At 68.3% G+C, this 55,730-nt stretch carries 49 protein-coding genes, 2 tRNA genes and 3 pseudogenes (1 of these 54 only partly in view); 18 read left to right on the top strand and 36 right to left on the bottom strand.

Translation table 11 applies throughout. The annotated features are described in order from the left end of the window. A protein-coding gene (locus ASD47_RS05730) for a hypothetical protein (protein WP_056752851.1) crosses the window boundary here: on the top strand, positions 1–353 show its 3' portion. Its footprint begins 70 nt before the window's first position; 353 of the gene's 423 nt are visible here — the last part of the coding sequence; the start codon falls outside the window, past its left edge; it ends in the stop codon at positions 351–353. Between the two features lie 9 nt (positions 354–362). On the opposite strand, the gene ASD47_RS05725 is transcribed toward ASD47_RS05730, so the two are convergent. The 6 genes from ASD47_RS05725 to ASD47_RS05700 all read right to left on the bottom strand — a co-directional run bounded on the left by ASD47_RS05725 (position 363) and on the right by ASD47_RS05700 (position 8,299). After that, entirely contained in the window at positions 363–878 is a 516-nt protein-coding gene (locus ASD47_RS05725; RefSeq protein WP_162251621.1) for a DUF4262 domain-containing protein, read from the bottom strand. Positions 879–945: 67 nt separating this feature from the next. Further along, entirely contained in the window at positions 946–3,669 is a 2,724-nt protein-coding gene (locus tag ASD47_RS05720; RefSeq protein WP_056752846.1) for a valine--tRNA ligase, read from the bottom strand. A 247-nt stretch (positions 3,670–3,916) separates the two neighbouring features. Next, on the bottom strand, positions 3,917–4,447 hold the full coding sequence (locus ASD47_RS05715; protein ID WP_056752843.1) for a DUF2497 domain-containing protein: 531 nt from the start codon (positions 4,445–4,447) through the stop codon (positions 3,917–3,919). A gap of 118 nt (positions 4,448–4,565) precedes the next feature. After that, on the bottom strand, positions 4,566–6,083 hold the full coding sequence (locus ASD47_RS05710) for a TolC family outer membrane protein (RefSeq protein ID WP_056752894.1): 1,518 nt from the start codon (positions 6,081–6,083) through the stop codon (positions 4,566–4,568). A 142-nt stretch (positions 6,084–6,225) separates the two neighbouring features. Continuing rightward, on the bottom strand, positions 6,226–6,798 hold the full coding sequence (locus tag ASD47_RS05705; protein ID WP_056752841.1) for a protein-L-isoaspartate O-methyltransferase: 573 nt from the start codon (positions 6,796–6,798) through the stop codon (positions 6,226–6,228). A gap of 121 nt (positions 6,799–6,919) precedes the next feature. Further along, positions 6,920–8,299 (bottom strand): DUF6880 family protein, encoded by a 1,380-nt coding sequence (locus ASD47_RS05700; RefSeq protein WP_056752837.1) that lies wholly within the window; start codon positions 8,297–8,299, stop codon positions 6,920–6,922. A 247-nt stretch (positions 8,300–8,546) separates the two neighbouring features. On the opposite strand from ASD47_RS05700, the gene ASD47_RS05695 reads away from it, so the two are divergent. Beyond that, the gene (locus tag ASD47_RS05695; protein ID WP_056752834.1) at positions 8,547–8,984 is read left to right on the top strand and encodes a hypothetical protein; all 438 of its coding nucleotides are present in this window, start codon (positions 8,547–8,549) and stop codon (positions 8,982–8,984) included. Positions 8,985–9,013: 29 nt separating this feature from the next. On the opposite strand, the gene ASD47_RS05690 is transcribed toward ASD47_RS05695, so the two are convergent. The 3 genes from ASD47_RS05690 to ASD47_RS05680 all read right to left on the bottom strand — a co-directional run bounded on the left by ASD47_RS05690 (position 9,014) and on the right by ASD47_RS05680 (position 15,265). Next, complete coding sequence (locus ASD47_RS05690; protein ID WP_056752833.1) at positions 9,014–10,528, bottom strand: tryptophan halogenase family protein; 1,515 nt, start codon at positions 10,526–10,528, stop codon at positions 9,014–9,016. Between the two features lie 11 nt (positions 10,529–10,539). Beyond that, positions 10,540–12,078, bottom strand: a complete 1,539-nt coding sequence (locus tag ASD47_RS05685; protein WP_056752830.1) for a tryptophan halogenase family protein — start codon at positions 12,076–12,078, stop codon at positions 10,540–10,542. Positions 12,079–12,232: 154 nt separating this feature from the next. Further along, complete coding sequence (locus ASD47_RS05680) at positions 12,233–15,265, bottom strand: TonB-dependent receptor (protein ID WP_235525770.1); 3,033 nt, start codon at positions 15,263–15,265, stop codon at positions 12,233–12,235. Positions 15,266–15,974: 709 nt separating this feature from the next. On the opposite strand from ASD47_RS05680, the gene ASD47_RS05675 reads away from it, so the two are divergent. The 3 genes from ASD47_RS05675 (at position 15,975) to ASD47_RS05665 (ending at position 19,577) form a co-directional block, all read left to right on the top strand. Beyond that, the gene (locus tag ASD47_RS05675; protein ID WP_056752891.1) at positions 15,975–16,997 is read left to right on the top strand and encodes a LacI family DNA-binding transcriptional regulator; all 1,023 of its coding nucleotides are present in this window, start codon (positions 15,975–15,977) and stop codon (positions 16,995–16,997) included. 58 nt (positions 16,998–17,055) lie between these two features. Continuing rightward, positions 17,056–19,308, top strand: coding sequence for a glycoside hydrolase family 3 protein (locus ASD47_RS05670; protein WP_056752826.1), 2,253 nt, complete (start codon positions 17,056–17,058; stop codon positions 19,306–19,308). 194 nt (positions 19,309–19,502) lie between these two features. Then, positions 19,503–19,577: transfer RNA gene (locus ASD47_RS05665), tRNA-Asn, on the top strand. A 261-nt stretch (positions 19,578–19,838) separates the two neighbouring features. On the opposite strand, the gene ASD47_RS05660 is transcribed toward ASD47_RS05665, so the two are convergent. Continuing rightward, positions 19,839–20,498: a sulfotransferase domain-containing protein gene (locus tag ASD47_RS05660; RefSeq protein ID WP_056752823.1), complete on the bottom strand. Its 660-nt coding sequence runs from the start codon at positions 20,496–20,498 to the stop codon at positions 19,839–19,841. Positions 20,499–20,834: 336 nt separating this feature from the next. Between ASD47_RS05660 and ASD47_RS05655 the strand changes: the two genes are divergently transcribed. Then, the gene (locus tag ASD47_RS05655; RefSeq protein WP_056752821.1) at positions 20,835–21,425 is read left to right on the top strand and encodes a sigma-70 family RNA polymerase sigma factor; all 591 of its coding nucleotides are present in this window, start codon (positions 20,835–20,837) and stop codon (positions 21,423–21,425) included. Positions 21,426–21,456: 31 nt separating this feature from the next. Here ASD47_RS05655 and ASD47_RS05650 read toward each other — a convergent pair whose 3' ends face one another. Continuing rightward, complete coding sequence (locus ASD47_RS05650; protein WP_056752818.1) at positions 21,457–22,398, bottom strand: DUF808 domain-containing protein; 942 nt, start codon at positions 22,396–22,398, stop codon at positions 21,457–21,459. 110 nt (positions 22,399–22,508) lie between these two features. Beyond that, positions 22,509–23,429: a Gfo/Idh/MocA family protein gene (locus ASD47_RS05645; RefSeq protein WP_056752815.1), complete on the bottom strand. Its 921-nt coding sequence runs from the start codon at positions 23,427–23,429 to the stop codon at positions 22,509–22,511. Positions 23,430–23,544: 115 nt separating this feature from the next. Between ASD47_RS05645 and ASD47_RS05640 the strand changes: the two genes are divergently transcribed. The 4 genes from ASD47_RS05640 to ASD47_RS05625 all read left to right on the top strand — a co-directional run bounded on the left by ASD47_RS05640 (position 23,545) and on the right by ASD47_RS05625 (position 28,082). Further along, entirely contained in the window at positions 23,545–24,570 is a 1,026-nt protein-coding gene (locus ASD47_RS05640) for an NADP-dependent oxidoreductase (protein ID WP_056752814.1), read from the top strand. Positions 24,571–24,944: 374 nt separating this feature from the next. Next, a complete protein-coding gene (gene clpS, locus ASD47_RS05635; protein ID WP_007672483.1) occupies positions 24,945–25,274 on the top strand; it encodes an ATP-dependent Clp protease adapter ClpS in 330 nt (109 codons plus the stop codon). An 11-nt stretch (positions 25,275–25,285) separates the two neighbouring features. Next, complete coding sequence (gene clpA, locus ASD47_RS05630) at positions 25,286–27,607, top strand: ATP-dependent Clp protease ATP-binding subunit ClpA (RefSeq protein ID WP_056752811.1); 2,322 nt, start codon at positions 25,286–25,288, stop codon at positions 27,605–27,607. Between the two features lie 103 nt (positions 27,608–27,710). Then, on the top strand, positions 27,711–28,082 hold the full coding sequence (locus tag ASD47_RS05625) for a hypothetical protein (protein WP_056752809.1): 372 nt from the start codon (positions 27,711–27,713) through the stop codon (positions 28,080–28,082). Between the two features lie 58 nt (positions 28,083–28,140). Here ASD47_RS05625 and ASD47_RS05620 read toward each other — a convergent pair whose 3' ends face one another. Both ASD47_RS05620 and ASD47_RS05615 read right to left on the bottom strand, forming a co-directional pair. Then, positions 28,141–28,587: a BLUF domain-containing protein gene (locus ASD47_RS05620; protein WP_156402122.1), complete on the bottom strand. Its 447-nt coding sequence runs from the start codon at positions 28,585–28,587 to the stop codon at positions 28,141–28,143. Positions 28,588–28,650: 63 nt separating this feature from the next. Then, the gene (locus ASD47_RS05615) at positions 28,651–29,082 is read right to left on the bottom strand and encodes an HIT family protein (RefSeq protein WP_056752803.1); all 432 of its coding nucleotides are present in this window, start codon (positions 29,080–29,082) and stop codon (positions 28,651–28,653) included. A 122-nt stretch (positions 29,083–29,204) separates the two neighbouring features. Here ASD47_RS05615 and ASD47_RS05610 point away from each other — a divergent pair, with 122 nt between their 5' ends. Beyond that, positions 29,205–29,774, top strand: coding sequence for a DUF5655 domain-containing protein (locus ASD47_RS05610; protein ID WP_056752801.1), 570 nt, complete (start codon positions 29,205–29,207; stop codon positions 29,772–29,774). Between the two features lie 59 nt (positions 29,775–29,833). Further along, the gene (locus ASD47_RS05605) at positions 29,834–30,319 is read left to right on the top strand and encodes a pyridoxamine 5'-phosphate oxidase family protein (protein ID WP_056752798.1); all 486 of its coding nucleotides are present in this window, start codon (positions 29,834–29,836) and stop codon (positions 30,317–30,319) included. On the opposite strand, the gene ASD47_RS05600 is transcribed toward ASD47_RS05605, so the two are convergent. The 4 genes from ASD47_RS05600 to ASD47_RS05585 form a co-directional block, all read right to left on the bottom strand. Further along, positions 30,316–31,476 (bottom strand): GNAT family N-acetyltransferase, encoded by a 1,161-nt coding sequence (locus ASD47_RS05600; protein ID WP_056752795.1) that lies wholly within the window; start codon positions 31,474–31,476, stop codon positions 30,316–30,318. The genes ASD47_RS05605 and ASD47_RS05600 overlap by 4 nt on opposite strands. Then, positions 31,473–32,246, bottom strand: coding sequence for a glycerophosphodiester phosphodiesterase (locus ASD47_RS05595; protein ID WP_056752791.1), 774 nt, complete (start codon positions 32,244–32,246; stop codon positions 31,473–31,475). The genes ASD47_RS05600 and ASD47_RS05595 overlap by 4 nt, the downstream gene beginning before the upstream one ends. After that, positions 32,246–32,704, bottom strand: coding sequence for a RidA family protein (locus ASD47_RS05590; RefSeq protein ID WP_056752788.1), 459 nt, complete (start codon positions 32,702–32,704; stop codon positions 32,246–32,248). Before ASD47_RS05590 ends, ASD47_RS05595 begins: the two co-directional genes overlap by 1 nt. 124 nt (positions 32,705–32,828) lie before the next feature. Continuing rightward, positions 32,829–33,263 carry a phasin family protein gene (locus ASD47_RS05585; protein WP_028040708.1) on the bottom strand — a complete coding sequence of 145 codons (435 nt, stop codon included), beginning with the start codon at positions 33,261–33,263 and terminating at the stop codon, positions 32,829–32,831. Between the two features lie 314 nt (positions 33,264–33,577). On the opposite strand from ASD47_RS05585, the gene ASD47_RS05580 reads away from it, so the two are divergent. Beyond that, on the top strand, positions 33,578–34,885 hold the full coding sequence (locus ASD47_RS05580) for a D-alanyl-D-alanine carboxypeptidase family protein (RefSeq protein ID WP_056752889.1): 1,308 nt from the start codon (positions 33,578–33,580) through the stop codon (positions 34,883–34,885). A gap of 5 nt (positions 34,886–34,890) precedes the next feature. Here the strand turns inward: ASD47_RS05580 and ASD47_RS05575 are convergent, their stop codons facing one another. Together ASD47_RS05575 and ASD47_RS05570 are read right to left on the bottom strand one after the other, a co-directional pair. Continuing rightward, positions 34,891–35,316: a DnaJ domain-containing protein gene (locus tag ASD47_RS05575; protein ID WP_056752785.1), complete on the bottom strand. Its 426-nt coding sequence runs from the start codon at positions 35,314–35,316 to the stop codon at positions 34,891–34,893. Between the two features lie 30 nt (positions 35,317–35,346). Next, on the bottom strand, positions 35,347–36,183 hold the full coding sequence (locus tag ASD47_RS05570) for a division plane positioning ATPase MipZ (RefSeq protein WP_056752781.1): 837 nt from the start codon (positions 36,181–36,183) through the stop codon (positions 35,347–35,349). Positions 36,184–36,379: 196 nt separating this feature from the next. On the opposite strand from ASD47_RS05570, the gene panC reads away from it, so the two are divergent. Beyond that, positions 36,380–37,225 carry a pantoate--beta-alanine ligase gene (gene panC / locus ASD47_RS05565; protein ID WP_369800255.1) on the top strand — a complete coding sequence of 282 codons (846 nt, stop codon included), beginning with the start codon at positions 36,380–36,382 and terminating at the stop codon, positions 37,223–37,225. Positions 37,226–37,373: 148 nt separating this feature from the next. Here the strand turns inward: panC and ASD47_RS05560 are convergent, their stop codons facing one another. The 5 genes from ASD47_RS05560 to ASD47_RS05540 form a co-directional block, all read right to left on the bottom strand. After that, positions 37,374–37,775, bottom strand: coding sequence for a DUF1489 family protein (locus ASD47_RS05560; RefSeq protein WP_056752774.1), 402 nt, complete (start codon positions 37,773–37,775; stop codon positions 37,374–37,376). A gap of 10 nt (positions 37,776–37,785) precedes the next feature. Next, a complete protein-coding gene (locus tag ASD47_RS05555; protein ID WP_056752772.1) occupies positions 37,786–39,747 on the bottom strand; it encodes an acetyl/propionyl/methylcrotonyl-CoA carboxylase subunit alpha in 1,962 nt (653 codons plus the stop codon). 10 nt (positions 39,748–39,757) lie between these two features. Beyond that, positions 39,758–41,113, bottom strand: coding sequence for a DUF3667 domain-containing protein (locus tag ASD47_RS05550; protein ID WP_056752771.1), 1,356 nt, complete (start codon positions 41,111–41,113; stop codon positions 39,758–39,760). Positions 41,114–41,131: 18 nt separating this feature from the next. Beyond that, complete coding sequence (locus ASD47_RS05545) at positions 41,132–41,971, bottom strand: enoyl-CoA hydratase-related protein (RefSeq protein ID WP_056752768.1); 840 nt, start codon at positions 41,969–41,971, stop codon at positions 41,132–41,134. Positions 41,972–42,082: 111 nt separating this feature from the next. Then, positions 42,083–43,690: a carboxyl transferase domain-containing protein gene (locus ASD47_RS05540; RefSeq protein ID WP_056752764.1), complete on the bottom strand. Its 1,608-nt coding sequence runs from the start codon at positions 43,688–43,690 to the stop codon at positions 42,083–42,085. 112 nt (positions 43,691–43,802) lie between these two features. Between ASD47_RS05540 and ASD47_RS05535 the strand changes: the two genes are divergently transcribed. Next, positions 43,803–45,578 (top strand): patatin-like phospholipase family protein, encoded by a 1,776-nt coding sequence (locus ASD47_RS05535; protein WP_082564481.1) that lies wholly within the window; start codon positions 43,803–43,805, stop codon positions 45,576–45,578. Here the strand turns inward: ASD47_RS05535 and ASD47_RS05530 are convergent. Next, positions 45,544–46,320, bottom strand: a complete 777-nt coding sequence (locus tag ASD47_RS05530) for a methyltransferase domain-containing protein (RefSeq protein WP_056752755.1) — start codon at positions 46,318–46,320, stop codon at positions 45,544–45,546. The two genes, ASD47_RS05535 and ASD47_RS05530, sit on opposite strands and share 35 nt — an antisense overlap. 143 nt (positions 46,321–46,463) lie before the next feature. Between ASD47_RS05530 and ASD47_RS27910 the strand changes: the two genes are divergently transcribed. Both ASD47_RS27910 and ASD47_RS28120 read left to right on the top strand, forming a co-directional pair. Next, positions 46,464–46,595, top strand: a complete 132-nt coding sequence (locus tag ASD47_RS27910) for a hypothetical protein (protein ID WP_255355500.1) — start codon at positions 46,464–46,466, stop codon at positions 46,593–46,595. A gap of 181 nt (positions 46,596–46,776) precedes the next feature. Next, positions 46,777–46,862 (top strand): annotated as a pseudogene (locus ASD47_RS28120) (hypothetical protein). Positions 46,863–47,095: 233 nt separating this feature from the next. On the opposite strand, the gene ASD47_RS05525 reads toward ASD47_RS28120, so the two are convergent. The 6 genes from ASD47_RS05525 to ASD47_RS05500 form a co-directional block, all read right to left on the bottom strand. Then, complete coding sequence (locus ASD47_RS05525) at positions 47,096–48,250, bottom strand: isovaleryl-CoA dehydrogenase (protein ID WP_056752752.1); 1,155 nt, start codon at positions 48,248–48,250, stop codon at positions 47,096–47,098. A 78-nt stretch (positions 48,251–48,328) separates the two neighbouring features. Then, positions 48,329–49,561 (bottom strand): lysozyme-family localization factor SpmX, encoded by a 1,233-nt coding sequence (gene spmX, locus ASD47_RS05520; protein WP_056752751.1) that lies wholly within the window; start codon positions 49,559–49,561, stop codon positions 48,329–48,331. A gap of 178 nt (positions 49,562–49,739) precedes the next feature. After that, the gene (mgtE, locus tag ASD47_RS05515) at positions 49,740–51,182 is read right to left on the bottom strand and encodes a magnesium transporter (protein WP_056752748.1); all 1,443 of its coding nucleotides are present in this window, start codon (positions 51,180–51,182) and stop codon (positions 49,740–49,742) included. Between the two features lie 143 nt (positions 51,183–51,325). Beyond that, positions 51,326–51,410: transfer RNA gene (locus ASD47_RS05510), tRNA-Leu, on the bottom strand. 78 nt (positions 51,411–51,488) lie between these two features. Then, complete coding sequence (locus ASD47_RS05505) at positions 51,489–51,872, bottom strand: hypothetical protein (RefSeq protein WP_056752745.1); 384 nt, start codon at positions 51,870–51,872, stop codon at positions 51,489–51,491. Positions 51,873–51,933: 61 nt separating this feature from the next. Continuing rightward, positions 51,934–52,203: a FliM/FliN family flagellar motor switch protein gene (locus tag ASD47_RS05500; RefSeq protein ID WP_132096345.1), complete on the bottom strand. Its 270-nt coding sequence runs from the start codon at positions 52,201–52,203 to the stop codon at positions 51,934–51,936. Positions 52,204–52,256: 53 nt separating this feature from the next. Between ASD47_RS05500 and lipB the strand changes: the two genes are divergently transcribed. Next, a complete protein-coding gene (gene lipB, locus ASD47_RS05495) occupies positions 52,257–52,982 on the top strand; it encodes a lipoyl(octanoyl) transferase LipB (protein WP_056752742.1) in 726 nt (241 codons plus the stop codon). Positions 52,983–53,098: 116 nt separating this feature from the next. On the opposite strand, the gene ASD47_RS05490 is transcribed toward lipB, so the two are convergent. The 4 genes and pseudogenes from ASD47_RS05490 to ASD47_RS27425 all read right to left on the bottom strand — a co-directional run. Beyond that, positions 53,099–53,506 (bottom strand): DUF805 domain-containing protein, encoded by a 408-nt coding sequence (locus tag ASD47_RS05490; protein ID WP_056752738.1) that lies wholly within the window; start codon positions 53,504–53,506, stop codon positions 53,099–53,101. 67 nt (positions 53,507–53,573) lie between these two features. Continuing rightward, the gene (locus tag ASD47_RS05485; protein ID WP_056752736.1) at positions 53,574–53,978 is read right to left on the bottom strand and encodes a DUF805 domain-containing protein; all 405 of its coding nucleotides are present in this window, start codon (positions 53,976–53,978) and stop codon (positions 53,574–53,576) included. 39 nt (positions 53,979–54,017) lie between these two features. Beyond that, positions 54,018–55,082: pseudogene (locus ASD47_RS27430) on the bottom strand (biotin/lipoyl-containing protein). A 20-nt stretch (positions 55,083–55,102) separates the two neighbouring features. Further along, positions 55,103–55,730 (bottom strand): annotated as a pseudogene (locus ASD47_RS27425) (hypothetical protein); the annotation flags it as partial.

The raw sequence follows: 55,730 nt of genomic DNA, 5'->3' as shown, positions 1-55,730 counted from the left end.
CCACGACTCCGACCGCCCCGGCTCAGGACCCGGCCGCGGCTGCCCCCGCCCAGGATTCCACCACGGCCCCGACCGGAACCTCGGCCCCCACCGGAACCTCGGCCCCCACCTCCGCGACCGCCACAGCTCCGGTGACGGCCGGCCAGCCGGTCAAGGACAATTCCGGCGCGGTCATCGGCTCGGTCGCCGAGGTCAAGCCGGACGCCACCGGCAAGTCGATGGCCACCATCAAGATGGACGACAAGACCTTCGCCGTCGACGTCGCCAACCTGGCCGTCCGCGACGGCGCCACCCTGATCAACGCCAGCAAGGCCGAGATCGAAGGCATGCTGGGCGGCGCGAAGAAGCAATAGCCGGTCCGTCTAGCGGTTCAGCAGCTTGCGAAACCTGGCCGCCAAACCCTTGGGGCGTGGCGGTTCGAAGAGCAGCGGCTGAACCGCGCGCACCTCCGGCTCACATCCAGGCTCCCAAGGGAATAGGCCGTCGAGGCCCGGCCAGAGGAGTTGACAGGCCTGAAGCGGTGCGCCCCGAAGGGTCGGATCGCCCCAACGCCAGATCGCCGAATTGAAGTAGTCACGGACGACGTTGTCCGGATGCACCTTTCTCGCGATGCAGTCGTAGCCCGAAAGAATGCCTGCGACGCGGTCGCCATCACCCGGCGCCGGCGCGCCGTTCTTGAGCGCACGGAAGAGCTCCCAGAGCATGCCGTGTCCCATCTTTCCGGACATTCCGAGGACGATGAATTCAGGCGCGTTGAGCGTTTCGGCGAATCCGACCGAATAGGAGAAGGGCGGCCGGGTGGCGTCGCCCAGCACGCTGACGCAGAACCAGCCGTGTTCGGCGATGTTCGAAGCGATCCGCTCTTCGTAGTCGGTCACGCCGTCGCCCCGGACCAAATGATCTTAAACCTGACGGCCTGCGAAAAGGCCGCCAGGCGTCAGCTTGCTACCCCACCGCTTCCAGCCGCGCCAAGGCCGCTTCCAGCTTGGCCTTGGCGGCCTCCGCCTCGGCCAGGCGCTCGCGGTTCTCCTCGACCACCTCTTCCTTGGCGCGGGCCAGGAAGTCGGGGTTGTTCAGCTTCTTGGCCGTCTTCTCGATCTCGCCGACATGGCCGGCGATCTCCTTGGCCAGGCGAGCCTTCTCGGCCGTCAGGTCAATGAACTCGGCGATGGCCAGGGCGCCGGTCGCCTCGCCCAGCACGATCGGGACCGAGCCCGCCGGCGCCGTCTCGGCCTCGCGGGCGCTGTCCAGCCGGGCCAGGCTCAGCAGCAGGTCGCGGTGCCGGGCCAGGCGCGCCTTCGTCTCGGGACCGGCCCCGATCACCGACAGCGGCGGCTTGGCGCCCGGCGGCACGTTCATCTCAGCGCGGATCGAGCGGATCTCGCCGACCGTCTCGACCAGCCAGCCGATCTCGGCCTCGGCGTCGGCATCGATCCAGGCTTCCGGAAGCTCGGGCCACTTCTCGACGATCAGCATGCCCTGGCGGGGCGCGCCGAACTCGGCGGTCTTGTCCCACAGCTCCTCGGTGATGAACGGCATGACCGGGTGCAGCAGCTTGAGGATCACGTCCAGCGCCCAGGCGGCCGTGGCCCGGGTCTCGGCCTTGGCCTCGGCGTCGTCGCCGTTGAGGATCGGCTTGGCCAGTTCGACGTACCAGTCGCAGAACACGTTCCAGATGAACCTGTAGAGCGCGTCGGCGGCGTCGCTGAAAGCCGGGGCCTCCAGGGCGCGCGTCACCTCGGCGGCGGTCTTGACCGTCTCGCCGCGGATCCACTTGTTGATCGGCTGGCGGACGGTGGCCGGGTCGAAGCCCTCGACGCGGACGCACTCGTTCATCTGGGCGAAGCGCGAGGCGTTCCACAGCTTGGTGCCGAAGTTGCGGTAGCCCTCGATGCGCTGCTTGCTCAGCTTGATGTCGCGGGCCTGCCCCGACATCGCCGTCATGGTGAAGCGCACCGCATCGCAGCCCAGTTCGTCGATCAGGACCAGAGGGTCCATCACGTTGCCCTTGGACTTGCTCATCTTGGCGCCCTTCTCGTCGCGGACGAGGGCGTTGATGAACACCTGCTTGAACGGGACTTCGCCCATGAAGTGGATGCCCATCATCATCATCCGGGCCACCCAGAAGAAGATGATGTCGAAGCCGGTGACCAGGGTGCTGGTCGGGTAGAACTTGGCCAGGTCTTCGGTCTTCTCCGGCCAGCCCAGGGTCGAGAACGGCCACAGGGCCGAGCTGAACCAGGTGTCGAGGACGTCCTCGTCGCGCTTCAGCACCGGGGCCTCGTCGCCATAGTGCAGGATGGCGGCGGCCAGGGCCTCTTCCTCGGTCTCCTCGACGAAGATGTGGCCGTCAGGTCCGAACCAGGCCGGGATCCGGTGGCCCCACCACAGCTGGCGCGAGACGCACCAGGGCTCGATGTTGCGCAGCCACTCGAAATAGGTCTTTTCCCAGTGCTTGGGCTCGAAGACCGTCGCTCCCTCCTCCACCGCCTTCAGGGCGGGCTGGGCCAGGGTCTTGGCGTCGACGTACCACTGGTCGGTCAGGTAGGGCTCGATGACCACGCCCGAGCGGTCGCCGTGCGGGACCATGTGGCGGGTCTTCTCGATCTCGCGCAGCCAGCCGTCTTCCTCGGCCTTGGCGACGATCGCCTTGCGGGCCGCGAAGCGGTCCAGGCCGCGATAGGCTTCGGGGACCTCGTCGTTCAGCCGCGCGTCCGGCGTCAGGATGTTGATCGCCGGCAGGCCGTGGCGCTTGCCCACGCCGAAGTCGTTGAAGTCATGGGCCGGAGTGATCTTGACCGCGCCCGAGCCCTTGGTCGGGTCGGCGTAGTCGTCGGCGACGATCGGGATGCGGCGGCCGACGATCGGCAGGACCACGTCCTTGCCGACCAGGTCCTTGTAGCGTTCGTCCGACGGATGGACGGCCACGGCGGTGTCGCCCAGCATCGTCTCCGGACGCGTGGTGGCCACGACGATGAAGTCGCGGGTCTCGAATTCCGTCGCCTTGCCCTCGTCGTCGAAGGCGACCGGGTATTGGAAGGTCACGCCGTCAGCCAGCGGATAGGCGAAGTGCCAGTAGTGGCCGTCGACCTCCTTCTGCTCGACCTCGAGGTCGGAGATGGCGGTCTGGAACTGCGGGTCCCAGTTGACCAATCTTTTGTCACGATACAGCAGGTTCTGCTTGTAGAGCTGGACGAACACCTTGCGGACGGCGGCCGAGAGGCCCTCGTCCAGGGTGAAGCGCTCGCGCGACCAGTCGCAGCTGGCGCCCAGGCGGCGCAGCTGGTTGGTGATCGCCCCACCGCTTTCGGCCTTCCATTCCCAGACCTTCTCGACGAAGGCCTCGCGGCCCATCTCGCGACGGCCGATATTGCCGGCGGCGGCCAGCTGGCGCTCGACGACCATCTGAGTGGCGATGCCGGCGTGGTCGGTGCCTGGCAGCCACAGCGCCGACTTGCCGCGCATGCGGTGGAAGCGGGTCAGCACGTCCTGCAGCGTGTTGTTCAGCGCGTGGCCGATGTGCAGCGAGCCGGTGACGTTGGGCGGCGGGATGACGATCGTGAACGCCTCGGCGCCCGGCGCCTCGCTGGGCTTGAAGGCCCCGGAGGCCTCCCAGGCGGCGTACAGGCGGGGTTCGACGGATTTGGGATCGAAGGTCTTTTCAAGCATGGCGCGGTGGGTATGCCATCTGCGGCCGCCGGGCGAAACCTTGGGCCTTGGTTCAATGGGGATTCAGGACGGAAAAAGGCGGCCGCCGCAGCGACCGCCTCTTGGATTTCACAGGTTGCGCCGCCCTGCGTCCTTCGAGGCCCACGGCGTGGGCGCCTCAGGATGAGGAAAGCAGAAGCAACCCACCGCCCTCATCCTGAGGTGCTCGCCAGCGGCGAGCCTCGAAGGACGCAGAGCGGTTGAGCCCTTATACGCTGCGACCGCGGGCGATGCGGTGGACTTCTTCCTCGACCTTGGTCTCGACGATGCGCGGCAGGTTCTGGTCCAGCCACTCCTTGAGCAGCGGGCGCAGCAGTTCGCGCACGACATCCTCCAGGGTGCGGCCGTCCTTGGGCATCAGCAGGGCCGAGCTGAGGCTGCCGAAGGCGCTGGCGGCCAGGCCGGCGGCGTGGTCGCCCACCAGGTTGTCGGCCACCTCGTCGCGCGAGAACGCCGGCGCGGGGGCCGGTTCGGGCGGCGGAGCCGGCGCCGGGGCGGGCTCCGGCTCGGGCTCAGGCGAATAGACGTCGATATCGCCCAGGCTCTCGACCGGCGCGGGAGGCTCGATCGGATCGGTCAGCTCCAGGACGTCGTCCTCGGCCGGGGCCTCCTCGATGGGCGCGGGCTCCGGTTCGGGCGCCGCGGCGGCCTCCGCCGGCGCGTCATCTTCCGAGATGATGCGTCGGATGGAGGCGAGGATCTCCTCCATCGTCGGTTCTTGCGGGCTCTGGTCGGACATGTGCGGGGCCGTCTCGAAGAGGGTACGAATCCTGGAGCGCCCTGACAGGCGCCGACCAGGATGGTGCAGACTTGCGCCGGTTAAGCAAGCTCAAGCATCGCCGACGCTTCAATTCGCCCTATTTGCCGGGCGCCGTCGTCGAGGCGCGGGGCGCGGCCTTGACCGCCGTCGACGGCCCGCCGACCTTGTCGACCGCCCGCACCACGGGCTCCCAGGGCACCCAGCCAAAGGCGTGGTTGACCTTGTTGTACGACTTGACCGGATCGTAGCGCTCGAGCTCGGGGGCCAGGTTGGCGACGTTCAGCACGCCCATGGCCTGCAGCACGCTGGCGCTGGCCACGTATTCGTCGCGGCGGGCCACCACCAGGGCGACCTCGGCGTTGGCCAGTTCCAGCTGGGCGTTCAGCACGTCCAGGGTGGTGCGCAGGCCGACCTGCTGCTCCTGGCGCACGCCCTCGAAGGCGATCTTGGTGGCCCGGACCTGCTCCTCGTTCGAGACGAGGTTGGCGCGCGAGGCCAGCAGGTTGTTCCAGGCGGTCGAGATCTGCTGCAGGGCCTGGCGCTGGGCGCCCTCGACCGCGATGCGGGCCGCGTTCTCGCGCTCCTTGGCCGCGCGGACCTGCGAGGCGTTCAGGCCGCCGGTGAACAGCGGCACCGACGCGGTGATCGAGCCGCTGACCGCGCGATCGTAGTCGCCGTACTGGCGGCCGGCGCTGTTGATCTCGCTGGCGTCCCAGCCCAGGCCCGCCCGGGCCGAGACCGTGGGACGATAGACGGCCTTGGCGGCGGCGACGCGGGCGGCGGCGGCCTGCTCGGCGTAGCGGGCGGCCTGGATCGACGGATTGTTCTTGTCGACCAGGTCGAAGGCCTGCTCGACGCTGGCGGGGAGCAGGGCGGCCAGGGACGGCTCGGGGGCCAGGTCGGTCGGGTTCTGGCCGACCACGGCGGCGTAGGCCGCCCGGCTGGCGGCCAGGATGGCCTGCGCCGAGGACAGGCTGGCCTGGGCCGCGGCCAAGCGGGCCTCGGACTGGGCCACGTCGGTGCGGGTGATCTCGCCGACCTCGAAGCGCGCCTTGGATTCCTCCAGCTGGCGGGTCAGGACGGTGACGTTCTCCTGGGCGATGCGCAGGCGTTCCTGGTCGCGCCGGACGTCGACATAGCTCTGGATGACGCTGCCCAGCACCGACTGCTCGACGCTGCGCAGGTCCTCGCGACCGGCCAGCACGTCGGCCTCGGCGGCCGACAGGTTGGCGCTGGCCCGGCCGCCCGTATAGAGCGCCTGGCCCAGGCTGAGCGAGGCGCCGCTGCCGGCGGAGTCGGCGTGGTCGCGATTGGGCACCTGGACGATCTGGCCGCCGACCACCGCGGCGCTGGTGCCGGGATTGGCCAGTTCAGTGTGGGTGCCGCTGATGCTGGCCGAACCGGTCACGCTGGGCCGGAACGCCGTCTTGGCCTGGACCACGCCCTCGTCGGTGAACCGCTGGTTGGCGCGCTGGCCTTGCAGGGTGGGGTTGGTCTGATAGGCCAGGGCCAGGGCGTCGGCGAGGGTTTCGGCGTGCGCGACGGAAGCAAGGCCCGCCATCAGGCCCACGCTGCAAGCGGCGGCCAGTAAAGCGGCCCGACGGCTATTCGACATCCACTTCATTCCCCTCGAAACCTTCGCCAGACTGGCGCGACGCCCGCACCCACTATGATTGGCTGTAGGGCGCGAGACCAGAGGCGGCTAGTTAAGCTTTTTTCACGCAAACGTTGCGCTCCGGCTTTCTGGACCCAAGTCGTCAGAACGCAAAGCCTTGTTCGACCGCGAAGCCGGCCAGCATCGGCGGGGTGGCGTCGAAGACCGCGCGACGGCCCAGGCCGTCCTCGGCCCGGACATAGATCACGGCGCGACCGACCGGCCCTTCGCGTTCGATCACCGCCAGCCGCCCGCCCTGGGCCAGGGCCTTTGTCCAACTGGCCGGGGCCCGCGGCACGGCGCCCTCGCAGATGATCACGTCATAGCCCGAGCCCGGCACGGCGGTCAGGTCGTCGCCGTCCAGCCGGGTGACGGCGAGACCCATCTGCTCGAGCACGGCGGCGGCGTAAGGCGCGGCGATGGCCAGGGCCTTGTCGCCTTCGCGCGGACGCAGGTGCTGCAGCAGCTTGCCCACGTCGCGCGGGCGCAGCAGCCAGCGGCCGGGGGCGTATTCGACGTCGGCGTCGGCATAGGCCAGATAGCCCTTGCCGGCCGGCACGAGGGCCTCGCGCGGCACGACCCGCAGGGCGTCCTGCAGGGGCAGATCGGTGACGTCGGCCGTGCGGATCTGGCTTTCGACCATGTTCAGGCGCGCGGCGGCGAAATCGGAGCTCATGGAATCCCTCGAAGGGCTGGAATTTTCAGCCCGCTTATAGGTCCGGCGCTCGGCTCTAGGCAATCGAGGGTTTGCAGTAACCTGGCCGTAGCATGCGCGGCGCCCCAACGCCCATCAGCGGCTACCAGCGCCGAAAACCCGCCGCCCGCGCGGCGAAGGCGTCGGCGTCTTCGTGGCCGTCCCAGTCGGCGATGGCCGGGGCCAGGGAGGCGGCTTCCAGCAGCTGGCGCTGGGCGTCCTTGTAGCGGGCGGTGCGGGCGTAGCGGGCGGTGTCCAGGATCATCGCCCGCAGCAGCAGGGTGGCGGCCAGCGGGTGGCGGCCCTCGATGGCGCGGGCGGCCGGCTCCAGCAGCTCCGGCCGGTCGCCGTCCAGGTCGGCGGACCGGCGCAGCACCAGCCGCGCCGCGCGGTCCCAGGCCGGCCAGCGGATCAGGAAATCCAGCGCCGCGTGGACGTCGTGGAAATCCTCGGCATGGGTCAGGGCCCTCTCCTCGGCCTCGACGTCGTCGAAGTCGGGCAGGCGCTTGAGATGGTCGCGCAGGCGTTCGATCGACAGGCCGCGCTCGAAGCTTGTCCAGCGCATCTCCTGGGCCAGGGCGCCTTGCCCGCGCGCCTCCAGCACCTCGATATAGGCGTCCTCCCAGTCCAGGGCGCCGGGGCCGGGCAGGGTCGGCCGACCAAGCACCGTCCCGACCAGCTGGGTGAACGAGCCGGGCGTCGAGCGGTCCAGCGCCGCCACCGCCTCGTCCAGCCGGCCCGCCGCCGCCAGCCGCCGGGCGATCTGCGCCCCGATCGGCGGCAGCACGGCCTGGGAGTCGGTGAACTGGGCGATATAGCCGTCGACGTCGCCCTGGGCGTCGGCCAGCACCTGGACGGCGGCCTTCAGAGCGCCGCTGACCCGCTTCTGCGAAGCCATGGTCGTCTCGACCCGGGCCCGCAAGGCCGCCACGCCCTCGGCGCCCAGGGCCGGCAGGGCGTTCTTCAAGGCCCGCGGCCCCAAACCCGCCCGGCCGTGCAACAGCAGGTCCAGAAGCTGATCGCCCAAGGCGCGCGGATCGGACAAGGCCAGGGGCGCGATCGCCGCCACGTCGTCGACCGCCAGGTCGAACACCGCCTCGATCTCGCCCTTGGCGTCGGCGGTGCGGTGCGACACCCCCTCGGCCAGGCCCAGGAACCGCAGCATCATCGGCAAGGCCGGGGTCGGGTCCAGCTCAGCCAGCCGTCCGGCGATCAGGGCGCGCTGCATGTCGAGTTCGCGGACGAACTCCTTGTGCTTGCGCCAGTGGATGCGAGCCCGGCTGTCGGCGATGGCGTCCAGGCGCTTGGCCAGTTCGGCGGCCAGATCGTCCGGGCCGATCTCGCCGGCCAGTTCCAGGCGCAGGCGCCGCTTGATCTGGGCGTGGCCCTCGGCGACGTCGATCAGCAGGTCGGCCAGCCGCTCGGCGCCCAGGGCGGCCAGGTTGGCCGTGGTCAGGGTCTTCTTCGAGCCTGTACGCTTCACTGTCGCCAGCGGAGTTCTCCCGTCGCTTCCAACCCGGGCGCTTCCGCCCGGCGCGGCCGAGTCGCCGCGTCCGTCGCCCCTGCTTTAGCACGACCGCCCGACGGCGACCGAACCGCCGCCTTTCGTCCGAGAGCGCGGCCTGTGCGGCGCCTGAGCAACAGATGACAAACGCCAGGGGTTTCAACGGGCTCCGCCTGGAACGCGAGGTCGTCGGGCGTGTTGAGTCGCCGTTCAGAGGACCCGCGACATGGCCAGGGATTGGGCGAGATCGGGCGCGGCGGCCATCGTCTTGGCCGCCCTGGCTTCCGGCGCGCCGGCCCTGGCCCAGAGCGGCGCTTCGGGCGGCGCTTCCGAGAGCGCCCTCGCCCAGACCTGCCGCGCCCCCGCGCCCGTCGCCGGAACGACCGTCAGCGGGCCGGTCCTGCACGTCATCGACGGCCGCACGCTCTGCATCGCCCAGGGGCCAACTCCCGAACGCTGGATTCCGCTGCGGGTCTCGCCGACCCTGGCCGCCCTGCCCGCTGACCGCGAGCGGCTGATGGCGGCGGCCTTCTCCCGGTCCCTGACCTGCCGCGTCACCGGCGGCGGCCCGGTCAGGTTCGCGACCTGCACCCTGGCCGGCCGGCCGCTGGACGCGGTGCTGACCGAACCCGCGACGATCACCCAGGCCAAGAGCTGGCGGTAAGCTCAGCGCAGGACGAAACGTCTCTTGGACTAAGCCGAACGTCTCAAAGGCGCGGCCGGGCAATGGGTTCGCAGGAACTCCTCGTGGCTGGGCAAGGTCGCCACGAAGTCGGCCAGCATGGGGGCGGACTTGTCCATCAGGTTCATGATCACGCTCAGGGGGATGCGGTCGACCAACTGCTGGTAGCGCTCGGGCCGCACGCCCATGCCTTCCATCACCGACTGCCAGCTGGGCGCGCGGAACATGTCGTCGACGCCGTCGCGCAGCACGCCGGCCGCCTTGAACAGGGCGATCCGCTCCCGCAGGCTCTCGGGCGGGACCACCTGCTGATAGTCGCGCCAGAACGGCGTGTCGTCGCGCCGGGTGGTCACGTAGTGCAGGACGATGAAGTCGCGGATCTCCTCGTAGTCGGCGACCATCCGGCGATTGTACTCGGCCGCCAGGACCGGGTCGGCGTCCATGTCGGGCATGAACCGCAGCAGGTAGTCCATGCCCTTGTAGATCAGGTGCAGGGCCGTGGACTCCAGCGGCTCGATGAAGCCGCACGACAGGCCGATCGAGACCACGTTCTTCACCCACGGCCGCTCGCGCACCCCGGTCTTGAACGGGATGATGTTGGGGCCCAGCACCACCTCGCCCTGGACCTGGCGCATCAGCGTGGCCGTGGCCTCGTCGTCGCTCAGATACTTGCTGGCGAACACATAGCCGTTGCCCGCGCGGTGCTGCAGCGGGATGCGCCAGCGCCAGCCGAAATCCTGGGCCTGGACCAGGGTGTAGGGATGCGGCGGACCCACGTTTTCGGTCTGGGCCACGACGGCGCGGTCGCAGAGCAGGACGTCGCCCCAGTCCCTGAACGGCTCGCCCAGGGTCTTGCCGATCAGCAGGGCGCGGAAGCCCGAGCAGTCGATGAAGAAGTCGCCGGCCACCTCGCGGCCGTCCTTCAGGATCACCTTGGCCACGCCGCCGTCGGGCCGGGTCGCCACCTCGGTGACGATGCCCTCGGTGCGCTTGACGCCGCGCGCCTCGGCGAACCTGCGCAGGTACAGCGCCACCAGCCGCGCGTCGACGTGCAGGGCGTAGTTGGCGTTGGCGATCATCGTCTTCTGCGCGGCCGCCGGCAGCATGAACTTGCCGGCCTCGGCCATCACCGAAGCCGGGGCGAAGTCCTGGAGCTTGGACGGATGGCCGTTCTGCTTGGCGCGCAGCCAGCACTGGTAGAACTCGTTGACCTCCAGCGGCCCGCCGATCTGGCCGAACGGGTGGTAGTAGACGTCGCCCTTCTCCAACCAGTTCTCGAACCGGATGCCCAGCTTGAAGGCGGCTTGGGTTTCCTGGATGAACTCCTGCTCGTTGATCCCCAGGGTGCGGATCAGCTGGAGGAACGGCGGGATGGTGGACTCCCCCACCCCGATCGTGCCGATCTCCTCGGACTCCACCAGCTCGACCTGCGTCGGGCCGTTCTGGAAATAGTGGCTGAGCATGGCCGCGCAGATCCAGCCGGCCGAGCCGCCGCCGACGATGACGATCTTGTTCAGGTGGGCCATGCGAAAGGTTCCTACTCGGCCGCCACCGATCGCGGGCGGGCGTACTGTTCGATGAAGTCGCCGTGGGCGCGCGTGGACGCCACCGTGTCGGCCACCGCCTTGCGCATTTCGGCCAGGGCGGCCGACAACTGGCCGGCGTCGAAGCCGTCGACGCTGAGGTCGTAGGTTTCCGGCAGCAGGCCGAAGCCCGCATAGATCGCCAGCCAGCTGGGCGGGGAGAACATCTCCCAGCGGTAGCGGACGAAGTGGCCCTGAGCGCGCCACAGGTCGATCTTCTTCCGGAGGGTGTCGGGGATCGCCATCTCCCGGCAGTGGGTCCAGAAGCCGGTCGGGTCTTCGGGACGCTGGTTGAGCTTGTAGTGCAGGATGATGAAGTCGCGCACGCGCTCCATCTCCAGGCGCGACATTTCGTTGAACTCGTCGATCACCGCCGGGTCGAAGTCGCGGTTCGGAAACAGCGACTTGATCTTCTCGATGCCGGTCTCGATCAGGGCGATGCTGGTGCTTTCCAGCGGCTCCAGGAAGCCCGAGGCCAGGCCCAGGGCGATGCAGTTCTTGTTCCAGGCCTTCAGCCGGCGACCGGGATGGAAGCCGATCTTGCGCGGCTCGTGCAGCAGGCGCTCGTCCAATGAGCCGGTCAGGACCATCCTCGCCGCTTCGTCGGTGGTGTGGCGGCTGGAATAGACGTAGCCGTTGCCCCAGCGATGCTGCAGCGGGATCCGCCACTGCCAGCCGGCCGGGCGAGCGGTGACGTCGGTATAGGGCGGCGGGTCCCCCTTCCCCTCGCTCTGCACGGCCATAGCGCCGTCGCACAGCAGCCACCGGCTCCAGTCCTCGTAGCCGGTGTGCAGGGCCTCCTCGATCAGCAGGCCGCGGAAGCCCGAGCAGTCGATGAACAGGTCGCCGGCCACGGTCGCGCCGCTGTCCAGTGTCACGGACTCGATGAAGCCGTCCTCGCCGCGCAGGTTGGTCTTGACGATCTTGGCGTCGAGGCGGCGCACGCCGTTCTGCTCGGCGACCTGGCGCATCAGCCGAGCGAACAGGCCGGCGTCGAAATGCAGAGCCCAGTCGAACACCGACAGGGTCGAGGGCGGGTTGCGCGAGGGGGTGGTGAACTTGCCGCCGGCCGCCAGGCTGGCGCCCAGCGAATAGTCGCCGATCGGCGCGGCCTCGCCCAGGGCTCGCAGCCGCATCCAGTAGTGATGGAAGGCCACGCCCTTCAGGTCCTGGCCGTAGAGGCCGAACGGGTGGATGAACGAGGCGCCCGGCGTCGTCCAGTCGTTGAAGCGGATGCCCAGCTTGCAGGTGCCGCCGGTGGCGCGCAGCACGTCGATGTCGGACAGGCCCAGGGCCTGGTAGAAACGGCGGATGGTCGGGATCGTCGCCTCGCCCACGCCGATCGTGCCGATTTCCGAGGACTCGATCAGGGTGATGGTGACCGGCGCCGCGCCGAAGTGATGCTTCAGGCTGGCGGCCGCCATCCAGCCCGCCGTGCCGCCCCCGACGATGACGATGTCGCGGATCCGCCGGTCGCTCGCGCTGTCCTGCATGGTGGCTCCCTACCCTTGATCGAAGCTTGTGCCCGCTTCTTCCCGCGGGCTTCCGGCGCCCGTCTTGGTCATAATCATGCTAGCCGCCCCGCTCAAAAAAAGAAGCCGCCGTGACAGGGGATCACGGCGGCCCGCAGGGAAGGACTGGTCTAGATCACCACTTGGCGCGGATGCCGAGGGTGTAGCGCGGCTCGAACTGGTTCTGGCTGAAGTACTGAGTCTTACCGTCCGCGAACTTCACGTAGTAATTCTCGATCTCGCCGCTGACGTTCGAGCCGTTCAGGTAGACGACGATGTTGTCGCGCACGTTGTAGCTGACGTTCACATCGACGAATCCGGTGGCGTCCTGGAACACCGCCAGGTTGTCGCCGGAACTGCCGGTGACGCTGCTGAGGCGGTCGGTCCGGTAGTTGTAGGCCACGCGGGCCTGCCACTTGTCGTCCTGGTACCAGCCGACGAGGTTGTACTGGTACTTGGAGTTGTCGGTGAACGGCAGCTTCTTGCCGTCCAGGCCGAGACGCGACTCCGAGCTGGGCGAATAGGTGGCGTTGGCGTCGATCCCGAAGTTCGAGAAGAAGCCGCCGTCGGGCAGCAGGTCGCTGAAGGCCAGCTTCGTGCCGACTTCCACGCCCTTGACCGAGCCGCCGTCGCCCTGGATGGGCTGGGTGACGTTGACGGTGCGCGGCGTCCCATCCTCGTCCTTGAACGTCCCGGTGGTGGTGCCGCCGGTGACGAAGCTGTCGATCTTCAGCTTGAAGGCCGACAGGTTCACCATCGAGGCGCCGCCGAAATAGTATTCGACCGCGCCGTCGAAGTTGGTCGAGCGCCAGGGATCCAGGTACGGGTTGCCCGACGAGCTGGCGCCCGTCACGCAGCGGCCCGGCTTGGTGCCGCAGTCGGCGGTGGAGATGCTGAGGCCGCCGCCGTAGTTGCCCAGGTCGAGGGGCTGCATCGTCTTGGAATAGGCGAAGCGGAACTTCAGGTGGTCGGTGGCGTCGTACACCGCGTTCAGCGACGGCAGCCAGTCGGTGTACTTGCGGCGGGTGACCGTGTCGCCGACGTCCAGGTTGGTGTCGCCGTAGTTCTGGGTGGCCCCCGTCAGGTTCTGCTTTACCAGCAGGTCGGTCTGGATGACGTGCAGGCCGACATTGCCCGACAGCTTGCCGATCTCGAAGTTGGCGTCGGCGTAGGCGCTCTGCTCCTTCAGGGTCACGTCATAGGTGGCGCCGGGGATCTGGTAGCGGACCGCCGCGCCGAACACCTTTTCCTGGAAGGACTTCACGTCGTCGAAGTCGCGCGGATCCACGACCCAGAAGCCCGGGATGCCCTGGGTGATGCTGCCCAGGTCGTCCATCCAGATGACGTTGTTGTAGGCGTCGATCTTGGTCGGCTTGTTGACCGTGTAGCCCTGGAAGACCGGGGCCCCGCCCAGGGGATTGGGCACGAACTCGCCCGCCTGGCACTGGTCCTGGTTCATGACGACGTCGATGGCCTTCCACTGGGCGAAGCAGCCCGCGGCCGGCACCGGTTGGCCGTTGGCCTGCACCGCGCCCGGCGTGCCGCCGTAGAACGGCGAGAACAGGTGGAACGCCTCGACCTCGACCGTGCGATCGCTCTGGCGGACGCCGGCGTCGATCTTGGTGATGAAGCCCAGGAAGTTGTCGTCGAACTTGTAGTGCCCCTCGGCGCGGAACACGTTCATGTCCGACTGGACTTCGTTGTTGCCTTCCGAGGAGAACGCCGCGATCGCGTAGCTGTCCTTGTTGGCCATGTAGTCCTTGAGGGTCTTGCCCGCCCCCAGGCCGCCGGCCAGCGGGTTGTCGAAGCCGCTCCAGACCGCCTTGGCGCCCCCGATGTTGTAGTGCAGCTGCGGATTGGCGCCGTAGCCCAGCGGGTTGGGGTTCAGGTAGCAGCCGCCGGCGCTGCCGACGACGGCGTTGCTGCGCTGCGCGGCCGGATACTGGGCGCAGATCGCGGCCGGATAGAATGGGCCGCGCGTGCGGTCGTTCGGATCACGGAACAGGTTGAAGCGGCCGGGCGCGTACTGCCAGTTGCTGAGGTCGCCCTGGGCCTGGCCGTTCATGCTGAGACGGTCGCCGTTGGCGCGGATGGCCCGCACCTCGCTCGTGAAGTTGCCGCCGTTGTCGTACTTCAGTTCGAGGTTGTAGTTCTTGGTCTCCGACTTGGTGGTGCGGTTCACCGAGAAGCTGTTCACCCACCAGGCGTTGATGTCGTACTCGTCGACGGCCACCCACGGGCGGCCGTTGCCGGTGCTGGTCTGCCCGGTGTTGTCGAACACCGTCGGTGTGGTCCAGACGCCGAAGGCGCCGCCGTCCCAGCGGTTGGAGATGTTGATGCCGGCCGCGCGGTTGTATTCGTCGAGCTTGGCGTAGAAGCCCTCGGCCACCAGGGTGAAGCCCTCGCCCAGGTCGGCCTCGAAGGCGACATTGACGCCCAGGCGCTTGCGCTCGACCTCGCGGTGGAAGCTTTCGAAGCCGTGCGGCGAGATGAAGTTGTTGGCGGCCGATCCGCCCCAGTCGTTATTGCCCGACAGGCCCACGACGCCCGAAGAGTTGTTGCCGAGGTTGGCCTTGCTGGCCGCGGCCGAGACCATCAGGCCGACGCGGTCGTTGCGCCAGTTGACCAGGCCGTTGATCAGGTAGTCGTTTTCCTTGGTGCGCTCGCCGCGCTGACCTTCGGCGCCGCCGGCGATCGACAGCCCCTGCTCCATCTGGAACGGGCGACGGGTGCGCAGGTCGATGGTGCCGGTGATGCCCGACAGGGCGTTGGTCGGGTCGGTCGACTTGTAGACCACCACCGAGTTCATCAGCTGCGACGGCACGTCCAGCAGGTTCGGCTGGGCCGAGCCCATGTTGCCGGCGCTCAGATACTGTTCGCCGTTCAGCAGGGTGATGACCTGGGCCAGGCCGCGGATGTTGACCGTCGCGCCCTCGCCGGCGTCACGCTTGATCTGGACGCCCGGGATGCGCTGCAGCGAGTCGGCGATGGTGACGTCGGGCAGCTTGCCGATGTCTTCCGACGAAATCGCGTCGACGATCGAGGCCTCGCGCCGTTTGACGTCGACCGAGCGCATTTGCGAACCGCGGATGCCGGTGACGACGATTTCGTCGACCTGCGCCGAATCGTCCGCCGCGGCCTGGGCGTGGGCGCCCGTGGCCAGGGCCATGGACGAGGCGCCCGCCAGCAGCGCCAGGGTCACGCCCCGGGCCCATGCGGACTGATTTCGTGGATTGGACAAGGTCTTCGCTCCCCAAACGTTTTTATGGCCGTTCTTGACCCGGCCGGTTTCGGCGCGGGCTGCATGGTTCATTCGCCCGTCGTCGAGAGCGCCGGCCTGCCCGGCGAGCCCCGTTTCAAGCGAAAGTTCGTTGGCGACCCCGGCGTCCCTCGACGCCGCGCTGGCTCACGCCCTCCCCAGCCGTGTCTCAAGATCGACAAATGTCCCGATCGTGTCAATCGAAATGTCAACGTTGTCATTTTATGACTTGCCCGTACAAAAACACGCCGACCTACAGCCCGCCCGCTCCGCTTCACGACGAGTCAATTCGAAACATCTTATTGTTTTTACGTTAGTTTTTAGGTCACCCCAAGCCAGGAAGACCATAGGCCTAGCGAATATGGTCAAGCTTTCTCGCACATCTTGACCGCGAGTTCCGCGCAAGCTCGATCATTGGCTTCCGTTGCGTCATCCCGGATCACACGCCCGGACTGTCAGGATTTGACGCCAAATGTCCTGACAAATGTCTATCGAGAGACAAATATCTGTCCTGCCGCATGACATCGTTGTCGGGCTGAGCTATGGCTTGGGCGACGGGGCGGCGGCGACCAGGACGGTCGGCGCGCGGCGATCCCTGGAGTCCGGGTGCGACAAGGTCATGGCGACGATCCACGATGTGGCGCTGCAGGCAGGCGTGTCGCCCAAGACCGTCTCGCGGGTGATGAACGACCACGAGAGCGTCAGCGCCAAGACCCGCGAGCGGGTGCGCGCCGCCATGCTGGCCCTGGACTATCATCCCAACGCCGTGGCGCGGGGCCTGCGCGCCCAGGCCGCCCCGGCGGTCGGCATCCTGATGGGCGATCCCAGCGGCGGCTACCAGACCCGGATCCACCACGCCCTGATGGTCGCCTGCCTGCAGAACGGCCGCCACCTATCGGCCGAACTGGTCGAGGGCGACATGGCCGGCTGGCAGGACCGCATCCGCGCCTTCGTGACCGAGGGCGGCATCCGGGAGATGGTGCTGCTGCCGCCCGAATGCGATTTCGCGCCGCTGAAGGCCCTGCTGCGCGAGCACGGCGTGCGCTGCGTGCTGATCTCGCCGACCAGCCCCGATTCCCTGTCGCCCAGCATCGTGATGGACGACCGCGCCGCCGCCCGCGAGGTGGTCGAGCACCTGTTCAGCCTGGGACACGAGCGGATCGGCCACATCGCCGGCCACCCCGACCACGCCGCCAGCACGCTGCGCCGCAACGGCGTCTACGAAGCCTATGCCGCCGCCGGCAAGCCGCGCCCCGATCCCGCCCTGATCGTCCCCGGCGACTTCAGCTTCAAGGGCGGCCTGGCGGGCGCCCAGGCCCTGCTGGACATGGCCGATCCGCCGACCGCGATCTTCGCGGCCAATGACGACATGGCGGCCGCCACCTGCATGGAGGCCCAGCGCCGCGGCCTGAAGCTGCCGGACGAACTGTCGGTGGTGGGTTTCGACGACGCGCCGATCGCCGCCGCGATCTGGCCGTCCCTGACCACGATCCGCCAGCCGTTCGACCAGATGACCCAGCGGGCCATCACCGCCCTCAACGGCTGGAGCGCCAACGCCGCGCTCGGCAAGGCGGCGGCCACCATCCTGACCCAGCATAGCCTGGTGATCCGCGACTCCACCGGCCCTGTTCGCCAAAGCTAGGCCGCAATTCCAACACGCGCCGGCGGATATCGTCAGCGTCGATCAAACGGGAGGTACTATGAACCGACAGACCTGGCGGGGCCCGGCCCTGGCCCTCATGCTTGGCGCGTCCGCCGGCGTCCTGGCCACCGCCGCCTGCGCCCAGGCGCCCGCCGCGGCGCCGGCGACCCGTCCGTGGCTGGACCCCAAGCTTGACGCCGATACGCGCGCCGATCTGGCGGTCAAGGCCATGACCCAGGACGAGAAGCTGACCGTCATCTTCGGTTTCTTCGGCGCCGACATGGGCGACAAGTACAAGCGCGTGCCCGAGGCTCTGCCTGGCTCGGCTGGCTACGTGCCGGGAATCGCGCGGCTGGGCATCCCGGCCCAGTTCCAGACCGACGCCGGCGTCGGCGTGGCCACCCAGGGCGGCGAACCCAACAAGCGCGAACGCACCGCCCTGCCCTCCGGCATGGCCACCACCGCCACCTGGAACCCGCAGCTGGCCCAGACCGGTGGCGCGATGATCGGCGCCGAGGCCCGCGCCTCCGGCTTCAACGTCATGCTGGCCGGCGGCGTGAACCTGGTCCGCGAGCCCCGTAACGGCCGCAACTTCGAATATGGCGGCGAGGACCCCTGGCTGGCCGGCAAGATGGTGGGCGCCCAGATCAAGGGCATCCAGTCCAACGCCATCGTCTCGACCATCAAGCACTACGCCCTGAACGGCCAGGAGACCGGCCGCTTCGTGCTGGACGCCAGGATCGGCGAGGCCGAGGCCCGCACCTCCGACCTGCTGGCCTTCCAGTTCGCGATCGAGGACTCCGACCCGCATTCGGTGATGTGCGCCTATAATCGGGTCAACGGCGACTACGCCTGCGAGAACGACTTCCTGCTGAACAAGGTCCTCAAGCAGGACTGGGGCTACAAGAACTACGTGATGTCCGACTGGGGCGCGGCGCACTCCAGCGCCAAGGCGATAAACGCCGGCCTCGATCAGGAATCGGCCGGCGACGCCTTCGACACCCAGTCCTTCTTCAAGGGCCCGCTGAAGGACGCCCTGGCCAAGGGCGAGGTCAGCCAGGCCCGGCTGGACGACATGGCCCGCCGCGTCCTGCGCGGCCTGTTCGCCAGCGGCGTGGTCGAAAAGCCGGTGAAGATCGCCCCGATCGACTACGCCGCCCACGCCAAGGTCACCCGCGCCGACGCCGAGGAAGGCGTGGTGCTGCTGAAGAACGACAAGGGCCTGCTGCCCCTGCTGTCGACGGCCCGGAAGATCGTCGTGATCGGCGGCCACGCCGACGTCGGCGTGCTGTCAGGCGGCGGCTCGTCGCAGGTCTATCCGATCGGTGGACGGGCCGTGCAGGGCGAAGGCCCGGCCAGCTGGCCCGGCCCGATGATCTACTTCCCCTCCTCACCCCTGAAGGCGCTGAAGGCCCGGCTGCCCGGCGCCGACATCCAGTACGCCGATGGCAAGGACACGGCCGCCGCCGCCAAGCTGGCGGCCGGCGCGGAGGTGGTGCTGGTGTTCGCCACCCAGTGGAACGGCGAGGCCTTCGACAGCCCCCTGACGCTGGAGAACGACCAGGACGCCCTGATCGACGCGGTGGCCACCGCCAACGGCAAGACGGTGGTGGTGCTGGAGACCGGCGGCCCGGTGCTGATGCCGTGGCTGTCCAAGGTGGGCGGCGTGGTCGAGGCCTGGTATCCGGGCTCGGAGGGCGGCGAAGCCATCGCCCGCGTGCTGACCGGCGAAGTGGACGCCTCGGGCCGCCTGCCCGTCACTTTCCCCGCCGCCCTGGACCAGCTGCCCCGCCCGGTGCTGGACGGCGACCCGAAGAAGCCGGACGACCTGTTCGCGGTCGACTACACGATCGAGGGCGCGGCGGTCGGCTACAAGTGGTTCGACAAGAAGGGCCACCAGCCGCTGTTCGCCTTCGGCCACGGCCTGTCCTACACGACCTTCGCCTATGACAATCTCAAGGCCGAGGCCAAGGGCGGCGTCCTGACCGTCAGCTTCGACGTCCGCAACACCGGCAAGCGAACCGGCAAGGCCGTGCCGCAGGTCTATGTCTCGCCCAAGGCGGGGGGTTGGGAGGCGCCCCAGCGCCTGGCCGGCTTCAAGAAGGTCGAACTGGCGCCCGGCGCGACCACCCGGGTGTCCCTGAGCGTCGACCCGCGCCTGCTGGCCACCTGGAACGACAAGGCCCACGGCTGGTCGGTGGCCGCCGGCGACTACACGGTGACGCTGGGCGCTTCGTCTCGCGACGCGGCCGCCAAGGCCCAGGTCGCGCTCGGCGCCCGATCGATTCCCGTCGGCCTGATCAAGCGCTGAGAGCCATTTGGTCGCAGGTGAAATTAAGGCCTGATTAACCATAAAAGCCGAATTTCGGCCTGTCTTTCTTGAAGACACCCCACATCACTGACTTTCCACAGCCCGGTCATCGACCGGGCTGTTTTTTTGTCCGAATGCGCTTGCACCGAGTCAAATCGGCGGCTATCACCCGGCCTCTTCCTGAGGCGACCTGTTCCGCGGTAGCTCAGTGGTAGAGCAGCCGGCTGTTAACCGGCTGGTCGTAGGTTCGAATCCTACCCGCGGAGCCAGTCGCTTTCACGCCCAACCCTCAGGGGGTTCAGGGTTGTGATCCTGGGAATACTGGTCGAGCCCACATCGACTCCATGTCCGCCCCCACAAGCTCACCTTCGGCGACTGCTTACGGCTGATCACAGCGTCACCGTCTGGCGCGACGGGCGATGCGGCGGACGAGATCTGGGCCTGATGCGGGCGGGTCGCCTGTCTGCGCAAGGTGCGAACGGCCGGCGTTCACAAAGGACCTGTGGGCGCGACCCTGTCTCCGATAGGGGTTAGTAACCCAGCCGGCCCATCCACTCTCCGTGTAGCGCCATGAAGGCCTCGGCCTCGTCAGAGGTAATCGATGCGGGCCGATCAGCCTTGCCCCGCCGAAAGAAGTTCGGCCCGATGCTGTTGACCGTCTCCCAGGGGTCCACCCAGCGGGCCAGGGCCGGGCGCCCGAGGAAAGCGGCGATCCGGGCGATTTCAGCCTCAGGCGCGCCGACGAGATCCTCGTATCGCACAAGCAGCGTTTCGGGGCGCTCCAGCGGCCGCCAGGCGTCGAGATGAAGGCTCCAGTTGTCGAACGGCCGGTCAGCGGCCAGAACTTCCAGCCAGGAGACCTGCCGACCTTCCGTCGCCGTCCTATAGTGCCTGTAGGAGTCCGTCGCGACGAGGCCGTCGCGCACCACGTAGATGGCCTTATCAAGCCCCTCCGGCCCGTCATGGGTCTTGATGATGCTGAGATCATCGGCCTCGCGAGCCGCTGTCGAGAACGCTCCGAAGTCGCCCTCGTACTTCGTTACCCCGATCAGGTCAGTAAGCCGCTGGTCCATGCTCGGCGAACCGGCCGGCTCATACTTGGAGAAGGTCTCCAGGCCGAAGACGCCTCGCAGCACGCTGCGCAGCAGGGTGTTTCCGGACCGGGGAAACGAGGCAAGCCAGACGATCATGAGAGCCGATGCGTTGCGTAAGGTGACGGCTTCTATAGCAACGAGACGATCAAGGCGTGAACCATGGCGGACTGTCCGGCGGCGGCGGGACACTGAACGGTCCTGTATGGCGTCCCGGCTCAGGCCCTACCCGCGAAGCCGCTTCCCCTTCGAGCCAAAGGTTTGGGGCGGCAAGGTCGGCGCCCTACATTTATTCCCGACGTCTACAGCTGAAAAGATCGACAACGAACGCCGCTTGGCCACGTCCGGGCCTGCGCCGATCGTCAAATATTTTTACCTCGAAGCGGAGCCTTAGTTGGTTGAGCGCGTTTAGTCTTTGAAACGGGGACCATCATCATGACCCATCAAGACTCGGCCAAGACGATCTTCGAACGCGAGCTCGTCGCTCTGATTCCGCACCTGCGCGCCTTTGGCCGTTCGCTGACCGGCAACGCCAGCCACGGCGATGACCTGGCCCAGGACGCCCTGGCCAAGGCCCTGGCCTCCCGCGCCTCCTACCAGCCCGGCACCAACATGAAGGCCTGGACATTCATGATCCTGCGCAATGTCTTCTATTCGGAGAAGCGCCGCTCGTGGCGCTCCTGCGCCCTCGACCCGGAAGTCGCCGAACGCACCCTCGTGTCCGTCACCAACCCGACGGCGAGCCTGGAACTGGACGAGATGCGCCGGGCGCTGGACATGCTGCCGCCCGACCAGCGCGAGGCCCTGATCCTGGTCGGCGCCGCCGGCATGTCCTATGAGGAAGTCAGCGAAGTCACCGGCGCGGCGCTGGGCACCATCAAGAGCCGCGTCAGCCGGGCCCGCGACCGCCTGGCCCTGATCTTCGCCGACGGCAAGATCACCGAGGACCACCAGCCGGCCCACGCCGCCATGGCGGCGATCTTCCGGCGCATCGACGACTACCGGACGGCGCCCCGCGCCGCCTGATCGATCCCGCAACCAAGCGAAGGGCGGCGCCTCAGTGCGCCGCCTTTTTGCGTGGGATCAGGTGCAGCACGCCAACGATCACCCCGCCGACGATCAGGCCGACCACGGCCGAACTCGCCGCCATGGCCAGCCAGCCGGTGACCGGGCCCACCACCGGAGCCGCGCTCGCCCAGTGCGACGCGCCCTCGACCCAGTGCGGCACAGGGGTCAGGTGGAAGTGCTCCAGGCCGTGGACGATGATGCCGCCGCCGACCCACAGCATGGCCGCCGTGCCGATCACCGTTAGGGCCTCCATTGTCACCGGCATGGCCTTGACCAGCCCGCGCCCCAGGGCCCGGGTTCCAGGGTTGGAGCGCCGGGCCAGGTGCAGGCCGATATCGTCCATCTTCACGATCAGCGCGACCACGCCGTAGACGGCGATCGTCAGCGCCACCCCGATCACCGCCAGGGCCGCGGCCTGGATGGCCAGCGGCTTGTCGGCGACGTCCGCCAGGGCGATGGCCATGATCTCGCCCGACAGGATCAGGTCGGTCCGGATGGCGCCGCCGACCTTCTGGGCCTCGAGTTCGGCGCTGCTGAGGGCCAGGTCTTCGGTCTCCTCGCCGGCGACCTCATGGTGCGCGAAGGCCTCGATGATCTTCTCGGTGGCCTCGAAGGCCAGATAGGCGCCGCCGACCATCAGGATCGGCGTCACCGCCCAGGGCGCGAAAGCGCTGAGGATCAGGGCGCCTGGCAGCAGGAACAGCAGCTTGTTGCGGAACGAGCCGACCGCGATCTTCCAGACGATCGGCAGTTCGCGATCGGGGGTGAAGCCCATGGCGTAGCCAGGTGTCACGGCGGTATCGTCCACCACCACCCCCGCGGCCTTGACGCCGGCCTTGCTGGCCGCGCCGCCCACGTCATCCAGCGAAGCGGCGGCCAGCTTGGTGATGCCGGCGATGTCGTCGAGGAGGGCGGCAAGACCGGAGGGCATGGCGGATTCTCTGTAGCGAAGGACCAGCTAGGCGAATAAACCGGACCACGCGCCGAGGTCGAGCCCTAACCCGTCTTCGGGACGGCGCGGGGCGCCCAGCCCCAGCGCGACTAGCTCTCCGCCGCCTGCTCCACCGCCAGGCCCAGATCCAGCGCCCGCGCCGCCTCCCCCCCGGTCACCACCGGACGCGGGGCCTGGCCCCTCACGGCCTTCAGGAAGCCGGCGACGCTCTGGCCCAGGGGGTCCTTGCCGGCGGGCGTCTCCGTGAAATTCTCGATCAGCGGGAACGGCGTGGTGTTGCGGAAGGTGCGCGCCAGAAAGTCGATCTCGACCTCGCCCGACGGGTAGACGACCTTCATGGTCCGCTCGCGGGCCTCGGCGACGCGCGAGCTGTCGAACACCGCGGTGAAGCCGTTGTCGAAAGTGGCCTCGGCCTTGACCCAGTCCAGGGATGTCGAGCGGGTGATCGCCCCCTCGCCTTCCACCGTCACCGGCTCGCCGTCGCAGAGGGCCAGGGCCAGGTCGATGTCGTGGATCATCAGGTCCAGCACCACCGAGACGTCGAGGTTGCGGTCCGAGGGCGTGCCCCGGCGTACGGCCTCCAGGCGCAGCGGCTGCTCGGGGATGTCCAGCAGGCCCATGGCCTGGAACACCACCCGCTCCTGGTGGCCGCAGGCCAGGGGCAGGCCGGCCTTGGCCGCGGCGGCGACCAGGGCGTCGGCGTCGGCGGGCGTTACGGCCAGGGGCTTCTCGGAATAGACCGGCTTGCCCGCCTTCAGCGCCGCCAGGCCGGCCTTGGCGTGGTGCACGGCGGGGGTGGCGATCGTGACGACGTCGACGGCGGCCAGGAACGCCTCCATGTCGTCGAAGGCCCGCGCGCCCAGAGGCTGGGCCAGGGCCTGGGCCCGCGCCAGGTCGATGTCGAACACCGCGACGAGCTCGACGCCCTCCAGCTCGACATACTTCTTGGCGTGGTAGCCGCCGAACACGCCGGCGCCGACGACGCCCGCCCTGAGAAGATCCTGGGTCATGTCGGCTGTCTAAACCGTTCGCTTTCGTGCGGGAAGCACTGGAGACGCGGGCGAGACCAGTCTAAACGTTCGTTTAAACAACGCGCCTCGATCACGAGGCTCGGGAGGAAGCACCATGGTCACGTCGCGCGAAATCCGTCTGAAGAGCCGCCCGGTCGGCGAGCCCGTGCACGACAACTTCGAACTGGCGACCGTCGAGGTCGCCGCGCTGGACGACGGCGAGATCCAGGTCCGGAACCTGTGGATGTCGGTCGATCCCTACATGCGCGGCCGCATGACCGACCGGAAGAGCTATGTGCCGCCGTTCGAGTTGGGCAAGGCCCTGCAGGGCGGCGCGATCGGCGAAGTCACGGCCTCAAACGATCCCGACTTCAAGCCCGGCGACATCGTCTCGACGATGTTCGGCTGGCGGGAGGTGTTCAACGTCTCGCCCAAGGCCCTGGCGGCCGGCGGCATGGGGGCGGTGACCAAGATCGACACCCATGGCCTGCCGCCGCAAGCCTTTCTCGGCGTGGCCGGCATGCCCGGCCTGACCGCCTATGTCGGCCTGCTGCGGATCGCGGCCCTCAAGGACGGCGACGTCGTCTTCGTCTCGGCCGCCGCCGGCGCCGTGGGCCAGGTGGTCTGCCAGATCGCCAAGCTGAAAGGCCACACGGTGATCGGCTCGGCGGGCGGACCCGAGAAGGTCGCCTTCCTCAAGAGCATCGGCGTCGACCACGTCATCGACTACAAGGCCACGCCCGACGTGGTCGCCGAACTGGAAAAGGTCGCGCCCAAGGGGATCGACGTCTATTTCGAGAACGTCGGCGGCGTGCACCTGGAAGCCGCCCTGAACTCGGCCCGCCCGTTCGCCCGCTTCGCCCTGTGCGGGATGATCTCGCAATATAATGAGACCGGAAAGCTGACCGGCCCGCCCAACATCATCCAGGCGGTGGGCAAGAGCCTGCGGCTGGAGGGCTTCATCGTCTCCAACCACTACGACCTGGCGCCGCAGTTCCTCAAGGACATGGCCGGCTGGATCGGCGCGGACCAGATCAAGTGGAACGAGACCGTGGAGGACGGCGTCGAGCGTGCGCCGGACGCCTTCATCAAGCTCTTCAAGGGCGAGAACCTGGGGAAGATGCTGGTGAGGCTGGGGTGAGATCACGCCCACTTGCCCCCACCTGACCGCTGCGCGGTCTGTCCGCCCCCATAGCGGGCGGAGCCTTCGCTCCGGAGGCTCTTCCCCCTCTGGTGGAAGACGGCCGAAGGCCCGTAGGGGGCAAGCGCTCACCGCCTAGCGCCACTGAGTCGCCCCGCCCGCCCCTTGCGGAGCGTGAAAACGCCCCCATTTGCGCTCCTCACCCCAGGCAACCAACCTGCCCCCATCGCCGCTATCCCAAGCGGTACGCCACTTTGCGCGGCGCCCCTGTGTTAAAGCGGCGCAGCGGCGCGACAGCCCCTTCCAATGCTGTCGCGTTTCCATATCTAATCCATGTAAGGCGGGTTGTTCGGCCCGCCGGGAGAAAGCGGTCAATGGCCGAGCGAAAGCAAGGCGGACAAAACAACGGCGCGGGCTCTTCGGTCATCACGGAAGTGAAACCGAAGACACAAAAACCTTCGCTGTATCGCGTACTGATCTTGAACGACGATTATACTCCGATGGAGTTCGTCGTTTACGTACTTGAACGTTTCTTCAACAAGTCGCGCGAAGATGCGACCCGGATCATGCTGCACGTTCATCAGCATGGCGTCGGCGTTTGCGGCGTTTTCACCTACGAAGTTGCCGAGACCAAGGTCGCGCAAGTGATCGACTCGGCGCGCAGGCATCAGCACCCCCTGCAGTGCACCATGGAAAAGGATTGAGGAGCCTCCCCTTGCCCTCTTTTTCGCGCCCACTTGAAGAATCCCTGCATCGCGCCGTCGCTTACGCCAACCAGCGCAAGCACGAGTACGCCACGCTCGAACACCTGCTGCTGTCGCTCACTGACGACGACGACGCGGCCGGCGTCATGCGCGCCTGCGATGTCGACCTCAACGCTCTGAAGAAGAGCCTCGTGAACTATCTCGACGTCGAACTGGCCTCGCTGGTCGTCGACGACGAGGACGACGCCAAGCCCACGGCGGGCTTCCAGCGCGTGATCCAGCGCGCTGTGATCCACGTGCAGTCCTCCGGCCGCGAGGAGGTGACCGGCGCCAACGTCCTGGTCGCCATCTTCTCGGAACGCGAGAGCCACGCCGCCTACTTCCTGCAAGAGCAGGACATGACCCGCTATGACGCGGTGAACTTCATCGCCCACGGCATCGCCAAGAAGGCCGGCGCCTCCGAGCCCAAGACGGCCAAGGGCGCCACGGTCGAGGAAGACGTCGAAAAGCCCAACACCAAGACCGGTGGCGAGGCCCTCGAAGCCTATTGCGTCGACCTCAATGAAAAGGCCCGCCAGGGCAAGGTCGACCCGCTGATCGGCCGCGCGAACGAAGTGGAACGCGCGATCCAGATCCTGTGCCGCCGGACCAAGAACAATCCGCTGCTGGTCGGCGAGCCCGGTGTCGGCAAGACCGCCATCGCCGAGGGCCTGGCTCGCAAGATCATCACCCACCAGGTCCCCGAAGTCCTGGCGGAAGCCACCATCTACTCGCTCGACATGGGCGCGCTGCTGGCCGGCACCCGCTATCGCGGCGACTTCGAGGAACGCGTCAAGCAGGTGGTCAAGGAACTGGAGAACCACCCGAACGCGGTGCTGTTCATCGACGAGATCCACACGGTGATCGGCGCTGGCGCCACCTCGGGCGGGGCGATGGACGCTTCCAACCTGCTCAAGCCCGCCCTGGCCTCGGGCACCCTGCGCTGCATGGGCTCGACCACCTACAAGGAGTTCCGCCAGCACTTCGAGAAGGATCGGGCCCTGGTCCGTCGCTTCCAGAAGATCGACGTCAACGAGCCGACGGTGGAAGACACCATCAAGATCCTCAAGGGGCTGAAGAGCTACTACGAGGACTTCCACAAGCTGAAGTACACCAACGACGCCCTCAAGGTGGCCGTTGAGCTGTCGGCCAAGTACATCACCGACCGCAAGCTGCCCGACAAGGCGATCGACGTGATCGACGAGGCGGGCGCGGGCCAGATGCTGCTGCCGGAAGGCCGCCGCAAGAAGGTCCTGGGCGTCAAGGAGATCGAGGCCGTCGTGGCCAAGATCGCCCGCATCCCGCCCAAGTCGGTCAGCAAGTCCGACACCGAGTCGCTGCGCGAGCTGGAGGCTGACCTGAAGCGCGCCGTGTTCGGCCAGGACGAGGCGCTTCTGCAGCTGTCCTCGGCCATGAAGCTGGCCCGGGCCGGCCTGCGCGACCCGGACAAGCCGATCGGCAGCTACCTGTTCAGCGGCCCGACCGGCGTCGGCAAGACCGAAGCCGCCAAGCAGTTGGCCTCGACGCTCGGGATCGAGATGATCCGCTTCGACATGTCGGAGTACATGGAGCGCCACACCGTCAGCCGCCTGATCGGGGCCCCTCCCGGCTATGTCGGCTACGACCAGGGCGGCCAGCTGACCGACGCCGTCGACCAGCACCCGCACGCCGTGGTGCTGCTGGACGAGATCGAAAAGGCGCACGCGGACGTCTACAACATCCTGCTCCAGGTCATGGACCACGGGGTGCTGACCGACAGCAACGGCAAGAAGGTCGACTTCAGGAACGTCATCCTGATCATGACCACCAACGCCGGGGCTTCGGACGCCCAACGCCAGGCGATCGGCTTCGGCCGCGACAAGGTGCAGGGCGAGGAAGAGGCCGCGCTCAAGCGCCTGTTCACGCCCGAGTTCCGCAACCGCCTCGACGCGGTGGTGGCCTTCAAGCCGCTGACGCCGGAGATCATCCGCCAGGTCGTGCAGAAGTTCGTCATGCAGATGGAGGCCCAGCTGGCCGACCGGAACGTGACGGTCTCGCTGAGCGACGGCGCGGCCGACTGGCTGGCCAAGAACGGCTTCGACGAGCTCTACGGCGCCCGCCCCCTGGCGCGGGTCATCCAGGAGCACATCAAGAAGCCGCTGGCCGACGACATCCTGTTCGGACGCCTGGTCCGCGGCGGCCACGTCAAGGTGGTCCTGGAGAACGGCAAGATCGCCTTCGAGATCGAGTCCAATCCGGAAAAGCCCGGCAAGGCGACCAAGGAAGACGAGGCCGAACCGGCGCTCACCGAATAGGTCGAAAACAGCGAGAGGCCCGGAGCGATCCGGGCCTCTTTGCTATTGAAGCGCTCTCGAAATGCGACTGTACAAAACGAGAACACGTGACTAGGTTGATCCCATGTCAGTCGCCTTCGACACGCTCGGAGCAACGAAACGCCTCCGCGACGCGGGACTGGAAGAGCGCGCGGCGGAAGCGATCGTGGAGCTGGTGCAATCGACGGCGCAATTTCCGGACATCAGCGGCCTGGCCACCAAGGCCGACACAGCGACGAAGGCCGACCTCGCCAACATGGCGACCAAGGCGGATCTCGCCGAACTCGCCCACGCGACCAGGATGGACACCCAGGCCCTGAAGGCGGACTTGGCCGTCGCCAAGCACCAGATCCTGGCCGAACTGAACGACAAGCTCCGCTTTCAGGGCCTGGCCCTGATGGGCGGCATGACGGCGATCGTCGGCCTGGCCACGGCGATCATCAAGCTAGGGTCCTAGCCGGGCGACGGCGCGGCGGCGCGGCGGCGCCGACCAGGCTTCCGCCCTCGCGGACTGTCTAGCGGAGGTGCTGAGCGCCGAACGTTGTCAGCAGGGTCACGGCGCGCGCCTCGTCCAGCCCGTCGGGCGTAAAGGCGGTCAACCCGACCTTGGTCAGGACGCTCCGGTCGGCGGCGACGATCTGATGCTGGGCCATGTTCCAGTCGCGGAACATCCGGCGCTCGACGGCGCCTCGCGAGATCACCTGGACGTCGCCGTGGCGATCATCCCGTCGGATACGCTCGAAGGTCTGCTCGACCTCGCCGGCCGGTCCCTCAAGCAACTGCAGGAAACGGCCCTCGCCGGCCACCAGGAACCCGGTCACCGCCGCCATGCGGTTGTTTTGGATGGACTTGAGCAGGATGGTCCGAACCATTTCGGGCAATCCGCCACGCCCCAGCTCCTGGGCGCGACTGGCGTAGATCAGGCGCACCAGGCCTTTCGGTGCGTCGTCGAACTCCAACATGAACCCGCCCCCCAAAAGCCAGCACCACCATGGCGCAATGCTCGATGAGGACAAAGGTTCAGCTTAGAGCGCCGCCGCGATCTTCTCCGCCAGGCCCCTGAGCTCTTCGGCGTCGGCCATGCCCTCGCCATGCCGCCCCAGGGCCTCGCCCTCGTAGCGGGGAATGATGTGGAAATGCAGATGGAAGATCGTCTGGCCGGCGGGCGCGCCGTTGAACTGGGTCACCACCACGCCGTCGGGCTTCAGGGCCGTCGTCACGGCCTGGGTCACCTTCTGCACCGCCCCGATCAGCCGGCCCAGCGTCTTGGTCTCGGCCTCCAGCAGGTTGCGGGCCTGGCTGGTCTTGGAGATGACCAGCACATGGCCGCGCGACTGCGGGAAGACGTCCATGAAGGCCAGGACCTGGTCGTCCTCGAACACCTTCGCGGCCGGGACCTCGCCGCGGATGATCTTGGCGAAGATATTGTCGGCGTCGTAGGTTCCGTGAAGGCTCATGATCGTCTCCGGCGTGATCGGAACCGTACCTACCAAACCGAGCGGGGCGCGCAAATGACCGCGAGCCTCGCGCGCCGGGAAATGCCGGTCGAGCTGGTCGACCGCGTTGGAGGACACCGCCGATGACGGAACACCTGACCGAACGCCAGAGGAAGTGGTTCGCCTCGGTGCGCGAGGGCCTGGCCCGCGACACCGGCAAGAGCCTGGAAGACTGGGTGGCGATCGCCAGGACCTGCCCTGAAACCAGACCCCGCGCGCAGCTCGGCTGGCTCAAGGAACACCACGGCCTGGGCCAGAACCGGGCCAGCTATGTCCTGTCGGTGGCCTTCCCGTCCGAACGGGCCTGGGACAATCCCGACGAGACCCGCGCCGCCCTCTGGACCGACCCGGCTTCGCTGGCGATCCTGCAGGCGGTGGAGGCGGCGATCGCGGACTTCGACGGCTTGGTCGTGGGCCAGCGCAAGACCTACAGCGCCTGGTCGCGTGAGTTCCAGTTCGCGGCGGCCAAGCCGGTCAAGGGCGGGACCGCGGTGCTGGGTCTGGCCGTGCCGCCGGACACCTCCCCTCGCCTGTTGGAGCCGAAGACCGAAAGCTGGTCCGAACGCTTGAAGGCCAAGCTGCCGCTCAGGTCCCCGGCCGACGTGGACGGTGAGGTTCGCGCCCTGCTGAAGGCCGCTTTCGAACGATCGTGACACGCCGCCGGAACGCTCGCCTTAGCTCCTCGTTCGCTTAGGCCAACGGAGGAAGACGCATGCCCAAGGAAGCCGAGCTCGTCGCCAAGTTCTGGAAATCGCTGAAGTCCGACCGCACCGCCATGGTCGGCCTGGCCGGGGTCGAGGGCGGCCGCGCCCAGCCGCTGACCGCGCTGGTCGAGGACGACGACGGCGGCCCGATCTGGTTCTTCACCTCGTCCGACAGCGACCTGGTGGCTGAACTCGCCAGCCAGAAGGATGCGGTGCTGCACTTCGCGTCCAAAGGCCATGACCTGTTCGCCTCGGTGGAAGGCGGCCTGTCCGTGCACGACGACCGCGCCACGATCGATCGTCTGTGGAATCCCTTCGTCGCCGCCTGGTTCGAGGGCAAGGCCGACCCCAAGATCCGCCTGCTCCGCTTCGACGCCGGCGACGCCCAGATCTGGCTCAACGAGAACAGCCTGTTCGCGGGCCTGAAGATGCTGCTCGGGCGCGACCCCAAGAAGGACTACGAGGACAAGGTGGCCGAGACCCGGCTGGGCTAAGGCGCCTGACGGAAGGGCGAAAACTCCTCGGTGAGCACCGCCATCTCGGCGTCGACCGCCTCGCGCTCGCGCTCTAGGTAGCGCGCCACCGGCTCGCGGAGGGCCGGGTCGGCGATCCAGTGGGCCGAATAGACCGGGCTGGGCAAGTAGCCGCGGGCGATCTTGTGCTGCCCCTGGGCCCCGGCCTCGACGCGCGGCAGGCCCAGGCGGATGCCGTGCTCGATGGCCTGGTAGTAGCAGAGCTCGAAATGCAGGAACGGGACGTCCTCGGTGCAGCCCCAGTGGCGGCCGTACAGGCATTCGCCGCCGATCAGGTTCAGGGCCCCGGCGATCCAGGGACCGCCCGGCCGGCGAGCCAAGATCAGCAGCACCTTGTCGGCCATCCGCTGGCCCAGCAGCGAATAGAAGGCCCGGTTCAGATAGGGCCGGCCCCACTTGCGGCCGCCGGTGTCCATGTAGAAGCCGAAGAAGGCGTCCCAGTGCTCTTCGGTCAACGCCTCGCCGGTCAGGGCCACGATCTCCAGCCCGGCCTGAGCGTCGCGGCGCTCGCGGCGGATGGTCTTGCGGCGATTGGACGACAGCGAGGCCAGGAAATCCTCGAAGGTCGCATAGCCCCGGTTGAACCAGTGGTACTGCTGGTCCTGGCGACGCAGCATCCCGCGTTCGCCCATCCACGCCCATTCGTCGGCCGTCGGGAAGGTCACGTGCAGCGACGAGGCCTTCAGGCGGTCGCAAAGCGTGAGCGCGCCGCCCAGCAGAGCCGAGCGGCCGTCGTCGACGTCGATGTCCGGCCGCACGATCAGTCGTGGCCCGGTCACGGGCGAGAACGGCGCCGAACACTGGAGCTTGGGATAATAACGCCCGCCTGCCCGCTCATAGGCGTCGGCCCAGCTGTGGTCGAAGACGTATTCGCCCTGGCTGTGGGACTTCAGGTAAAGCGGCATGACCGCCGCCACCCGGCCGGCCTCGTCCTCGACCGACAGGTGATGCGGCGCCCAGCCGGTGCGTTCGACCGCGCAGCCGCTCTCTTCCAATGCGTCCAGAAAGTCGAAGCTGACGAAGGGATCGCCGTGCGGGGCGGCGCAGGCGTCCCAGGCGTCGCGGCCGATCTCGGCGATGCGCCGGTGGACGCGCACCTCCGCCTTGACGCCTGTCACGCGGCGAAGCCCTCGAAGATCAGGTTGTCGCAATGGTCGCGGACGCCGTCCCATTGCTCGGCCGAACGCACCGTCCAGGCGATAACCGGCATGCCCTTGGCGCGCAGCTGGTCGGCGCGGGCGCTGGGCAGCATGTCCAGGCCCAACGCCAGGAAGTCCGGCCGGGCGATCTCGATCTGCTCGAGATTGGCCAGGGACTTGCGCAGCTCCGGCGCCAGCTTGCGGGCGCCTTCGTCGGCCCAGCCATAGCTGTCCAGGCCGCGCAGGATCTGCGGCTGGTGCTCGGCGAACCAGGCGTGGGAATAGGGATTGAAGCCGATCACGGCCGTCGGGCCGTTGTGGTCCAGCAGGATCTCGCTGACCTGCTTCTCCAGCTCGCCGACCTCGCCGAACGGGGTCTTCAGCTCGATATAGACCATGGCCCGATGGCCGATCAGGGTCAGGGCGTCGGCCAGGGTGGGGATGGTCTCGTCCGTACCCGACAGCTTCAACTCGCCAAGGTCGGCGGCGGTGTGGTCGCGCAGACGCCCCGGCACGCCCGTCAGGCGCTCCAGGTGATCGTCGTGGAAGACCACCACGTGGTTGTCGGCGGTCAGCTGGACGTCCAACTCGATCGCATAGCCGTGGGCGCAGGCGGCCTGGAAGGCGGCCAGGGAGTTTTCGGGCGCGCCATCCGGCGACCACAGCCCACGATGCGCCACCGCCGGTTCGAACAGGCGCTCCCACGCCTCGCCAAACGCTTCGGTCGCGGGGCGGGGCCGCGCGCGCATCAGGCCACCTCGACCACGGCGTCGACCTCGACCGAGAAGCCCAGCGGCAGCTTGTAGACGCCGACGGCCGAGCGCGCGTGGCGGCCGGCGTCGCCGAACACCTCGACCATCAGGTCCGAGCAGCCGTTGATCACCTTGGGGATGTCGATGAAGTCCTGGCTGACCTGGACGAAGCCGCCCAGCTTGACCACGCGCTTGACCCGGTCCAGGTCGCCGACGGCCGCCTTCATCTGGGCCAGCAGGTTGATGCCGCACAGCCGCGCGCCCTGTTGGGCGGTCTCCAGGTCGACGTCCGTCCCGACCGTGCCCTTCAGGCCGCCATTGGCGTCGAGCGAGATCTGGCCGGAGATGTGGATCAGGTTCCCCGTCGCGACGAAGGGCACATAGTTGGCGACCGGCGCGACCGGTTGCGGCAGCACGATCCCCAGTTCCGCCAGACGCTGTTCGACCTTCGACATCACACACTCCAATGACTTGGACGCATGCTTAGCGCGGCGGGATGCCAGGACAAGAAAAAAGGCCCGAACCGTTGCCGGCTCGGGCCTTCAAACTGTTCTCGGCTCTGGAAGGAGCCGGTCGCCTTTAGCGGGCGGCTTGCAGCTTTTCGACGGTCGCGGTGACGCGCTCGTTCAGCGGCTTCACCGAGTCCTTGATCGAGGCCGAAACGATCTCCGAGGCCTTGCTGACCTGGGCGATGTAGGCTTCCAGGGCCGACTTGGCCCAGGCGGTCTGCAGCTCGACGGCTTCCTGGACGCTCTTGGCGGCGGCCAGCGACTTGGCGGCGGCGACCTGGTCCTCGGCGGCCTTCTTCGAATAGGCGAAGGTCTGGGCGCCCAGGGCTTCGGCGCCCTTGGTGGCGGCGGTCACCGAGGCGACGACGGCTTCCAGGTTCTTCTTCGAATGAGTGTTGGCCTCGGCCAGAGCGGCCAGAGACTTCTCGACGCCGTCCTTGAACGCTTGGTTCGAGGCGGTGCTGAACTGTTCGACGGTGTTCTTCAGGGTTTCAGCGGCGGCCATGGGGGAGACTCCTGGCAGAGGGGGCGGGGCACGACGATGGAGAAGCGGGTCCAGGCCATGCGTTGGGACAACACCGGTGTCTCATGTTGCACCGCAGCAGTCAAGAAAATTGTGCAGCGCACCATAAACCGACGGACACATTCGCTCGCCTTGGGCGCGAGACCGAAGCTTCGCCGCAACGCCTTGAAATTATCCATCTCTGCGGCGAAATCGCTCACCACTTGTTTACCTTAGCGAAAGGCCACGACGCGCATGCTAATGTCACGCGTGTGGCGGTGCGGAACCGCTCAGTTCAAATGACGGACGCATTCGCCATGTTCGCCAAGTTTATCCCGGTCCGCTCCGTTCTTGCCGCTCTCGGTGTGGCCGGCGCCATGCTGAGCGGCCTGGCCGCCCCGGTCTCCGCCTCGGCTCAGATCCCGTATCTGCAGATGAACAGCGCCGAGCCGAAGTACGCGGCCATCGTCATCGACGCCAATTCAGGCGAGATGCTCTATGACAAAAGGGCCGACAGCCCGCGCTACCCGGCGTCGGTCACCAAGATCATGACGCTGTACCTCACCTTCGAGGCGCTCAGCGAAGGCCGGCTGAAGCTGACCGACCGCGTGCCCTTCTCATCGCACGCCGCCGCCCAGACGCCGACCAAGCTGGGCCTGCAGCCCGGCGACAGCATCAGCGTCGACGAGGCGATCCGCGCCATGACGGTGAAGTCGGCCAACGACGCCGCCGTGGCCATGGCCGAGCGACTCGGCGGCAGCGAGTCGCGGTTCGCCGCCCTGATGACCCTGCGCGGCCAAGAACTGGGCATGCGCAACAGCCGCTTCGTCAACGCCTCGGGCCTGCCCGACAGCCGGCAGATCTCGACCGCCCGCGACCTGGCCATCCTGTCGCGCGCCACGATGCGCGACTTCCCGCAGTACTATTCCTACTTCAGCATCAAGGGCTTCGAGTTCCGCGGCCGCTATATCCCGGGCCACAACCGCCTGCTGACCAACATGCAGGGCTTCGACGGCCTGAAGACCGGCTACACCAACGCCTCGGGCTACAACCTCGCCGGCTCGGCCGTGCGCGACGGCCGCCGCCTGATCGCGGTGGTCCTGGGCGGGTCGTCCACCGCCTGGCGCGACAACAACATGGAAGACCTGCTGACCACCGGCTTCGACGTGCTCAAGCGCCGCTCGCACGGCGAGCGCACGACCATCGCCGCCAACCTGTACGAAGACGAGCCGACCGGCCCGATCATGCGTCCCTCCACCGAGGAAGGCGACGGCGACCAGGCCGGGCTGAAGATCGTGCTGACCGACAATCCCCGTCCTCCCGCGGCCCTGAAGGTCTCGCCGACCCTGAAGGCGGCCCAGGCGAAGCCCGCGCCAAAGAAGGCAAAGGGCGAATGGGCCGTGCAGGTCGGGGCCTTCAAGTCCAAGAGCCTGGCCAACGAGCAGCTGGCGCTGGTCCGCTCGCGCTTCTCGAAGTTCGTGGCCGACGCCGAGGGCGCGGTCGAAGGGGCCGCCAGCAGCACCTTCCGCGCCCAGTTCCAGGGCCTGACCGCCGACGCGGCTCGCGGCGCCTGCCGCGCGATCAGCGCCAAGCGCCAGCCCTGCATGGTCCTGGCCCCGCGGTAAGCGCCCTACTTTCCGTCCAGCAACCGGTCCCGCGCGGCGTTGAGCTGCGCGGCCAAGCCAGCCGTGCCGCCCTTGTCCGGGTGGGCCATGCGGATCAGGCGCGAATAGGCGGCCTGGATTTCGGCCTTGGACGCTTGCGGCCCGACACCAAGAATCGCCCTCGCCTCGGCCAGGCTCGGCCCGCCCTCGGTCCGCCGGGCCTTGGAGACCGCCGGGCGCTGGCGAGCGGTCGTGGCGCTCCAGGCGCCGATCACCAGCAGCACGATGCAGACCGGCCACTCGCTGCGCACGCCGGCATAGGCCGCGCCCGCGAAGGCCAGCAGCGCGGTTATGCCCGCGCCGATCCGCCAGCCGTCGCCCTTCAAGACGCGGGTGGCGCGGCCCGACAGGACGAACAGCAGGATCGCGCCGCCCAGCAGCAGATAAAACATGAAGCGTGAATCCCGGCGCCGGCCCTTGCGTTATTGGGCGGCGAGCAGAGTTTCCCCGGAATAGGCCGAAAGGCCAAGGGCGTGCATCAGGGCCCGCAGTTCCTGGCGGGCGGCCAGGTGCTGCAGCGACACCGGAACCGGGCGCACCTGAGGCGACAGGTCGGCGATGGTCAGGCCGAACGGGAACAGCTCGCGATAGATGACCCGGTCGCGCAGGCCAGGGCCCATGCGGAAGCCGACCCGCTTGGACAGGGCCGTCAGCCGGTCCTCGACGCGCTTGCGGTTTCGAGCCTCGGTGGTGGCCAGGCGGTTGCGCAGCACCACCCAGTCCAGGGCCTGGCGCTGGCCCGACAGGGCGCGGGCCTTGCGGGCCTCCCAGACGGTCAGCGAATAGAGGCTGGGCTTCTGCAGTTCCATCGTCACCGGATCGACATGGCCCAGCATGTCGAAGTCGACGAAGCTGTCGTTCATCGGGGTGACGATCAGGTCGGCCAGGCCGTGGGCCATGCGCGAGATGGCGGTATCGCCGCCGGGGGTGTCGATCAGCACGAAGTCGGCGGCCTCGCGCGCGGCGACGAAGGCGGCCTCGAACTTGGCCACCTGGTCGGCTTCCGGCGCGGCGGCCAGGGCGACGTCGTCGTCGCTGAGCCGGAACGGCAGCGGCTCGGGCAGGGTCACGCCGTTGCCGGCCACCCAGGCCTTGCGGTTCTCGAAGAACCGCATCGAGGTGCATTGGCGCAGGTCGAGATCCAGCAGCGCGATCTTGGCGCCGCCATAGAGCAGCGCCGTGGCGAGATGGACGGCGATGGTGGACTTGCCCGCCCCGCCCTTCTCGTTGCCGACGACGATGACACGCGTTTCGGCCATGCCTTCTTTCCTTCTTTTCGCCCGACTCGGCGACTCTCAATGAAAGATTAACATGCAGGAGACGCCCTGAGAGGACGCCACGTCAATCCCGGGGTCGCTTCCCTGTGGACCCATTGTCGCAGGTGGACGCCTGGGCGTGCGTCCGTCATAAGCCAACGCCTGTTCGAGGCAGGAGTTCGCCGTGGCGAAATCGACGCTGAAAATCGTCCGCACCGTCGCCGACCTGCGGGCCCAGGTCGCCGCCTGGAAGGCCGCCGGCGAGCGCGTGGCGCTGATCCCGACCATGGGCGCCCTGCACGAGGGCCACCTGTCGCTGATCCAGCTCGGCCAAGTCCAGGCGCGGCGAACCGTGGCCAGCGTCTTCGTCAACCCCAAGCAGTTCGCCCCACACGAGGACTTCGACTCCTATCCGCGCGGCGAGGCCCGGGACGCCGAGCTGCTGGCCGAGGTCGGTTGCGACCTGATGTTCGCGCCGGACGTTTCGGAAATGTACGCCCCTGGGTTCTCGACCACGGTCAACCTGACCGGCGTCTCCGAGCCGCTGGAGGGCGCGGCCCGTCCGCAGTTCTTCGGCGGGGTGGCCACGGTCGTGACCAAGCTGCTGCTGCAATCCCAGGCTGACGTCGCGATCTTCGGCGAGAAGGACTACCAGCAACTCCAGGTCATCAAGCGGGTGGTCCGGGACCTTGACATCCCGGTCGAGATCGTCGGAGCCCCCACCGCCCGGGCGACGGACGGCCTGGCCCTGTCCTCGCGCAACGCCTATCTCAGCGCTGAGGAGCGCGCCGCCGCCGTCGCCCTGCCGAACGCGATCAAGGCCGCCGCAGAGGCCGTCGCCGCGGGCGGGCGAATCGACGAAGCCGAGGAAACCGCCAAGGCCGCCATCCTCGCCGCCGGCTTCCGCCAGGTGGACTATGTCGATATCCGCGAGGCGAGCGACCTGTCGCGCCTGGGCCCAGGTCCGATCGGTCAAGCCGACGGCCGCATCCTGGTGGCGGCCTGGCTGGGCAGGACGCGGCTGATCGACAACATGGCGGTCTAGCTCAAGAACCCGCTCATCCCGGCGAATGCCGGGACCCAGATCCTATGGCGTTGCGCCTGATGGGATGAACTCAGAGCTAGAGGAACCCGTCTCCCAGCTATCCCATCTGGGTCCCGGCATTCGCCGGGATGAGCGGATTATGGGGTGATCACCACGCCCCAAGCTCCCGCAACTGGCGCGCCAAGTCGGCCGGCATTTCGGCCGCCTCGGCTTCGGTCAGGTCCGGCGGGATGTCTTCGTGCTTGAGATAGCGCCAGCCTTGGAACGGCCGCCGAGGGGTAGGCGCGACGCGGACGATGGTCGGATCGACCGTCACCTCGCAGCGCGAGGCCTGGCCCTCGCCCACCGTGTCGATCCGGAGGATCGTCTGGCGGCACAGGATCTGGCCCTTCATCACGCGGTACAGCGACCCGCCGTCCAGCACCTCGTCGACGCGCTTGGGCGTCATGCGGGTGTGCATGATCCACGGGCGGTCGGCCTCGGCGTGCCAGGCGACGAGTTCGTCGATGTTGTCGCAGCCGACGACCAGCTTGATGATGTGCAGGGGCATGGCGGCCTACTTAGGCGACCGGCTCCAGCTTCGCCAGCACCACGCCTTCGCTGACCTGGCCGCCGGCCACGGCCGACAGCTCGGCGACGACGCCGTCGAACGGCGCGGCCAGGGCGTGCTCCATCTTCATGGCCTCCAGGGTCAGCAGGGTCTGGCCCTTGACCACCGCCTGGCCGGCCTCGACGGCCACCGAGACGATCTTGCCCGGCATCGGCGACAGGATCGCCCCGTCCGAGGCCGCCGCATGAGCGCCGCCGGCCTGGTAGGTGAAGTCGAACTCGCGGACGTCGCCGCCTTCGAACACGTAGAGCGGATCGCCGCCGAACGCCGAGGGCAGCACGTCCACATCGTCCAGCGGCCGGCCGTCCTCGACCGTGATGTCCCACGACCAGTCGTCGCCGGTTCCCCCCGCCAGAGCCACGCGCAGCGGCATGGCCTTGCCGTCCACCGCGAGCGGCAGCTTCATCGCCGCCCGGGGCGCGTTCATCCGGAAGCCCAGCAGGCGCGACGGCGCGCTGGCCCAGACGTCGGCCCTGGGCTGGTCGGCCTCCATGAACGCCTCCAGTCGCTGGCCGATGGCCGCCAGGGTCGGAGCGTCGGAGAAGGTCCGCTGGGTCAGGTCCTCCAGCCGCGCCTCGATGAAGCCCGTGTCCACCGCCCCGCCGACGAAGTCGGGGTCGCTGGCGCAGCGGGCCAGGAAGGCGGCGTTGGTCTTGACCGGCCAGACCTCGACCAGGCGGCAGGCCTCGGCCAGGCGAACGGCGGCGTCCTCGCGATCGACGCCGTGGGCGATCAGCTTGGCGATCATCGGGTCGTAGAACGGGGTCACCTCACCGCCCTCCTCCACCGCGCTGTCCACCCGCACGTCGCCCTCGGGCAGGCGGAAATGGGTCAGGGGACCGGTCGAGGGCAGGAAGCCCGTGGCCGGGTTCTCGGCGTAAAGCCGCGCCTCCATGGCCCAACCGTCGATCTCGATCTCGTCCTGGGCCAGCGGCAGGGGCTCGCCCGAGGCGACCAGCAGCTGCCACTCGACCAGGTCCTGACCGGTGATCATCTCGGTGACCGGATGCTCGACCTGCAGCCGGGTGTTCATCTCCATGAACCAGATGCGGTCGGCGCGCAGGCCCTCGCTGGCGTCGGCGATGAACTCCACCGTGCCCGCCCCGACATAGCCCACGGCCTGGGCCGCCTTGACCGCCGCCCCGCAGACGGCCGCGCGGGTCGCCTCGTCCATGCCGGGGGCCGGAGCCTCCTCGATGACCTTCTGGTGGCGGCGCTGCAGCGAGCAGTCGCGCTCGAACAGGTGGACGATATTGCCGTGGCTGTCGCCGAACACCTGCACCTCGATGTGGCGCGGACGAGTGACGTATTTTTCCAGCAGCACCCGGTCGTCGCCGAAACTGGCCGAGGCCTCGCGCTGGCACGAGGCCAGCAGGGCGGCGAAGTCCTCGGCCCTGTCGACCTTGCGCATGCCCTTGCCGCCGCCGCCGGCCACGGCCTTGATCAGCACCGGGAAGCCGATCTTGGCCGCCTCGGCCGCCAGGCGTTCGACCGACTGGTCCTCGCCCAGATAGCCGGGGGTGGTCGGCACGCCCGCCGCGATCATTACCTTCTTGGCCGCGTCCTTCAGGCCCATGGCGCGGATGGCCGAGGGCGGCGGGCCGATCCAGACCAGGCCCGCGTCGATCACCGCCTGGGCGAAGTCGGCGTTCTCGGACAGGAAGCCGTAGCCCGGGTGGATCGCCTCGGCGCCGGTCTGGCGGGCGGCGGCCAGGATCTTCTCGGGGACCAGGTAGCTCTCGCGGGCCGGGGCCGGACCGATCAGGATGGCGACATCGGCCTCCATCACGAACGGCGCCTGCGCGTCCGCCTCGGAATAGACCGCGATTGTCCGCACGCCCAGCTCGCGGGCGGTGCGGATGATCCGACGGGCGATTTCGCCGCGATTGGCGATGAGGACAGACGAGATCAAGACGATATTCCTAGATCTGGGCCAGAGCCAGAAGCGCCAGGCCGACGAGCAGGAGGGAGAAGGAAAACACGGTGGCCCACCAGACGATCAGCGTCTTGAGCGCCGCACCCACGATGCTGGACCCGTAGGCGCCCCGCAGCGTCTGGAACAGGTTCACGGGCGTCCAGAGCACCAGGAGCCCGAACCACCAGGTCTTGGCGGCGTCGGGTAGGACCAGGCCCAGGGCGTTGGTGAGGAACGCGAAGGACAGCAGGTTCATCGCCACCAGCAGGTGGTCGTAGATGAAGAACTTGGGCTTGTTGCGATAGACCAGGGCCAGGGCCAGGCCGACGATCGGCAGCAGCAACACCGCCATGCGATGGCCCCAGGTGAACAGCACCAACACGTAGAATTCGGGGTTCTCTCGAGCCTTGGCGATGCTTTCCTTTAGCCAGCCGCCGCTCCAGCGGAGAGCCTTGGACGGATCGTGCCCCTTGGCCGCGGCTTCCTTGAGCGCGGCTTGAGCTTCGGGCGGCATGGCCCCGGTCTCGACGTGGCCGTCGTCGTGGATCGTCACCGCCGGGACCTCGCCGTTCAGCGACAGGTTCCGAATCCGCGCCGCGTCGGCCTTGCGGGCCTCCTCAGGGGTCAGTCCCACGCCTTCGGGCAGCTTGCCGGCGGCGATCTGGTCGGCCTTGGCGACGGCTTCGGCGTAGTCGGTCTGGGCCTTGGCCACGCCTTCCTGATAGTCGGCGCGCGCCTTGGCGGCGCCGCGTTCATAGCGCTCCAGGACCTTGGCCCGCTCCTCGTCGGGGTCTTTCAGCTCCTCGTCGCGATCCTTGGCGGCCTCGGCCAGGGTCGCGTCACGATCCGTCGCCGCTTCCTTCAGGCTGGCGTCACGGTCCTTGACGGCTTCGGCGCGCAGGCGGGCGGCCTCGGCGGCCCGGCCCTGCGGCGTAGCCAGGGCCTCGGCGCGCTTGTGGGCCTCTTCCTCGGCGTGGTGCTGGGCCGAATGGATGGCGTGCTCGGCCGCGAAGATGAACAGCAGCAGGGCCACCAGGAAGGTGCGGAACGGCGGCACGTGCCGCACGATCCGGCCTTCCATGTAGTCCTTGGCCAGGCCGCCCGGTTTCAGGAACAGGGCCGGCAGGGTCAGGGCCAGGCGGCCGTCGAGGTGGAACATCCCCTCGATCGCCTCCCAGATCAGGTGGCCGATCGAGCGATGGTGGGTGTCGGCGTTCTGGCCGCAGGCGTGGCAGTAAGGGCCTTCAAGCGTGGTCTGGCAGTTGGCGCACGGCTTTCCGACGCCTTCGAAGGCGTGCTTCCTGCGTCGCTTGAAGAACTCGCTGAACGAGTCCGCCGCCGCTGCTTCCATTTCGCCCGTCATATGGCCCCCTGCTCGACTCTAGATGGTCCAGCCGGGTTTACGGCGTTCGAGGAACGCGCGCACGCCTTCTTGGCCTTCGTCGGACACGCGGCGGCGGGCGATGCGTCTTGCCGTCTCGTCGAGCAGGCCGCGGTCGATCTTCTGGCCGACGAAGTCGTTGACCAGGGCCTTGGCGTCGCCGATGGCGCCGGGGGCGCACAGCGCGACCTCCTCGACCAGGGCGTCCTGGGCGGCGACCAGCCCGGCCGCGTCGTCGAACACCTCGTCGACCAGACCGTAGCTCCAGGCCTGGTCGGCGTCGAACACCCGGCCGGTGGCGAACAGCAACTTGGCGGTGCGCGGGCCCAGGGCGGCGATCACATAGGGGCTGATGGTGGCGGGGGTCAGGCCCAGCTTGACCTCCGAGAAGGCGAACTTGGCGTCGGCCGTGGCCAGGGCATGGTCGCAGGCGGCGACCAGGCCGGCGCCGCCGCCGAAGGCCGGGCCCTCGACCAGGGCCACGGTCAGGGCCGGGATGTCGTGCAGGGCCTTGAGCATATGGGCCAGGCCGAGCGCGTCGTCGCGGTTGTCGTCCTCGCTCCAGTCCGCGGCGGCCTTCATCCACTCCAGGTCGGCGCCGGCGCTGAACGCCCCGCCCACCCCGCGCAGGAAGACGATCCGCACGCCTTCCGCTCCATGCAGGGTCTCGAACGCCTGGTGCAGGGCCGCGATGGTCGCCGCGTCGAAGGCGTTCTTCCTGGCCGGACGGTTGATCCAGACGGTGACCGCGCCCTCCGGCGTGGAGTCCAGGTGGACGAGCGGGGTCATGGCGTCGGTGTCGGGAACCTCGACGATCGGGTCGGCGATGGGGTTGGTCATGGCTTCCACTTTCTTGGTCCGCCCTCGTCCTTCGACAGGCTCAGGATGAGGGCTACTCCGACATTTGAATTCCTCATCCTGAGCTTGTCGAAGGACGAGGGCCGCCATTGATCACATCCGGAAGACGCCGAACGTCGTCTCCGGGATCGGAGCGTTCAGCGAAGCCGAGATCGCCAGGCCCAGCACGTCACGGGTCTGGGCCGGGTCGATGATGCCGTCGTCCCACAGCCGGGCGGTGGCGTGGTAGGGGTCGCCCTCGGCCTCGTAGCGGGCGCGGATCGGGGCCTTGAAGGCCTCCTCGTCCTCGGCCGCCCAGGTCTCGCCCTTGGCCTCCATCCCGTCGCGCTTGATCGTCGACAGCACGCTGGCCGCCTGCTCGCCGCCCATCACGCTGATGCGGCTGTTGGGCCAGGTGAACAGGAAGCGCGGGCTGTAGGCGCGGCCGCACATGCCGTAGTTGCCGGCCCCGAAGCTGCCGCCGATCAGCACCGTGAACTTCGGAACCTCGGCCGAAGCGACCGCGGTGACCAGCTTGGCGCCGTCCTTGGCGATGCCGCCGGCCTCGTACTTGCCGCCGACCATGAAGCCCGAGATGTTCTGCAGGAAGACCAGCGGGATCTTGCGCTTGCAAGCCAGCTCGATGAAGTGCGCGCCCTTCACGGCGCTTTCGCTGAACAGCACGCCGTTGTTGGCCAGGATGGCCACGGGCTGGCCCCAGATGCGGGCGAAGCCGCAGACCAGGGTCGTGCCGTACAGCGCCTTGAACTCGTCGAACGCGCTGCCGTCCACGATGCGGGCGATCACCTCGCGCACGTCGTAGGGCGCGCGCACGTCGGTGGGCACGACGCCGTACAGGTCCTCGGCGTCGAACAGCGGCGGCTTGGCGTCGCGGATCTCGGTCTCGACCCGTTTGGTGGTGTTGAGGTTGGCGACGATCGAGCGGACGATCTCCAGCGCATGCTCGTCGTCATTGGCCACGTGGTCGACGACGCCCGAACGGCGGCCGTGGGTGTCGGCCCCGCCCAGTTCCTCGGCGCTGATCACCTCGCCGGTGGCGGCCTTCACCAGCGGCGGGCCGGCCAGGAAGATGGTGCCCTGGTCGCGGACGATCACCGTCTCGTCGCTCATGGCCGGCACATAGGCGCCGCCGGCGGTGCACGAGCCCATGACGCAGGCGATCTGGGCGATACCCGCCGCGCTCATCCGGGCCTGGTTGAAGAAGATCCGACCGAAATGATCGCGGTCGGGGAACACCTCGGCCTGGTGCGGCAGGTTCGCCCCGCCGCTATCCACCAGATAGACGCACGGCAGGCGGTTCTGCTGGGCGATTTCCTGGGCCCGCAGGTGCTTCTTCACCGTCATCGGGAAATAGGCCCCGCCCTTCACCGTGGCGTCATTGGCGACGATCATCACCTCGCGGCCCGACACCCGACCTATGCCGGTGATCAGGCCCGCGCCCGGCGCCTCACCGTTATAGAGGTCGCAGGCGGCCAGCTGGCCGATCTCCAGGAACGGCGAGCCGGAGTCCAGCAGGCGCTCGACCCGCTGGCGCGGCAGCAGCTTGCCGCGCGACGTGTGGCGTGTCCGGGCGCTCTCGGGACCGCCCAGGGCCGCCTGCGCGACCCTTTCGCGCAGGGTCTCCACGAGGGCGCGGTTGTGCGCGGCGTTTTTGGCGAAGGTCTCGCCGTTCTTGTCGATACCCGTGTTCATCTTCGGCATTATCGAGGCATAGCCTTTTCCGTTTCCCACCGAAAGCCGCAGTTTTTGACCTTCGTTGGCCAAGGTCGGCGGTTCAAGTTAGCGTCCACCCGTGGTCACCCTGCCCGACTTCATGGCCGACACGGCCCTCGCCCGGCTCTTCGCGCAAGAACACCGCGAAGGCGACGCCGCCTGGTTCTCGCTACCGGGCGGCGCGACACTGTACGCGCCCGGCGAGGCGGCGGACTATCTCTACTTCCTGCGCACCGGTCGGTTGGGCGCTTTCCGCCGGGAGGAAGGCCAGGAGCCGCAGTTCCTGGGGGTGATCCGCCCTGGCGAACCGGCCGGCGAGATGGCGATGATCGCCGGCTCGGCCCATTCGGCCAACCTGGTGGCGCTGCGCGATTCGGAAGTCCTGGCCTTACCCCGCGCCGCCTTCTTCGAGGCCGTCGAGCGCGATCCGGACGTGATGATCGAACTGTCGCGGCTGATGATCCGCCGGGCCCGCAACGCCGGCGCCCACGCCTCGATCGGCGACCCATCGGTGTTCGGCTTCATCGCGGTCGAACCCGGCAAGGCGATCCGGTCGATCGTCGAGCGCATCGCCCACGCCATCGCGGCCCTGGGCTACTCGGTCACCGTCGAGGGGGCGGCCTCGCTGCTGGCCCCGACCGAATGGTTCAGCACGGTCGAGCGCCAGCACGACTTCGTGCTGTATGTCGCCGAGGCCGACGAGACCGCCTGGAAACATGTCGTCGGCCGGCAGGTGGACCGGTTGTTCCGCGTCGGCCTGGGCGATCGCAAGCCGCCCGCCATGATCCCGACCTACGCGTCCGGCCCACTGCAGGACCAGCGGCTGGTCGACCTGATCCTGCTGCAGCCGGCCAAGGTCACCCACCCCAAGGGCTCGGGCGAATGGCTGAACGCCACCCAGGCCGCGCGGCTGTTCCATGTGCGCGAGAACGGCATGGCCGACGTGCAGCGCCTGGCGCGGGTGCTGACCGGCCAGTCGGTGGGCCTGGTGCTGTCGGGCGGCGGCGCACGGGCCTACGCCCATATCGGCGCCATCCAGGCCCTGCGCGAGCGCGGCGTGCCGATCGACTTCGTGGGCGGCGCCTCGATGGGCGCGGTCGTCGCCGCGGGCCTGGCCATGGGCTGGGACGACGGCGAGATGGAAACCCGCATCCGCAAGGCCTTCGTCGACACCAGCCCGCTGGACGACATCGCCTTTCCCCTGGTGGCCATGACCCAGGGCCTGAAGGTCAAGGCGCGGCTGGCCGAGCATTTCGACGACATCGAGATCGCCGACCTTTGGCTGCCGTTCTTCTGCGTGTCTTCGAACCTGACGTCGGGCGCATACCACCTGCACCGCCAGGGCGTGCTGCGCGAGGCCCTGCGGGCCTCGATCTCGCTGCCCGGCGTGCTGCCGCCGGTGGCGGACGGCAATTCGGTGCTGGTCGACGGGGCGGTGATGAAGAACTTCCCGGCCGACGTGATGCGCGCCTTCCAGCTTGGACCGATTGTCGGGGTAGACGTCACCCGCGGCCGCAGCATCACCGCCGACGACGTCGACCGCCCGACCTCGCTGTGGCGGTGGCTGTGGTCGGGCGAGTGGCGCAAGGGTCCGCCGATCGTGGCGCTGCTGATGCGGGCCGCCACCGTCTCGACGGGCCGTGACCTGGCGGCCAGCCGCGAGGCCTCGGACGTGCTGATCACCCCCAAGCTCAACGAGGTCGATATCCGCGACTGGAAGGCCTTCGAGCCCGCGGTCGCCGCGGGACGCGCGGCCGCGGCCCTGGCCCTGGACAGCCTGGGCAAGCCGGTGACCGAACTGCGGCGCCGCTCCAGCCTGGCCGACCTGGCCCGGGCCGAGGTCAATAGCGGCGGGCGATCACGAACAGCCGGCTGAACGGAAACAGCGTGACCCCGTCGTCACGGCGCGGATAGTCGACCGCCAGCCGCTCGCGCCAGGCCGCCAGGAACGCCGCCTGCTCGTCCGGATCGGCCAGAGCCTCCAGATACGGCCGCAGGCTGGTCCCCGAGGTCCAGTCGACGATCGGGTCATCGCCGCCGAGGGCATGGACATAGGTCGTCACCCAGACGTCGAGATCCTGGCTCAGCGGCGACAGCCAGTCGTGATAGGCCCGCGGATCGACGCCGGAGCGCACCCGCTCGACATCGGCCAGCCGCGCGGCCCAGGGCCCGTCCAGGGCCGTCTCGCGCAGGCTGCGCCGCCAGCCGTCGTCGGCCACCACCGGGATCTGGCAGGCCAGGACCCCGCCCGGCGCCAGCAGGCTCATCAGGCGGGGGAACAGCGTCTCGTGGCCGTCCACCCACTGCAGGGCGGCGTTGGTGAAGATCAGGTCGGGCGGGACCTGGGGCGCGAAGGTCGCGATGTCGCCCAGCGCCCACTCAATGTCGGCCCGCATGGCCCGGCCTCGCGCCAGCATCTCCGGGCTGGAGTCCAGGCCGTGCACCCGGGCGCCGGGATGGCGGCTGGCCAGCAGGGCCGCGTGCTCTCCCGTCCCGCAGCCCAGGTCCCAGATCTCGCGTGGCTGCAGGTCGCGGGGGATCTGCAGCATCAGGTCCAGGGCCGGGCGGTCGCGATAGGCCTTGTAGCGCTGGTAGACGTCGGGATCCCAGACCGGCATGCGGCCCTCCGTGAAAGAACTGCGACAATCGGTCCGTCCATTTGGCCCGATCCGTCGCTTTTGTCGCATGGGGGAAGCGGCGCCGAGCGCCTATTCTTTGGTCAAGGCGTGGAAATTCAAGGCGCCGCAGGATGGAAACAAACGTGAAGCGCCCCGCCGCCACCGCTGTCGCCCTCGCCGCCGACCCTTCGGCCGTGACCCTGTATCGCCTGGGCCTGCTAGGCGTGAACCTTGGTCTTTGGACCCTCATCGTCGTGATCGTGCGGGCCCTCTAGCCTGATCCGACGATGCGGCCCCGGGTCGCGCATGCCCCCCTTGCGCGACCCGGACTGCCCCTCTTCTCGTCTCCGCTTGCCCTTCAAAGAAGCCTTTGCGAGCCGCGACGTCCGGTCGCGACATTGCCCCCTTTGCAGGATGGCCGATCGGCGCCCATATTCGTCTTGTGTTGTTCAACAACTGAAAGGAGGTGACCAGTGTCTCATTGTCTCCAACCGCGGTCGCAAGTCGTGACCTGGGGCCTGAAGATCGAGGTCTCCAACTGAAGGCGTTGAACGCCTAAGGTTTGAAGTCACGCCGCGACGCGGCTACGACGATGGAGGGCCGTCCCGAGCGATCGGGGCGGCCCTTACATTTTACTGCTCCCCCTCTAGGGAGCTGTCGCGAAGCGACTGAGGGGGAGCGATCGGGCGACGGGCGATCCTCGATCGGCTCCAAACTCCCCCCACCGATCGCTGCGCGATCGCCTCCCCCACAGGGGGAGGGTCTATATCGGACGCTACGCCCCCACCAGCTCCCGCCCGATCAGGAACCGCCGGATTTCGTTGGTGCCCGCGCCGATGTCGTAGAGCTTGGCGTCGCGCAGCAGGCGCTCGACCGGCCACTCCTTGGTGTAGCCCGCGCCGCCCAGGGCCTGGATGGCCTCCAGCGAGACCTTCACCGCGTTCTCCGACGCCATCAGGATGGCGCCCGCCGCATCGAACCGCGTGGTCCTGCCCGCATCGCAGGCCCGCGCCACGGCGTAGACATAGGCCCGCGCGGAGTTCAGGGCCACGTACATGTCGGCCACCTTGCCCTGCATCAGCTGGAACGAGCCGATCGCCTGTCCGAACTGCTTGCGCTCGCGGACATAGGGCAGCACCACGTCCAGACACGCCTGCATGATGCCCAGCGGCCCCGCCGACAGCACAGCCCGCTCGTAGTCCAGGCCGCTCATCAGCACCCCGACCCCGCCGCCCACCGCACCCAGGACGTTCTCCTCCGGCACCTCGCAGTCCTCGAACACCAGCTCGGCGGTGTCGGAACCCCGCATGCCCATCTTGTCGAGCTTCTTGCTGACGCTGAAGCCCTTCATACCCTTCTCGATCAGGAAGGCGGTGATCCGGCGATCGTCGGTCTTGGCGTACACGACCAGGGTGTCGGCGTGCGGCGCGTTGGTGATCCAGAACTTGGTGCCGTTCAGCACGTAGCGATCGCCGACCGGCTCGGCCTTCAGCTTCATCGACACCACGTCCGAGCCCGACCCCGCCTCGCTCATGGCCAGCGAGCCGACGTGCTCGCCGCTGATCAGCTTGGGCAGGTAGCGCTGCTTCTGTTCGGGCGTGGCCCAGCGGCGGATCTGGTTGACGCAGAGGTTGGAGTGGGCGCCGTAGCTGAGCCCCACCGAGGCCGAGGCGCGGCTCACCTCCTCCATGGCGATCACGTGCTCGAGATAGCCCAGGCCCAGGCCGCCGAACTCTTCCTCCACCGTAATGCCATGCAGGCCCAGGTCGCCCATCGGGACCCACAGCTCGCGCGGGAAGGTGTTGGTCTCGTCGATGCGGGCGGCGATCGGCGCGATGCGGTCGGCCGCGAAGCGGGCGGTGGTGTCACGGATCGCGTCGGCCGTCTCGCCCAGCGCGAAGTCCATCGAGGGTGCGGTTTGGTTGCTCATGACCCTCTGCATAGCACAAACGCCCGCGGATCAAGCAGACCCGCGGGCGTTCATGCTCACGATGATCGCGATCGCGGTCTAGTCTTCGTCCTGCGGCCCGGGGTCGCCCAATCGGCGCATCAGCAGATAGGTCGCGGTGGCGAAGCAGATCATGCCGACCACGCTGGCGCTCCAGCCGAAGATCTTGACCAGCGACAAGCCCTCGCCGGCCCCGACGCTGAGGTTCCACAGGATGCCGCCGCCGAACAGGGCCAGGCCCAGCAGGCCCAGGACGACCAGCAGGCTGACGCTGCCGAAGGCGTGCGGCTGCACATGGGAGAAGGCGACGTCCTGGGCCTCCAGCTCGACCGGGCCGCTGGTCGAGAAACCGCCCAGATTGAACAGCGAACCGCTGGGCGCCGGACGCGCGGTTTCGAACAGGCTTGGCTCGGGGGTCGGGGCGGCGGGCTCGACGGCCGGATCCTCCGGCGTCAGCTGGAACGGCGCGGCGATCGGCGGAGCCGCCGCCAGCGGCTCCGGGGTCGCGTAAACGAACGGCGACGGCGCCGCCGCGGGAACGGGCGGGTCCGGCAGGACCAGGTCCTGGGCCGGCGCGGCGATCGCCGTCGACGGGGCGGCCTCGTCCGGCAGGATCGCCTCCAGGCGCGCCCCGACCGCGGCGGCGGCCTGTTCGCTGGCGCTGGGTCCGGCGCCGGGCAATCCCGGGACGGACGAGCCGTCGTCGCGCAAGGCCACGGCCCTGTCGCCGGTGAGGGCGGTGGTGATCGCCACTGGCGCCTGGCTGGGCACCAGCTTGCTGGCGTCGTGGTCGATCCTGGGCCGCAGCACCGAGCTGGGCGCGGCCACCCAGGCGCCGTCCAGTGGGGTCAGGAACAGGGCCTTCTCAGCCGAGCGGCGGCGGACCAGGGCGTCGACGACGATGCGCTCGCCCTCGAAGTCGGCCTTGCGCCACATCTCCATCTCGCAGGCCGCCTGCAGCAGCGCGCCCTCGTTGAGGCGGCGCAGCACGGCCGAGCGGACGAAGTTTTCCGTGCCGATGTTGAAGGCGAAGCAGACCAGGGCGTCGAACTGGTTCTGGTTCAGCGACGTATAGACGTTCTCGTTGACCGCGTGGGCGACGGTGATCAGGTCGTAAAGCAGCAGGGCTTCGGCGTCCTGTTCCGAGACGGAGGCGCCGGCGCGCGCGGTCAGGGTGTGGCCATAGCCCAGCGTCCAGCGCCCGTCCGGCAGTTGGGCGGCTTTCATCCGGTAACCCTCGAACCTCTTGATGAGATCGACGGCGGCGCGGGAGACCTGATAGCGCGGTTTCATCGCCAAGACTGACCCAGTTTGATACAGACGCGGATGCGTTCGGGGCACGCGGCGCAAGATGGGCGCCGTTGGGGGCCTGTCCCACCCCCGACTTCAGCGATTTGCCATTCCGGACACGGAGCGCGGCGCGAAGGGGGCGGACCGACGCGCCTCGGGCGAGGCGCGATGCCGGCCCAGCCTACCGCAATAGCAGGGCCGCGATCGTCAGCACGGCGAAGAAGCCCATGAAGTCCGTCAGGAAGGTCACGAAGATCGACGAGGAGACCGCCGGGTCGCGGCCCATCTTCTCCAGGGCCAGCGGCGCCAGGATGCCCCCCAGCGCCGCGGTGACGATGTTGGCCACCAGAGCCAGGCCCACCGTGATCGCCAGCTTGGCGTTGTGGTAGAACACGAAGGTCGCCATGCCCATCACCACGGCCAGGACCAGGCCGTTCATCGCCCCGACCGACAGCTCGCGAACGATGATCCGGCGGGCGTTGGCGGCGTTCAGTTCCTTGCTGGCCAGGGCGCGGACGGCCACGGCCAGGGTCTGGGTGCCGGCGTTGCCGCCCAGGGACGAGACGATCGGCATCAGCACCGCCAGCGCCACCAGCTTGGCGATCTGGTCCTGGAAGATGGCGATGGCGCTGACGGCGATGGTCTCGGTGACCAGGTTCAGCAGCAGCCAGGGCAGGCGCGAGCGGACGATGTCGTTGACCGTCGCGTCGCGGCCGGTGTCGCTGACGCCGGCCAGGGCCAGGATGTCCTCCTGGGCCTCCTCGCGGATGACGCCGACGATGTCGTCGACCGTGATCTGGCCCACCAGCCGGCCGCCGGGCTCGATGACCGGGGCGCTGATCAGGTGGTACTTGTCGAAGATGTAGGCGACTTCTTCCTGGTCCATGTCGACGGCGATCTCGGTCACCGGCTCCATGATCTCGGCCAGGGGGGTCTCGCGCTTGTTGGTCAGCAGCTGGCTGATCGGCAGGGCGCCGACCGGGGTGAAGCTGGGATCGACCACATAGACGTCGAAGAACAGCTCCGGCAGGCGGTCGCCGGCCTCGCGGACGTGGTCGATCGTCTGGCCCACCGTCCAGAACTGCGGCGCGGCCAGGAACTCGCGCTGCATCAGGCGGCCGGCGGTCTCGTCCTCATAGGCCAGGGTCGTCTCGATGGCCGCGCGGTCGCCCTCGTCCATGGCGGCCAACACCTGGGCGCGCTTGCCCTCGTCCAGGTCGTCGATGACGTCGGCGGCGTCGTCGGAGTCCAGCTCCTCCAGCGCCTTGGCCAGGGTGGCGGACGGCGTGGCCTCCAGCACCTCTTCGCGCAGGTTGTCGTCCAGCTCGGCGATGATCTCGCCCAGCCATTCCGGGTCCAGAACCGGGATCACCTCTTCGCGATAGCCGGCCGACAGAAAGCCCATCAGGTCGGCGACGTCGGCCGGATCCAGGGCGTGGACCAGCTCGCGCAGACGCCCGGTGTCGCCGCGGTCGGCCGCGTCGATGACCATTTCCACATATTCGGGATTGAGCGCGTAGTCGTCGCCCAGCGCGAGGTCTTCCAGATCCTCGACGGCTTCGGGCTCGGGGATGACCAGGTTGTGGCGCGGATCGTCTGTCAGGTCGGTTGTTTCCCGGGACATGGGGACCTCCTGAGTTCTGAAGACGTGCGTCCTGCGCGTGACCTAAGGCTGCGAAGGGTCAAGCCCTTCCCCGGAAATGGTTAGAGCGCCCCTGGCGAGTCGGAAACCGATTTCGCCGGAAGCGCTCTATCCGTTGTCTCACCTGGTGCGGTCGAGAAGACTCGAACTTCCACGGGTTGCCCCACAGCGACCTCAACGCTGCGCGTCTACCAATTCCGCCACGACCGCTCGTGGTGAGGCGCGGCAGGTAGCAAACTGAGTCCGATTTGGAAAGAGCGGAGTTTGCCTGCCGCGAAAAGCGCACGGTCACGCGTCGGGCTTGGCCGGCCGCAGCAGCTGTTCCTCGGCGTCGGGATAGGTCCTGAGAACAAGGCCCTTGCGCGTGAAGCGGCCGACCACATGCAGGGTGTCCGGCGGATTGCTGTCCATCCGATAGTCGAAGGTGATCGTGTCGCCCTTGATCACGGCCGGCGACCTGAGCGGCTCGGGCGGACACTCGCCTTCGCAGATCCGCGCCAGGACATAGGGCCTGGGGCCGTCGAACACCTCGACCCTGGCGCCGACGATATCGCCGGTCTCCTCGATCGAGGTGATGTTGTCCCAGACGCCGGTATGGGTCTTTGGGGCCTGCACGCCGGCTGTCAGGGCCAGGGCCAACACACTGGTCAGCATCGCCGCCTTGCGTAGCATTCGATCTCCTCCGGTCCGTGGAAGAGGATGTCTCACGCGTTCGACGGCGACGGCAAGCGCCTCAGGTCCCGCCAGCCATGTAGTCGTAGACGTCGGCGGCGCGGGTCACCTGGATGGCGATGCGGTCGTCGCTGATCTGGATCTCGCCGCGGGCGATGGGGTGGTTGTTGGCCAGGATCCAGACCTCGTCATTGGTCTTGGCGTCCAGCGGGATCACCGCGCCGCGGCCCATGCGCAGCAGCTGCTGCATTGGCAGGATCGAGCGCCCCAGCAGGACGGAGATCTCGACATTGACGGCGTTGACCTGGCTCACGAAGTAAGGCCCCTGGATTTCACTCGCGACCGCGACTGGTCGCGGCTCTCGGACTGCAAGACTAAGGCCGCATGCTTGATCGCCCGTTAAACCTTGAAAACTCGGCGCTTCCGGTCTTGGGAGCGCCCGACGGCGCGCCCGTGGGGTGGGCGGTTTCGACCGGGTACGTTCCCTACCCGGCAGCCGTTGCCGCCATGGAGGCCCGCGCGGCCGCCATCGCTGACGGGACCGCCGGCGAGTTGATCTGGCTGCTGGAGCATCCGCCGCTCTATACGGCCGGCGTGTCGTCCAAGCCGGCCGACCTGATCGCCCCCGATCGTTTCCCGGTGTTCGAGAGCGGCCGCGGCGGCCAGTTCACCTATCACGGTCCGGGCCAGCGCGTGGCCTACGTCATGCTGGACCTGACCCGGCGCGGCCGCGACGTGCGGGCTTTCGTCGCGGCGCTGGAGACCTGGATCATTGATGCCCTGGCCGTCTTCAACGTGACCGGCGAGATGCGCGAAGGCCGGGTCGGGGTCTGGGTCGAGCGCAAGGGGCCCGGCTGGTCGCGCGAGGACAAGATCGCCGCGATCGGCGTCAAGCTGCGCCGCTGGGTCAGCTTCCACGGGATCAGCCTGAACGTCGAGCCTGACCTGGAGCACTTCAGCGGCATCGTGCCGTGCGGCCAGGTCGAGCATGGCGTGACCAGCCTGGTCGACCTGGGCCTGCCGGTGACCATGGACGAGGCCGACGAAGCCCTGCGCGCGGCGTTCACGCGGGTGTTCGGGCCGGTCGAGGGTGCGCCTCCCCTCCTCTAGCCCCTGCGTCCTTCGAGGCCCGCTGCGCGGGCGCCTCAGGATGAGGAGCTATGTTGCTGAATTCCTCATCCTGAGGTGCGAGCCCTTGGGGCGAGCCTCGAGGGACGCACGGTGTTTCAAGCCGCCGTCGCTGGCTTCAGCGGGTTGGGTCCATAGCGGTTGGCGCCCTGCTCGCCCGGCATGACGCCCAGCTCGACGATCGCCCAGACCAGGACCCCGGCGAACAGGAAGTCCAGGAAGTGTTTGGGCGTGGGCCAGACCGCGATCAGCGACATCAGCACCAGCGCCGCCCACCAGCCCGACCGGCCGCGGTCATGCAGGCGCTTGGACAGCACGCAGGCGCCGCAGAACACCAGGGCCGGATAGACCAGCCAGCCGGTCAGCCAATGCAGGGCGTCGGGCAGGCTGGCGTCATAGAGGACCGCCACGCCGAGCAGCACCCCGGCGACCATCAGGGAAGGGCCGCGCGCCGTCCGGCCCGAGGCCGACAGGAACAGGTCCCACCACTCCGCGCGTTCGTTCATTCAGCCAGGGCCCCAGACGTCTCGCACGAACCTAAGCCGCGTCGCGGCCGGACGGAAGGGCCGGCGCCTAGGCGAAGACCTGGGCCAGTTCACTGTCAGTGTCGCCGCCGACGCCCTTGGGCGACTTGCCATAGCGGTTGGGGCCTTGGGTGCCGTCCAGGAAGCCCAGCTCGATGCCCCCCCAGATCCAGCCGACGACCGGGACCAGCCAGAAGAAGGCCACCCAGCCGCCGCCCTTGTCGCGGTCATGGCAGCGCTTTAGCGCCAGGGCGAGTCCGACCCAGAACTGGGGAATGTACAGCAGGTACTGAAGGACCGTCGAAGGGCCGTTGTTCCTTTCCCAATCGCCGAAGATCGCGAAAGACAGCAAGGTGATCACGGCCACGACCAGGCTGGTCCCGATGTTGATCAGCCAGTAGTCCCGACGGCGCAGCCGCCCGTCGAAGCCGAAAATCTTGTGCGTCAGCGTCATCGAATCCCCCAGGCTCAACCTTGGGAAAGATGATCACGTCTAGCCGAACTCCACCAGGATCTCGTCGGCGGCGACGGGGTCGCCGGGCTTGGCGTTGACGGTCTTGACCAGGCCGTCGCGCTCGGCGCGGATGATGTTCTGCATCTTCTCATGGCTTCGAGCACGCAGACGACCTCGCCCTCGCGGACCTGCTGGCCGGGGGCGACGTCCATGCTGACCACCAGGCCGGGCATGGGCGAGAGCACCAGCTTGGAGGTGTCGGCGGCCTGCTTTTCGGGCAGCTTGTCGTGCAGTTCGGCGCTGCGGGGCGTCAGGACCAGCACCCGGGCCTTGGCGGCGCGGTGGCGGATCACAAACCCCTCGGCGGCCGGGGCGACCTGGACGGTGAAGGCCTGGCCGTCCAGCTTGCCCCCAAGCACGCCCTTGAACACCGGCTGGCCCGGCCGCCAGTCGACGGTCTCCAGGACCAGGGTCCGGCCTTCGTCGAGCAGCTCGACGCTCAGGCCGGGGGCCTGGTCCGACAGCCGGACCCGGCGCTTGGCGGGTCCGACGGCGACGACCCACTCGTCGCGCACCGGTCCGCTCAGCCCCGCCCGGGTCGAGCGGGCCCGGGCGGAACCGCTCCTGGTCCATCACCGCGGCCAGGAACGGGATGTTGTGGGCCGGGCCCTCGATGTGGAAGTCCTCCAGCGCCCGGCCCATGGCGTCGATCGCCGCCAGCCGCGTGGGGGCCCAGGCGCACAGCTTGGAGATCATCGGGTCGTAGTACATCGAGATCTCGTCGCCCTCGCGCACGCCGGCGTCGTTGCGGATCGTGAAGCCATCCTGCTCGCCCTCCGCCGGCGGGGCGTAGCGCACCAGCCGGCCGATGCTGGGCAGGAACTTGCGGTAGGGGTCCTCGGCGTAGATCCGGCTCTCGATCGCCCAGCCGTTGATCTTCAGGTCTGGCTGGGCGAAGGCCAGCGGCTCGCCCCAGGCGCTGCGGATCATCTGCTCGACCAGGTCTAGGCCGGTGATCAGCTCTGTGACCGGGTGCTCGACCTGCAGGCGGGTGTTCATCTCCAGGAAGTAGAAGCTCTTGTCCTGGCCGGCCACGAACTCCACCGTGCCGGCGCTGTCATAGNGTGACCGGGTGCTCGACCTGCAGGCGGGTGTTCATCTCCAGGAAGTAGAAGCTCTTGTCCTGGCCGGCCACGAACTCCACCGTGCCGGCGCTGTCATAGTTGACCGCTTTTGCCAAAGCGACGGCCTGGGCCCCCATGGCCGCCCGGGTGGCTTCGTCCAGCAGCGGGCTGGGCGCCTCCTCGATGACCTTCTGGTTGCGGCGCTGGATCGAGCATTCGCGCTCGAACAGGTGGACGACATGGCCGTGCTTGTCGCCCAGCACCTGGATCTCGATGTGGCGCGGGCTTTGGATGAACTTCTCGATGAAGATGCGATCGTCGCCGAACGCCCCGGCCGCTTCAGCCCGCACGGCCGGAAAGCCCTCCTCGACGTCCTGGCGGCTCCAGGCCACGCGGATGCCCTTGCCGCCGCCGCGCCGAACGCCCCGGCCGCTTCAGCCCGCACGGCCGGAAAGCCCTCCTCGACGTCCTGGCGGCTCCAGGCCACGCGGATGCCCTTGCCGCCGCCGCCGGCGCTGGCCTTGATCATCACCGGATAGCCGATCTCCTCGGCGATCTTCACCGCGTGGGCGGCGTCGGCGATCTCGCCGATATGGCCGGGCACGCAACTGACCCCGGCGGCCTGGGC

The organism is Caulobacter sp. Root1472 (genome assembly GCF_001426985.1).
GTDB classification, from domain to species: Bacteria; Pseudomonadota; Alphaproteobacteria; order Caulobacterales; family Caulobacteraceae; genus Caulobacter; species Caulobacter rhizosphaerae.
This window is presented reverse-complemented; position numbering and strand designations above follow the sequence as displayed.

Bases quoted from the DNA above. Each gene is read 5' to 3' on its own strand.
- lipB (WP_056752742.1), top strand. From the start codon at position 52,257: ATGCTTGATCGCCCGTTAAACCTTGAAAACTCGGCGCTTCCGGTCTTG.
- ASD47_RS05560 (WP_056752774.1), bottom strand. From the start codon at position 37,775: ATGCCCCTGCACATCATCAAGCTGGTCGTCGGCTGCGACAACATCGAC.
- ASD47_RS05690 (WP_056752833.1), bottom strand. From the start codon at position 10,528: ATGGCCCACCTGAACAAGATCGTCATCGTCGGCGGCGGCTCGGCCGGC.
- ASD47_RS05675 (WP_056752891.1), top strand. From the start codon at position 15,975: ATGGCGACGATCCACGATGTGGCGCTGCAGGCAGGCGTGTCGCCCAAG.
- ASD47_RS05535 (WP_082564481.1), top strand. From the start codon at position 43,803: ATGGCCGACACGGCCCTCGCCCGGCTCTTCGCGCAAGAACACCGCGAA.
- ASD47_RS05640 (WP_056752814.1), top strand. From the start codon at position 23,545: ATGGTCACGTCGCGCGAAATCCGTCTGAAGAGCCGCCCGGTCGGCGAG.
- ASD47_RS05545 (WP_056752768.1), bottom strand. From the start codon at position 41,971: ATGACCAACCCCATCGCCGACCCGATCGTCGAGGTTCCCGACACCGAC.
- ASD47_RS05705 (WP_056752841.1), bottom strand. From the start codon at position 6,798: ATGAGCTCCGATTTCGCCGCCGCGCGCCTGAACATGGTCGAAAGCCAG.
- ASD47_RS05605 (WP_056752798.1), top strand. From the start codon at position 29,834: ATGCCCAAGGAAGCCGAGCTCGTCGCCAAGTTCTGGAAATCGCTGAAG.
- ASD47_RS05695 (WP_056752834.1), top strand. From the start codon at position 8,547: ATGGCCAGGGATTGGGCGAGATCGGGCGCGGCGGCCATCGTCTTGGCC.
- ASD47_RS05655 (WP_056752821.1), top strand. From the start codon at position 20,835: ATGACCCATCAAGACTCGGCCAAGACGATCTTCGAACGCGAGCTCGTC.
- ASD47_RS05625 (WP_056752809.1), top strand. From the start codon at position 27,711: ATGTCAGTCGCCTTCGACACGCTCGGAGCAACGAAACGCCTCCGCGAC.
- ASD47_RS05715 (WP_056752843.1), bottom strand. From the start codon at position 4,447: ATGTCCGACCAGAGCCCGCAAGAACCGACGATGGAGGAGATCCTCGCC.
- ASD47_RS05595 (WP_056752791.1), bottom strand. From the start codon at position 32,246: ATGCGCGCGCGGCCCCGCCCCGCGACCGAAGCGTTTGGCGAGGCGTGG.
- ASD47_RS05710 (WP_056752894.1), bottom strand. From the start codon at position 6,083: ATGTCGAATAGCCGTCGGGCCGCTTTACTGGCCGCCGCTTGCAGCGTG.
- ASD47_RS05540 (WP_056752764.1), bottom strand. From the start codon at position 43,690: ATGCCGAAGATGAACACGGGTATCGACAAGAACGGCGAGACCTTCGCC.
- ASD47_RS05505 (WP_056752745.1), bottom strand. From the start codon at position 51,872: ATGCTACGCAAGGCGGCGATGCTGACCAGTGTGTTGGCCCTGGCCCTG.
- ASD47_RS05645 (WP_056752815.1), bottom strand. From the start codon at position 23,429: ATGACCCAGGATCTTCTCAGGGCGGGCGTCGTCGGCGCCGGCGTGTTC.
- ASD47_RS05670 (WP_056752826.1), top strand. From the start codon at position 17,056: ATGAACCGACAGACCTGGCGGGGCCCGGCCCTGGCCCTCATGCTTGGC.
- ASD47_RS05580 (WP_056752889.1), top strand. From the start codon at position 33,578: ATGTTCGCCAAGTTTATCCCGGTCCGCTCCGTTCTTGCCGCTCTCGGT.
- mgtE (WP_056752748.1), bottom strand. From the start codon at position 51,182: ATGTCCCGGGAAACAACCGACCTGACAGACGATCCGCGCCACAACCTG.
- ASD47_RS05720 (WP_056752846.1), bottom strand. From the start codon at position 3,669: ATGCTTGAAAAGACCTTCGATCCCAAATCCGTCGAACCCCGCCTGTAC.
- ASD47_RS05590 (WP_056752788.1), bottom strand. From the start codon at position 32,704: ATGTCGAAGGTCGAACAGCGTCTGGCGGAACTGGGGATCGTGCTGCCG.
- ASD47_RS05680 (WP_235525770.1), bottom strand. From the start codon at position 15,265: ATGGCCCTGGCCACGGGCGCCCACGCCCAGGCCGCGGCGGACGATTCG.
- ASD47_RS05650 (WP_056752818.1), bottom strand. From the start codon at position 22,398: ATGCCCTCCGGTCTTGCCGCCCTCCTCGACGACATCGCCGGCATCACC.
- ASD47_RS05585 (WP_028040708.1), bottom strand. From the start codon at position 33,263: ATGGCCGCCGCTGAAACCCTGAAGAACACCGTCGAACAGTTCAGCACC.
- ASD47_RS05575 (WP_056752785.1), bottom strand. From the start codon at position 35,316: ATGTTTTATCTGCTGCTGGGCGGCGCGATCCTGCTGTTCGTCCTGTCG.
- ASD47_RS05660 (WP_056752823.1), bottom strand. From the start codon at position 20,498: ATGATCGTCTGGCTTGCCTCGTTTCCCCGGTCCGGAAACACCCTGCTG.
- clpS (WP_007672483.1), top strand. From the start codon at position 24,945: ATGGCCGAGCGAAAGCAAGGCGGACAAAACAACGGCGCGGGCTCTTCG.
- ASD47_RS05530 (WP_056752755.1), bottom strand. From the start codon at position 46,320: ATGCCGGTCTGGGATCCCGACGTCTACCAGCGCTACAAGGCCTATCGC.
- spmX (WP_056752751.1), bottom strand. From the start codon at position 49,561: ATGAAACCGCGCTATCAGGTCTCCCGCGCCGCCGTCGATCTCATCAAG.
- ASD47_RS05485 (WP_056752736.1), bottom strand. From the start codon at position 53,978: ATGACGCTGACGCACAAGATTTTCGGCTTCGACGGGCGGCTGCGCCGT.
- ASD47_RS05610 (WP_056752801.1), top strand. From the start codon at position 29,205: ATGACGGAACACCTGACCGAACGCCAGAGGAAGTGGTTCGCCTCGGTG.
- ASD47_RS05620 (WP_156402122.1), bottom strand. From the start codon at position 28,587: ATGTTGGAGTTCGACGACGCACCGAAAGGCCTGGTGCGCCTGATCTAC.
- ASD47_RS05525 (WP_056752752.1), bottom strand. From the start codon at position 48,250: ATGAGCAACCAAACCGCACCCTCGATGGACTTCGCGCTGGGCGAGACG.
- ASD47_RS05685 (WP_056752830.1), bottom strand. From the start codon at position 12,078: ATGCAGGACAGCGCGAGCGACCGGCGGATCCGCGACATCGTCATCGTC.
- ASD47_RS05615 (WP_056752803.1), bottom strand. From the start codon at position 29,082: ATGAGCCTTCACGGAACCTACGACGCCGACAATATCTTCGCCAAGATC.
- ASD47_RS05570 (WP_056752781.1), bottom strand. From the start codon at position 36,183: ATGGCCGAAACGCGTGTCATCGTCGTCGGCAACGAGAAGGGCGGGGCG.
- ASD47_RS05490 (WP_056752738.1), bottom strand. From the start codon at position 53,506: ATGAACGAACGCGCGGAGTGGTGGGACCTGTTCCTGTCGGCCTCGGGC.
- ASD47_RS05550 (WP_056752771.1), bottom strand. From the start codon at position 41,113: ATGACGGGCGAAATGGAAGCAGCGGCGGCGGACTCGTTCAGCGAGTTC.